The organism is Lysinibacillus sp. RU7, from assembly GCF_057837305.1.
The window spans coordinates 1-49,697 of record NZ_JBYQFK010000031.1 but is presented as its reverse complement, the minus strand read 5'-3'; the positions used below and the strand labels follow the sequence as shown (position 1 = coordinate 49,697).

Here is a 49,697-nt window from a genome sequence, read left to right as displayed (position 1 = left end):
AAACGTTGCCTACTTTTATTTTTTTCCCTCATGGCGTTTCTGAAGTACTTCTAATACCTCATATACATCTACTTTTTGCGTCTGACGGCTGTCGCCTTTCGACGCAGAAAAAAACGTTGCCTACTTTTATTTTTTTCCCTCATGGCGTTTCTGAAGTACTTCTAATACCTCATATACATCTACTTTTTGCTCTTGTAGGAGGACGAGTAGGTGGTAAAGAAGATCGGCTGCTTCCCATTTTACTTCTTCTGTATCACGGTTTTTAGCCCCGATGACAACTTCTGTTGCTTCTTCGCCGACTTTTTTACAAATTTTATCGATCCCTTTTTCGAATAAATATGTAGTGTATGCACCTTCTGGCATATCGATTTCACGTTGTTTAATAACTTCTACAAGTTGTGGTAAAATCGCTACTGAACCTGGACGTTCATTTTCTACAATCGCCTCAGTAAAGCAAGATGTTGTACCATTATGGCATGCTGGACCAGCAGGAAGGACTTCCACTACTAATGCATCTTGATCACAATCTGCTTTAATTGAAACAACATTTTGTGTGTTGCCACTTGTTGCACCTTTATGCCATAGTTCCTGGCGTGAACGAGAGTAAAACCACGTTTCGCCTGTTTCGATTGTTTTTTGTAAAGACTCTTCATTCATATAGGCAACTGTTAGTACTTCTTTTGATTGTGCGTCTTGCACAACCGCTGGGATTAACCCTTGTTCGTCAAATTTAACGTTCATCGTACGTGTACTCCTTTTTCTTTTAAGTAGCTTTTTACTTCTGCTACACTCGTTTCTTTATAATGGAAAATTGATGCCGCAAGTGCTGCGTCTGTATCCACATCTTGCAGTACTTCACGGAAATGTTCTGCATTTCCAGCACCACCACTTGCAATGACTGGCACAGTAACAGCGTCTCGCACTGCTTTTGTTAAGCCTAAATCAAAGCCGGATTTCTCACCATCTTGATTCATGCTCGTGAGTAAAATTTCCCCAGCCCCTAAACGTACCGCTTCTTTCGCCCAGTCTACAGCTTTCCATTCTGTTTTATTACGCCCACCATGTGTGTATACCATCCATGTACCATCTTCTTCAGAGTAACGCGCATCAATTGCACAAACAATACATTGTGCGCCAAAATAGTCAGAACCTTCTTTAATGAGTGCTGGACGCTCTAAAGCAGAAGTATTCACCGATACTTTATCTGCGCCTGCACGTAAAATACGTTTCATATCGTCCAGTGTGCGAATACCGCCACCTACTGTGAATGGAATAGCTAAAGCACTCGCTGTTTGGCGTACGACATCGACCATCGTTTCACGGCCTTCGTGCGAAGCTGAAATATCTAAAAATACGAGCTCATCTGCACCTTGCTCATCATAAAATTTCGCGAGTTCCACTGGGTCACCTGCGTCACGTAGCTCGACGAACTGTACCCCTTTCACAACACGACCTTCTTTTACATCAAGACACGGGATAATTCGTTTCGTTAACATACTGTCGCCTCCACTTCTCGTAACCATTCACGTAGTAAAAACACACCGAACGGACCTGATTTTTCAGGATGGAATTGCATACCTGTGAAATTACCACTTGCAACGATTCCTGGCACTTGTACCCCTTCATAATCCGCTGAAGCGACAAGCTCTTCTTGTGCCATATTTGTAGCATAAAATGAGTGCACAAAATAAACGTGGCGCTCACTCGGCAACGTTTTTCCTGTAAGCCACTCCGGCGTTTGAGCTAACACAAGCTCATTCCACCCCATATGTGGAATACGCGATACATTCGTAAAACGTTTTATACTCCCTTTAAAGATGCCTAGACCTTTTGTTGGGGATACTTCTTCACTTTCCTCAAACATTAACTGCATCCCTAAACAAATTCCTAAAAGTGGTTGCTTTGTTTCTTTAATGAAATGAATTAACCCTGTTTCTTCCAGACGTTTCATCGCATCTGGAAAGGCACCCACACCAGGGAGTACAAGCGCATCTGCTGCACGCAGTGTTTCCATATCACTCGTTACAATGACCTCTGCATTTAAACGTTTTAATGCTTGTTCCACGCTAAATAAATTGCCCATTCCATAATCAATTACACCAATTTTCACGTTACGTTAACAGTCCTTTCGTTGAAGGTACACCTTTCACACGTGGATCAATTTGTACGGCCTCATCTAGTGCACGTGCTAATGCCTTAAAGATAGCTTCAATAATATGATGTGTATTATGACCATAAGGAACGTTAACATGTAGATTAATACGTGCCTCTAGCGCAAACTTCCATAAAAATTCATAGACTAATTCTGTATCAAATGTACCTACTTTAGCATTCAATGTTGGGACGACACGATATTCTAAATGCGGACGATTAGAGCAGTCGACTACGACGTGTGCTAATGCATCATCCATCGGAACGAACATATTTCCGTAACGCTTAATGCCTTTTTTATCGCCTAGTGCCTCTCGGAATACTTGTCCAAGTACGATTCCAATATCTTCTGTTGTATGGTGATCATCAATCCACGTATCACCATTCGCAATAATTTTCCCATCAAATAAACCATGCTTAATAAATAAATCGAGCATATGGTCCATAAAGCCAACGCCTGTCTGAATTTCAGCCTGACCTGAACCATCTAAATTTAGCTCTACCTCGATTTTTGTTTCATTCGTATTACGAGCGATTTTTGCAAAACGTGCTCCCATTTTATTCTTCTCCTTTATCCCAGCCACGCGACTCAACTGCTCGTGCGTGACCTTCTAATCCTTCTAGACGAGCTAGACGGGCAATTTTTGGTGCATTTTGTGCCCATGTTTTTTCACTATAATAAACAACGCTCGTGCGTTTAATAAAATCATCTACATTTAATCCACTTGCAAAACGCGCTGTACTATTTGTCGGTAGGACGTGATTTGTCCCTGCAAAATAGTCGCCCACTGGTTCTGAGCTATAGCGCCCGATAAAAATAGCACCCGCATGTGTAATGCGTTCTGCCACTTCCACCGCCTTATCTGTCACAACTTCTAAGTGCTCTGGTGCTAAAGAATTGACGGCACGAATCGCTTCCTCTAGTGATTCTGCTACATAAATTTGCCCGAATTTTTCAATCGATTGACGAGCAATCGCCTCACGTGGCAGTGTCTTCAGTTGCTTTTCTACTTCCTCGGCTACTGCCTCTGCTAACGCATCACTTGTTGTAATTAATACAGCACACGCTAATGCATCGTGCTCTGCTTGTGATAATAAATCAGCCGCAATTTCATCCGCATAGGCTGTCTCATCTGCTAATACACAAATTTCTGACGGACCTGCAATCATATCAATTGCGACCTCACCAAATACTTCACGTTTGGCTAACGCAACAAAAATATTGCCTGGTCCTGTAATTTTATCGACCGGTGTAATCGTCTCTGTGCCATATGCAAGTGCGGCAATCGCCTGTGCGCCGCCTACTTTATACATTTCTGTTACACCTAAAATATGTGCTGCGACAAGCACTGCAGCCGGTAGCTTGCCGTCACGTCCAGCAGGGGATGTAATGACAATGCGCTTTACGCCCGCTACTTGAGCTGGAATGACATTCATTAACACTGATGATGGATAGGCTGCTGAACCGCCTGGCACATATAACCCTACTGCATCAAGTGGTGTAATCCGCTGACCAAGCCAAGAACCATCCGCTAATGGTAGCTCATAGCCTGTACGTTTTTGGGCGCTATGATAGAGACGAATATTGGCTGCTGCTTCAGCAAGATCTTTGTAAAGTTGTTCATCGAACCCTTTTACTGCTTCTTCGATTTCCTCTGCTGTGACACGTAAGTTTTTCGGTGCAAAGCCATCCCATTTTTCGCTATACATGCGAATCGCCGCATCCCCACGCTCACGCACATCCGCAATGACTTGGCGTACCGTTTTTAGCTGTTCCTCGTTGCCACTTTCAAGCTGACGTTTTAACGAAATATCACTTGTTAACGTTGTAATATTCATACGATCCCCCTACCCCTAATTCACACATTTTTTTAAGCGCGACACGAGGTCTTGAATACGCTCACTTTTCATGCGGTAACTAACCGGATTGGCAATTAAACGAGAGGAGACATCCGTAATGTGCTCATACTCGACTAACCCATTCTCTTTTAATGTACGTCCTGTCGATACGATATCGACAATGCGATCTGCTAAGCCAATCATTGGCGCAAGTTCAATTGAACCATTTAACTCAATAATCTCTACTTGCTCCCCGATCCCTTTATAGTATTTCGTGGCGATATTTGGATACTTTGTTGCAATACGTGGTGCAATTTCATTCATCGTCGTATTCGGTAAACCTGCTGAGGCAATATAGCACTCGCTAATTTTTAAATCTAATAGCTCATGGACTGTACGACGTTGCTCTAACAACACGTCCTTACCCGCGATTCCGATATCTGCTACACCATGCTCTACATAAACAGGTACATCCATTGGTTTTGCTAAAATGAAGCGAATTTTTTCTTCCGGAATTTCAATCATCAACTTCCGTGACATCTCTACTTCCTCTGGTAAATTAAAACCTGCTTCTAATAGCATTTCATATGCTTCTTCAAAAATGCGCCCCTTAGGCATTGCAATTGTTAATTCACTCATACTTGTTCCTCCTGCCCAGAGAAGTACACAACTTCTTGGAACTGCTCTTTAAATGCTTCTACATTTTCTAGACCGACTGTTGATTGCATCGTTACACGGCGATATTGCTCGCGTAATCGTGCTGCTTGAGCTAATGCTTGTTCAAACGCTGAAGGTTCAAATAGCACAAGCGCTGTCACATTTTCAACCTCTTGACGTGGCATTGCTTCTAGTAAACGATCCACACGTAAACCAAAGCCTGTTGCCCCTACAGTCGAACCAAAATGCGCAAGCAGTCCGTCATAGCGACCACCATTTCCTAATGGGAAGCCACTACCAGAAGCAAATACTTCAAACAGCATGCCCGTGTAGTAATTCATATGACTTGATAATGTAAAGTCGTACGCAATATATTGTTCAACGCCAGCTAAAGCGAGCAATTCCCATAACTTTTGCATATATTCTAATGCGTCATTTTTACGCACATATTTTTCAATATCTTCAATAGAAGATAAGCTTAATGCTTCTTCAATAAAAGCGAGTAGTGCATCGGATTTCGTTTTTGGTAAATCAAATGTGAGTACCGCTTCTTCAAAGCCTACATAATTACGTTGTACAAGCAGTTCATTTAATTTCTCCGCTTGCTCGGCGCTTTCTGTATAATCTTTTAAAATACAGCTTAGTACACCCGCATGACCAATCGTAATTTTGAACGATTCAATGCCGTATGCTTTGACTAATTCGATCACTGTCATAATTACTTCTGCATCCGCAAAAACAGAGTTGTCCCCAATTAATTCAATCCCCATTTGCTCGAACTCTGCAGGTCGACCACCTTCTAGTTGCTGTGCACGGAAAACATTTTCGAAATAGGCTAAACGTTGTGGGATTTTTTCTTTTAATAATTTTGATGTTGCTACACGTGCAATCGGTGTGGTCATATCTGGTCGTAACACTAATGTACTGCCTTGGCTATCCACCAATTTAAATAATGTCGCATCATGGATTGCGGACGCCTTACCGACCGTATCGTAATACTCGACAGTTGGCGTTTTAATAAATTCATAGCCACGACTGCGCAGTAATTCGCGTCCTGTCTCACGTACTTGCTCTAATTTTTCATAAATTTGTGGGAATGTATCGCGCATCCCAAGTGGTTTTTCGAACATTTTAATCGATGACATTTTGACACATCCTAAACATTTTACTTTAACGTACTAGAGTGGTAAATTACTAATGTATGAAAGTATTTTACTGCTATCCGAGTATTTAGTCAATAAATTCACAAAAACTTAACTATACCCAATTTTCTGATATATATTTCCCTATTATACACTATTAGAAAGACATCATCTCGACCTATTTTGGTCAAGATGATGTCTTATCTTTATCGATATCCGTGAAACTTATATGTTCCTATTTACTAAAAAAATCAGCTAAATCCAAAATATTGGATTTAGCTGATTCATTCATTCTCCCACTTCGGGTTATCTAATTTTTTTCGTTCTGCCATTTGTTCAGCTGTATAAATAATGCGCATTGGATTTCCCCCTGCCATACAACCTGGTGGCACGTCTCGATGGACAAGAGTAGCAGCCGATACGATAGCCCCGTCCCCAATTTCAACACCTGGCAAAATAGTCGAATTGGCCCCAACCATTACATGATTCCCAATGATTACATCGCCCAGTCGATACTCTTCAATTAAGTATTCATGTGCCAAAATTGTCGTATTAAAACCGATGACCGTATTATCACCAATTGAAATCCGCTCAGGATACATTGTATCCGGCATTACCATCAAGGCAAGCGATGTTTTGTCGCCAATCTTCATCCCTAAAAATGTACGATACAACCAATTTTTCAAACGAAGAAATGGTGTGAATCGTCCAATGGTTATAATGGTAAAACATTTCGCTACTTTCCAAAACGATACAGTGTCATACATATGCCATAATGAGTTTGCCCCTTTAACACGATAACGCTCCGTTCTCCTCATCCGCTATGCTTCCTTTACAATTGAAATTAAATCAGACATATGCTCTAGCATATAATCTGGATTGAACTGTTGTAAAAATGCTCGTCCTTTAAACGCCCAAGACACGCCCGCTGTACATACGCCTGCATTTTTACCGCCTTCAATATCATGGGAGTTGTCTCCAATCATGATGACTTCTTCTTTTGCTAATCCAAGTTTTTCAAGTGCCAGCAAGATTGGTTCAGGATGTGGCTTTACATGGGTCACATCTTCTAAACCTACAACAAACTCGAATAAGTGACTTGCCCCTAAAATATTTAATCCGCGCGCAATGCTATCACGACGCTTTGTCGATACAATGACTAAACGCATACCCATTTCCTTTAACTTCTCTAATGTTTCGACAACCCCGTCATATTCTTTTACAAGATCATCATGATGCATCAAATTCCACTCACGGTACTTTGTAATCATCATTTCCGTTTCCCCTGGTGTAAGTGTATCAAACGTTTCCTTTAAAGACGGACCGATAAACGGTAAACAATCCTCCGCCTTATATTGCCCGGGAAATCTCTCGTTTAACACGTGCAAAAATGTTTCAATGATTAACTCATTTGTATCTAGTAATGTTCCATCAAAATCAAATAGTAATGCCTTTATCATGACTGTAAAACCTCTCTAGCTTCCTTTTGTTCTGCTCGTCGCCATACATAGGCTACCACAATCGTTAAAATAAACGCGGTAACGACACGAATCGCCAATAACGGCAAGACGGGAATGCCGAGTGGTACGAAAATGAGTGTATCTTCCACTACAGCATGACAAGCTACTAAGAAAATAAACGCAAGTGTTGCATCCTTTTTGGATACGCCATCTTCCTCAACAGCTTGAATCATCACCCCTGCCCCGTACGCTAACCCAATTACTAGCCCTGTTACAAGTGTCATGGAAGCATTCGGTTTTACACCGATCACCTTTGTAAATGGTGCTAGTTTAGTTGAAAATTTCGTCATATAACCATAATCACGTAAAAACTGCACGATGATCATTAATGGTAGGACAATGATGATTAACTGAAGAATCCCATAACTGGCCTTTTCCAAGCCAAGTATCAGTATCGCTCCCCAGCCATCTGGATTGGCCGTCATTTCTGGCATCATACCGTATTTAGCAATCTCACTTCCTCCATCCCAAAGTAAATTAATCGTAATGGCGGAGAGGAAGGCAAGCCCAAATCGAACGACGAGTACAACCCACAATTTCACCCCTACACGAAGGGCAACAGCAGTCTCAATAAACATACTATGCGCAAATGATAACATAACAGCTAATGTAAATACTTCTTTTACCGTTAACTCCAGTGATAATATCCCTGCAATACCTGAATATAAATTTAGCGTTGTTCCAAGAACTAACGGAATAGCCGCTTCACCTGGCAAACCTAAAATACTCATGAATGGTGCGATTATATCGACAATCCACGGAAGTACCGGTGTAAATTGCAAAAGCGTTACGATAAACGTAATTGGAAAAATAAATTTACTTAATTTCCATGCTGTTTGTAAACCTGCGAGTATTCCCTTTTTTAACGTCTCTCCCATTTCGCAAGCTCCCTTATTTTTTATCTAAATAACGTACAACCGGCTTCACTTTCATGCGGCGATAAACAATAGCAATAATACCGACGACAATGCCAATAATAGATACAACTTGTGCTGAACGTAGTAAATCGTCAATTAAATACAAACTATCTGTACGTAAACCTTCAATATAGAAACGACCAATTGAATACCAAATTAAATAAAAGAAGAACATTTCCCCTCGTCGCCAATTAAGCTTACGGGCAATTAGTAAAATGATCAGCCCAACCACGTTCCATAGCGACTCATATAAAAATGTTGGATGTACGTATGTACCCTGTTCTTTAATATACATCTGTTCAATAATCCAATTAGGTAACAATAAATTTTCTAAAAAGTCACGTGTTACAGGTCCACCGTAAGCTTCTTGGTTCATAAAGTTACCCCAGCGACCAATAATTTGCCCTACTAAAATACTTGGTGCCGCAATATCAGCGACACGTAAAAAGCTAACACCACGTTTTTTGGTAAAAACATACGCGGTAATAAAAGCACCGATTAATGCGCCGTGAATGGCAATACCACCATTCCATATTTCAATTATTTTCCCCGGATACTGACTATAGTAATCCCATTTCATCGATACATAGTAAATCCGAGCTGATAATATAGCAATCGGTACTGCCCAAATTAACATGTCTCCAATAAAATCTTCATGCAGTCCTAATCGAACAGCCTCACGCTGCGCTAAAAAATACGCCAGTACAATGCCTGTAGCAATTAAAATCCCATACCACCTGACCGGAATTGGACCTAAATGAAAGGCGACTGGATCAATAGCTAATAATGTTACACTCATAACAATCTCCTTTCGGCTTTAAAAATCATCCATTTCATCATTCGATGCAATCATCTCATCTAAACGACGGGAAAATTCTTCTGCTGCATTAACTCCCATCTTTTTCAAGCGATAGTTCATAGCCGCTACTTCAATAATGACTGAGACGTTACGTCCTGGTTGAACAGGCACCGTTAATTTCGTTACATCTGTATCGATAATACGGACTTTCTCCTCGTCTAAGCCGAGACGATCATACGATTTATCAGGATCCCAATTTTCAAGCTCGATAATTAGCGTAATTCGCTTGTAAGGACGCACAGCACTCGCACCGAATAACGTCATAATATCAATAATACCAATACCTCGAATTTCAAGTAAATGCTCAAGCAGCGGAGGTGGACTACCAATCAAGAAATTTTCCGATTCTTGACGGATTTCAACACAGTCATCCGCTACAAGACGATGCCCTTTTTTCACTAATTCTAAAGCTGTTTCACTTTTCCCCACGCCGCTTTTTCCGATTAAAAGTACGCCAATACCATGCACATCAATAAGCACACCATGAATCGCGGTTGTTGGTGCCAGCTTACTTTCTAAAAAATTCGTCAGCCGACTGGAAAAACGCGTTGTCGTCAGTCTTGTTTTGAGAACCGGTACATGATTTTTATCCGATGCATCAATTAACTCCGGTGGTACCTCAAGTTCTCGCGAAATAATAATCGCGGGTGTATTTTGCGAACAAAGGCGCATCATACGATCTTCACGGTCACTAGCTGGCAGCATTTCAAAAAAGGAAAGCTCTGTCTTTCCCAATAATTGTACGCGATTTGCTGGGTAATGGGTAAAGTACCCGGCCATTTCAAGTCCTGGCCTTGAAATATCACTCGTCGTAATATAACGACCAATCCCTTCGCCGCCACTTACTAACTCTAAATCAAATTTCTCCATTACATCTCTCGTTGTTACTTGAATCATCTTAAACTCTCCAATCATACAACTCACATATTATTTTATTTTAACATGCCTATCCCATATTTCTAATATTTCGTATTAGAAATAAACATCTTAACCAAAATCGGTTGAGATAACATCTTGAAAGTAAAAGCTCATAGCTGTTTCTTATGGGCCTAATACTTATCTATCCGCAAAAAAAGCCGACGAATATTCGCCGGCTTGTTTTCACCCTATATTTTCTATTATTTCTTTGCAGCTAACCAAGCAGCTAAAGCTTCTGCTTCTTCACCTTGCACTAAACCGCCAGGCATACCGCCCGCTTGACCATTTAAAATGATATTTAAAATTTCTTCTTCAGATAAGCGAGAACCTACATCATTTAATGCTGGTGTCGTTCCCATACCTTGTAAGTTACCACCGTGACATGTTGCACAGCGTTGTTGTGCCACTTCTGCACTTGCATCTGCTGTCGTTTCTGCTGGTGGAGTTGTTGTACCAGTGTTTGGCTCTTTTTCGTTCGTTTTCTCACCGCCACCACATGCACCAAGCATTAGAGCAGAACCTAGCATGAATGTTGCTAACCATTTCTTTTTCATACGTTATATCCCTCCAAAGTATGATTTTACTAACATGTCCCTAGTATAGCACTTTTATGCACGTTTGAAACCTTCCCCCAGTACCTCATAAGCATCGGAAACGATAACAAACGCTGATGGGTCAATGCTTTTAACAATTTGTTTCAGCTTTGTGAATTCTGTCTGGTATACTACTACCATGAGTACAGGCTTCTCATGTCCTGTATAGCCACCAAATGCGGGAATTTTCGTGACACCTCGATCAATCTCTTGAAAAATTCGGTCTCTTATTTCATCTTGCTTATTTGTAATAATATACACCATTTTTGATTGACTAAAGCCTAATTGAATAATATCAATTGTTTTTGTTGTCACGTATAGCCCAATCAATGCGTATAAACCCTTTTCGATATCAAATACTATGGCTGCACTCGTTGCAATCACTCCATCAATGAGCAACACACTTGTCCCTAATGTCATTCCTGTAAATTTCGTAATAATTTGTGCTAATAAATCTGTCCCACCTGTCGATGCTTTCCCTTTAAATACAAGACCAATGCCAAAACCGACAACAATACCACCGAAAATTGCACCGAGTAGTGGATTATACGTCCAAGCATCCCAACTTTCCGTTAAAATAACGAATAATGGTAGTGCAAGTGTACCAACTAAAGACTTCGCACCGAAGTTTTTCCCTAAAATGAAAACACCCGCAATAAATAAAGGAATATTAAATGCATATTGTACAATCCCTGCATTCCAACCAAATACCCCATGCAAAATAGTACTAATCCCGCTTACGCCACCTGAAGCGATTTGGTTAGGAAATAAAAATGCATTAAAACCGATTGCCACAACAGCCGCTCCTGCAATGACATAAAGGTATTCCATAATTGTATCTTTTACAAAATGATTTTCGTTATTCACACTTTTACCTTCCTTTTTTCATTTCTCCAAACAATTCAGCCATGATTATAGCAAATGTTTCATTAAACCGGAACTTCACTTTAATGAAGTTTCTGACGATTGATAATACCTTCAAAAAGAAAATCCTATAGCAAATTGACTATAGGATCTAACATTAGTAATACTTATATGTTTCTTCTACCCACTCATCCACTTCAAGTTGAATTTGCATAATGGCCTCTTTGGATAACTCTAGTTTTGTGGCCAGTTCTTCTACCTTTTGCCAATCTGCTTTACTTAAAGCAATACTAAACTGCAAGTATGGTGACATTTCCGTTTCGCCTCCACTAATCGTTTCAACAATTTCTTCGGGAAACGGCAACTGCTGTAAAATCATATTCATTGGGCGTCGTAGCAAGGCGTCAATTAATGAAAAGAGCCCAATTAAAAAGTATTCAGAGAAATTTTGCTTATAATTTAATTTCGCTACTTTTTCACAAACCTTTGCACGAAATAACGAGCGACGCATTAATTCATTAAATACATCTGATCTATCTTTATTTCCTACTTCACGCATAGCAAGTAAATAAACCCATTTTCTTAATTCTGATAAGCCAAGCATTAATATCGCTTGTTTAATAGAACGAATTTTCGATTTAGAGCGCTTCATCGATTTATTAATCAATTGCAATAATTTAAACGATACGGAAATATCACGTTCAATATTTTCCGCCAATTCATTAATATTCGGTTCCTCATCACGTAATAACGAAATGATATGAAAATATTGAATTGTATTGTGAGGAATATCCGTTGCTTTAATCACTTGTGGTTGTTCAAAAAAATAGCCTTGAAATAACATATATCCTGAATGCTTCGCTACCTCGAATTGATGGTGCGTTTCTACCTTCTCAGCTAACAGCTTAATATGCGGGCATTTTATTTTCACTTTGTTTTCAATTTTCATCCGCTCAAGTAATGGAGACAATAAGAAATCTACCTTGATATAATCTATATAAGGAAATAATTCGTCATAAATTTTCACGCTTTCATCCAATACAAAATCATCTAACGCTATTTGAAACCCTTTACTCTTTAAATTTTGAATACGTTCAATTAGCTCTGTTGTAATCGGCACATCTTCTAAAATTTCAATTACAACTTTTGTTGGATCTAAATAATCTGTGAGCGGCCCCATCAATAAATTTTCAGTGAAGTTTACAAAACACGGACGCCCTTTAGTCACTTCATCAATCCCTATGTTTACAAAAGAGTTTACGAGCACATCTACTGTCGCTGCATCTGAATTAACCATAGCAAAAGAATTGTTTTCTTTATTGCGGTATAGTAATTCATATGCAACAACTTGTTCATGAAGATTGAATATAGGTTGTCTGCCGATAAAAACTTCCACACAAATTGCCTCGCTTTACAGTTTTATTTCTCGTATTATAACATGTTTTGACTGTCTTAATATGATAATAGAGCATGATTATTTATATATATTTCCATTTATATGACGACAATCTAAAAAGTATAAGAAGAAAGCCCCTCTTATCCCTTAACTTTTATACATATTTTTTAAACCATTCCAACATTTGCGTTAAGCGTTCTACACGTAAATTTGGCAGTCCTGTACGAGATAAATTATGATCGCTCTCTGGGAATCGAACAAATCCAACTTCTTTCCCTAATGTTTTTAACGTAATATACAACTGTTCAGCTTGTTCAATTGGACATCTAAAATCCTGTTCACTGTGTAAAATAAGCAGCGGCGTTTCTATATTTTCTGCATATTTTAAAGGTGAGAACGCCCATAGTTTATCGACTGATTTCATATTAGCAAAGTGCTGCCATTCGCTAAAATAATATCCAATGTCAGAAACACCAAAGAAACTAATCCAGTTTGAGATGGAGCGCTGTGTAACAGCTGCTTTAAAGCGATTTGTCTGCCCAATAATCCAGTTTGTCATAAAGCCACCGTAACTACCACCTGTCACACCTAGACGATTACAATCAATCCAATGATAGTTTGCTAGAGCATAATCAAGACCTACCATAATATCCTCATAATCACCACCACCATAATCGCCACGTACACCATCGACAAACGCCTGACTATAACTATGACTACCACGTGGATTCACATATAATACACCATACCCTTGTGCTGCTAATAACTGCATTTCATGGAAGAACGTATTTGCATACATTGTATGAGGTCCACCATGTACTTCAACAATTAACGGATACTTCTTCCCTTCTTCGTAATTTGTTGGTTGCATGATCCAACCGTGTACATCCCCAATCGATGTTGTGTACACAATCGCTTCAGGTGTTGACAGTGGGACTTCCTTTAAAAATGCATCGTTAAAATTTGTTAATTGGTGGCGTTCACCTGTCGTAATATCAAAGTAGAATAACTCACCTGGGAAGGTTGGGTTTGAAACGGTTAAAAGCGCCCAGTTTCCGCTACGTGCTACATCATAACCGTAAAGATGCTCGCCTTCAGCACTCGCTGGGAAAATACACCCTTCTAAATCGGCATAATACAGACGTACATCCCCCATCGTTGATAATTGGAAATACAACGCATTCGTTTCTGTCCATGTAACAGCTGGTGCATCTACACCTTGCTGCACGTCAGCAACAGCTAAATCGCCAACAGGTGCATCTAACATTTCCGTTATATTTTGTGTGAGCTTTGTTTCTGTATCATATACGTATACTTGCGCATGCGTAGCGTTTTTATAAGAAGCATCACTACCAACGTATGCAATATAGCGATTATCAAATGAAAATGTTGCTCCACTGTAATGACCATCTGCGTCTACTAATATCGCCTCTTCTTTCGTCACTACATCCACAATATAAAGAGGTGTACGGAACTCATAATCTAAATTTTCCGCTCGGTTAACACCTACAATCATTTGTTGTCCATCACGTGAAATACCTACTAAACTATGGTGATAATCCCCAGATGTAAACTGCTCAAGCGATTCATCTGCAAGATGTAATACAGCGATTTGTGTAAATTGATCTTGTGGGCGTAAACCTACACCACCAATACCATCCATCTTATATTTCATACCGTTTACGATATATACTTGTGGCAGTGTATTTTCCTCTTGTTCTAGCTGATCAATTATCGTTTTTCCTTGTTTCACACGACTAGCAAGCCATATTTTTTCACCGCAAGGACTCCATAAAAATGAACTAACCCCGTTCGGTAAATCCGTTAGTTTTTTTGCTTCTCCACCGCGCACTTGTAAAATGTATAATTGATTTTTCTCATCTCGATTCGATAAAAAGGCAAGCTGTTTACCGTCTGGTGACCATTGCGGACTACTGATCCGCTCCTTTCCAAACGTCCATTGCATCACGTCTCCGGATTTGATATGCACATGGAATAAGTGTGAATAATACTTATTATCTTCCTTGTTCATTTGCGTACGAATAAATACTGCTTCTTCATTGGAAGGTGACAATACTGGATTTGTGACCGATTGCAAAGTATATAAATGATCCGTTGTTAACATATTTATTCCTCATTCCACTGATATTTCGATTTCCGTAACAATAGTATATCACTCCTTAGCTCTTTTTCAAAAGACGGTATTGAATAATTTGTTTTCTATATATTGCATAATACACATTAATTGACCTTTTATTGTTAAAGAGAATCTTAACATTGATTTTAGTTACAGCTGATTCGCCTCCGCTCCAATCAACGAGCAAGCGCTTTTTATAAACCATTCCATTAAAAAGTACGCTTCTCATCTACTGATATTGTATTAAACTTTCTTAAAAGTATTTGCGCTAGTCTAAAATTCCACATAGGCTTCCTTAGAATGGCTCATCCATTTAAAATAAAAAAAAGCTATTACTAGTTTTAGTAACAGCGTAAAAATATTAATATTAACTTACAGTCGATATTTCTTTTAATGAGCGACGTAAAATTTTACCTGTTGAGTTTTTCGGTAATTCATCTAAAACTTCAATCACTTTTGGCACTTTATACTTGGCGATATGCTCTGCACAATAGCTTTGGAGTTCCTTTGGCGTCATGGACTTGTCTTTTAGTACAACATAAGCACATACCGCTTCTCCAAAATCTCGATCAGGTAACCCTACTACCGCTGCTTCAATGACATTTGGATGTGCAAATAGCACTTCCTCGACTTCGCGCGGATATACATTGTACCCACCTACGATAATCATATCTTTCTTACGGTCTACAATATAGAAGTAATCTTCCTCATCTTTTTTCGCTAAGTCCCCTGTGTATAACCATCCATCCCGAATCGCTACCGCTGTTTCCTCCGGTTGCTTATAGTAACCTTTCATCACGTTTGGTCCACGTACAATGAGCTCACCTACTTCACCAACGGGTACTTCATTACCTAATGCATCCACCACTTTATTGTCGACATTGACGATTGATTGTCCAATCGATCCTGCTTTCCGCTCACGGTCTAACGGATTGAAGCATGTTACCGGAGATGCTTCCGATAAGCCATATCCTTCTGAAACACGTACGTTAAATTTCTCTTCAAAGTGATGAAGAAGCGATACAGGTAAAGAGGCCCCACCTGATACAGCTAGGCGTAAGTGTTCAAACGCTTTCGGATCCCCTTCCTCAAATTGATACAGGAAGTTATACATCGTAGGCACCCCTGCAAATATAGTCGCTTTATATTTATCTGCCAGTTCAAAAATCTCACCTGGGCTAAAGCGCGGTGCTATAAGAAGTGTCGCACCTTTCATTAAAGGGGCATTCACGACCACTGTTAATGCAAACACATGGAATACCGGTAATGTTGTAATAATACGGTCATCACCTGTCATTTGTAAGTATTCACCTACATCACGTGCATTGGAATACAAATTGCCATGTGTTAACATGGCGCCTTTTGGTTGCCCTGTCGTACCCGATGTATACAAAATAACCGCTGTATCCTCTTGCTCAACTGCAACAGGATCCACTGTAGTCGTTGTATTTGCTAATATATGTGTAAATAATTTTGCCTTTGTTTTCACCTCATCACTAAGCGCCGCAAATTTCTCCCCCACGTCCGGCGTCGTTTCACAAATGATGTAGCCCTGTACTTGTAGGAAGGCTTTTACACCTACCTCTACAAGTGGCAATAGCATGTCAAGTGCAATGACCACCTTTACATCCCCATTTTGAATAATGTACGAAATTTCATCCGCTGTATAAATCGGATTAATCGGAATAGCTGTTGCGCCAATTCGCATTGTTGCATACAACGAGATTAAAAAGTGCGGTGTATTGCCAAGTAACAATCCGACATGATCCCCTTTTTCAAGTCCTAAGTCTTGTAAAGCTTTTGCAAAACGTCCTACTGTCTGTTCAAACTCCCCGTAACTTGTCCCTTGTCCCATAAAATAATACGCTGTCTTTTCTGGTTGTTCGAAAGCCTGTTGTCTTACTTGTTCAACTAAATTCAATACACCCATCCCCCTTGTCGCGTAAATGAACTGAATATTCATTTTATTGCTATTATAAAATAGGTATATTAGTAAAACAATAGGCTATTTGTATTTTATTCCGTTTTTCTGTCAGAAACAAACTCTTTTTTCTGCTTTATTCAATCCCCCTAGCCATTCACATGAGCAATATAGCGCCAACGAATCATATAAAAATAAACAACTTGCACACAAACAAATAGAAAGAACGCGACAATAATTTCTTTTACAATAATGAGGTTAATCACATCTTTCAATACAGATTGAAGTGCGATAAATGCAAATGTACTATGCAGAAGTGCCATACCCCATGGTAAGAAAAACTGCGGTGCTAAATGTCTTGTAATCAGTCTTTTTTGTTCTGCATCTGTTAATCCCATTCTCTTTAAGACTGCAAATTGTTGACGTTCACGTTCGAGATTTGCATACAACTTAAAATAAATAAAACTCCCCGCGGCCATTAAAAACACAATGACCACTAATACACCTGAAACAGTAAATAAAGAATACATCGCTAATATATAAGAATAATTTAAACCTGTATTTTCAAAATAAAATGGCAATGAATAGACAGTATTCCCCACATATTCTTGTGATACTAATTGTTGAATAGATAAGCCAATATCCTTCGCCTCTATCCAGTGAGGAATATCAAATGCATATAAATGATAGCTCGGTACCTCTTCAGGAATAGCTAAAGGTTTGGTTAATAGCTTATAATCCTCATCGCTAATAATAATGGAATTTCGGCTAATAATGGATGTCGGAAAAATGATTTTAGGATATACCCGGTCGATTGTAATCGGCACATTATTTTCTGTCAGCACCGTCTCTACTGTCATCTCTTCCAGCATTTTAATGGACTCATCTGAATACGGTATAAACATCCCTTCCCCTGAATTCAGTCTAACGAGCGGCAGACCGTATGAAAATAACATCCGGTTAATGTCCGTTTCACGGAATACCTCTACCTCATTTGATGTGACAAGCGATGTTTGTTTAATCACTTGAAAGCGTGTCACATGATAGGAAAAGCCTTGCTCCTCTAGCTCATTGATAATACTAGATACATGTTCCTTTTCGTAAGGATTATCGAAATGTCCCTTGTACACAATGCCGAGTGGATTGAGCTTATCATACTGGGCCGTATAAGAAGAAAGCGCAGCAAGCAGTACAACGCATAAAAAGGCTAGCATGGACACCATTGTGACAACAAAAAACATTTTGGCATTTTGACGCATTGTATAGATTTGCTCAGCAACCGATAACATACATGCCTTATGCCAATACATATCTTTTCTCTTTTTCAATAAATCAAAAATAAAAAAAACAGTGTCCGTAAAAAAATAAAATGTTCCAAATGTTACAACAATCGGAATCAATAGCGTAAAGGTAAAGAGTGTCGTTTTCGTCGTAATCACCGCAAACATATAACCAATACCAATTAAAACAAGCCCTAAAATAGCACGTCCCTTTGAATAACGATCCGATACATCTACGGCACGCGCTTTTAATAAATGTGTCAATTTATGTTCAGGTGTGTACATCACACTGCCAATCGAAATAATAATAAAAGCACCCATAAATACAGCAAACGTCAATAAAAACGGACCCCATGATACATATAATGGCAAATCCTCTAAACTTAACATTTCACGGATAATCATAAAAAAGAATTTGGAAAAGGCAAATCCAAACAATATGCCACTAATACTTGAAAGAGCGCCAATTAGCATCGTTTCCAAAAACACAAGCCGCCCCAGTTGCTGCCTCTCCATACCAAGATGAAGTAAAATCGCAAACTCTTTAGAGCGAGCTTGTAAAAAAGCCTTCATCGAATAAAAAATGAAAAACCATGAAAACAACACTAAAATAACTTCTGCAAACACCATTCCAATAATTGATGCTTCTCCTAAAAAGCCATTTTCCATATCCGGATGAAACATCAGCATAGAATATAAAAAGAATACAAATACAGAAAAAAAGCTGGCCATAAAAAAGGCTGCATAATTACGAAAATTTCGAAAGACATTACGGTAAGCGAATTGTTGAAAAGTCACCTACTTGTCCCCCTAACAAACTGAGCACATTTAAAATTCGTTGGAAAAACGTCTGCCTACGCTCATCTTTATAAATTTCATTAAAAAATTCACCATCTTTTATGAACAGCACCCGATCACAATAACTTGCTGCAATCGGATCATGTGTCACCATAATGATGGTCGCTTGTTTTTCTTTATTCATGTCCGAAAGCAACTCTAACACCTCGCGTGCTGCATTCGAATCAAGATTGCCTGTCGGTTCATCTGCTAAAACAAGCGATGGCTCATGGATAAGCGCTCGTGCAATTGCTGTTCGCTGTGCTTGCCCCCCTGAAATTTCATTTGGGCGCTTCGCTAAAATAGCACATAAACCCAGTTTATCGACTAATCCATTTAATCGTTCTTCCATAAAGGCAATGGGCTTTTCATCTAATGTTAATGGCAAAATAATATTTTCCTCCACCGTTAACATGGGCAATAAATTAAAATCCTGAAAAACGAAACCGAGCTCACGTCTCCTAAAATACGCTAACTCGGTACTATTTAAACTTTTGGGGCGCATACCATTAAAAATAATCTCTCCACTCGTCGGTGTATCAATCATTGAAATTAAATTTAAGAGCGTCGTTTTACCACTGCCAGATGGGCCCATCACTGCTACGAACTCACCTTTTTCTACTTCAAAGCTCAACTGGTTTAATGCGCGTGTCGTGACTTTTCCTTCATACACTTTCGTTACTTCATTAATGGTTAAAATGGACATATTCTCTCCTTATTCAACATGTATTGGTATATCAAGTATCCACGGAAGAACTACTTCAAAACTAATTTCTAAAATATCGCCTGACATTTCTTGTGGAATCGCATCATATTCCTGTGTTAACGAAAAACAATGCCCCTCAATGACTAAGTCCCATCCGTCCATTTCCCCCTCTACTAACTCCCCACACAGATGATAACTACCTGTATACATCATCATTGTGCCCTCTTCTACAGGGTAGTAAGATAGTTGGCTTGGCTTCAAAATATCGATTCCTAACCGTTCAAAAAATGCCAGAACTTTCGGGTCCTTAATGCTGCATACTTCCATGTAGTTTAACCACTCTACAACATCATTTTTATAGTTAATTTTCTCATATACTTCTTTTGTTTTTGGAATATCAATTACTAATGTCCACTCTTCTACTTGAATTGGTTCCACATCATCACCCCTAGTGTTGAAAAATAAGTTTAACGGTTGTTCCTCTAGTTACTTCTGATTCAATCAGTAGTTCATGTCCGAGCTTTGTGCAAATTTCTTGTGCAATATATAACCCCATTCCCGTTGACTCGCCTGTTTTACGTCCATTTTCACCTGTAAAAAATGGCTTCGTCACACGTGATAAGTCTGACTTGGGAATACCGATTCCTTCATCCATTACACAAAGCGTTACACGTTCTCCCTGCCTTGTCGCTTCAATACTCATTTTCTTATGCTCTTCAAACGTATATTTAACTGCGTTTGTAATAAATTGAGTTATAACAAACTTAAGCCATTTGGAATCACTCATCACAACGATTTCTTCGTCTATTTTCATTTCTGGAAATACCTTATTTGCAATAAACAAACGTTTATTTTCATTAATTGTAGACGTGACAAGTTGCTTTAAGTTTACTTGTTCTACTTGTAAATCTTCTTGAAAATTTTCAAGTCGTGCATTCATTAATACCATTTCAAGACCACGCTTTAAACGATCTACCTCTTCTTGAACACTTCGTTTATCGAGCGATTCTTCTTGCAGTAGTAATTCTAAAACCGCTACCGGTGTTTTCATTTGATGAATCCACTGATTGGTAAATTTATATTGACGTGTTTGTTTCGTATAGAGCGCTTGTACTTCCTGCTGATACAACTTGTACAACTCATGCATATAGCTTTCTGTTTGGTAGTACTCCAGCGTTTTGGCATTTTTCTGTAAAGCATCATCCATCTGTGTTGGTAAATGAACAATTTTTTTTAAATAACGCCGACGCAACATATAACGAATCGTTAAAAAAGACCCGATTAAAATAACACTCATCACGATGGAATACATCGCTGTTGCGAAGTTTCGAAATCCTTCCAACCAGTACAGCATTAAAGTAAACAGTACGATCAATAGTTGAAAAATAAGGTATGACAGATGTTCCTTCATAAATAGCTTTAATCCTGTCCCCATTACATTTCCTCCGCACTTAAAATAAACCGGTATCCTGCTCCGCGCATCGTTTCAATACTCGATGTAACACCATAATCCGCTAATTTTTTTCGAACACGTGTCATATTTACATTTAATGTATTTTCATCTACAAACACTTGATCATCCCATAAATGCTCAAGCAGCTGATCACGCGACACTACTTTCGGTGCATTGCCCATTAATAAATCCAAAATGGTGCACTCTTTTTTTTGCAGGGGAATAATCGTCTCTTTTACATGCAACTCCATTCTTTCTAAATATAACGTCAGCTGCCCTTGTTTAATCGTACGCTCCTCTTGTTTTGGTGCATATTCTCCATATGTTCGACGTAAATGGCTACGAATTTTTGCCAGTACAATTTCGTAGTTGAACGGCTTCGTAATAAAGTCATCTCCACCATTTTCAAGCGCAAAAATTTGATCCATCTCACCTGACCGTGCAGAAATAAATAAAATCGGACACGTTGTATATTGACGTAACTGACGACACCAGTAATAACCGTCATATGTAGGCAAATTAATGTCGAGTAACACAAGATGCGGATTAAAACGTTTACATTCTTCAATAATCGTTTCAAAATTTTCAACAATGGCTACATCATATTGGTATTTCCGCAGCGTTTCTGCGAGCAATGAAGCAATTTTTATATCATCCTCGACTATATAAATCCGGTGCTTTTCCATCCTATCACCCCTTAGTTCATTAAATTAGTTACTTCCATATACAGTGATTCCCTATTTTTCAACTCATAATAACCTTGCTAATTTACCTTGCGAGCTCCTTTTAAGAGTCTTCACCAAAACATGTACTTGACCGCACATTCCGTTACGGGCGGACGCTTTCCGCGGGCGAGGTCGAGCCTCCTCGTCGCTCATTCTTCGCTCCTGCGGGGTCTCGACTTTCTCGCTTTTCCCGCTGGAGTCGCCGCCCTTCACTCCATGTGCTTTTAGAATCCTACATTTTTTAATTAAGAACCTATTTTGATATTGGGCTCCTTTTCATTTTACAATAAAAAAGAGACGTACTCAAAAACTCTGAAAGTACGTCCTGGACCGTTACAAGTTACATCTTCATTTAGTCGGTGTTTTAACCACTGAATAAAGTTAAAACTTAATAAATTAACTGTAAAAACTCTTCTTTTGTAATGCCACCAAAGTATTTGGGAATATCGATTTCCACTAGCTTTTCAGCAATCGCATTCCGGTCATAACGCGCACCGACTAATAATGCCTCCACTTCCGCTACATCACCAACTCCAAAGAAATCACCAAAGATCGTGACTTCTTCAACGATACCGCGATTTACTTCTAAACGAATATCAATGCTACCAGATGGGAAACGATGTTGCTTTTGAATATTGAAGCGTGGGGATTTGCCGTAATTCCAATCCCATTGTTGATAACGCTCTTTCGATAGCTGATAAATGTTCTCCCAGTCTTGCTCTGTTAAATCGTAGTATTGAATGTTTTCTTCGCCACCAAAAATCGATTTTAATATTTCCATTCGGAATTGTTCTACCGTCATCGGCTCTGTTAAAAACTCCGAAATATTAGCTACACGTGAACGAACGGATTTAATGCCTTTTGATTCGATCTTGTCCTTTTTCACTTTCAAGGCTGATACAACTGCATCTATTTCTGTATCAAACAGTAATGTACCATGTGAAAACATACGGCCTTTTGTAGCGAATTGAGCATTCCCAGATACTTTACGCCCTTCCGCCAAAATATCATTACGACCTGATAACTCTGCATTCACGCCCATCTTCGCTAAAGCATCCACTACAGGTTGCGTGAATTTTTTGTAGTTGTGGAAGCTATTCCCGTCATCTTTTGTTAAGAAGCTAAAGTTTAAGTTGCCTAAGTCATGGTATACAGCACCACCACCAGATAGACGACGTACGACAATTACACCATTCTCTTCTACATAATCTGTATTGATTTCTTCAATCGTATTTTGATTTTTGCCAATAATGATGGATGGCTGATTTATGTAAAACAGTAGGAAATCATCTTTTTCGATATCCATATTTTTTAACACATATTCTTCAATCGCTAAGTTCACTCGTGGATCTGTAATTCCCTTATTATCGATGAAATACATTCACTTCACTCCTTCACAAAATGTACATAATTATTTTACCCTAAAATGCACATTTTGTGTTGACGAAACATAAACTGTTATAGTACAATTTGAAATAACAAGACAGTAATATAACAGTTTGATTAAAGGGGGCTATCCACAATGTTAGAAAACGTAGTTGAGTTTTTCAAAAATTTACCAGATAAAGTATGTGTTCAATGCGGTGACAAAATCGAAGAACAAAGCGAGTGCTACAGCAACAATTGTGAGAAATGCAACACTCTTTAATTCACAACTTATTGCTACTTGACGCTTCATCCTTATGATTTAGTAACACTATATCGCTTACACAATTCAACCTTCGAGTGCGCTCAATGCTCGCGGGTTTTTTCTTTTTCACTAAAAAAAGTGTATTAGTACAGTTCTGTACTAATACACTTTTTTTATCACTTCAACTACTTTGGAATAACAATATCCCATTAATGATTATGTTCTTCCTCAGACTCTTCTCCGTGTTCAGCATGACCCTCTTGCTCGGTAGATTCTCCGTTCTCCATATGTTCCATCGAACTTGAACTGTTATCTTCTAATACTTGACTCATATCTGGATTCCCAACAATCATTTCGTGTTTTGGCATAACATGCATACCACGTGCTGTTGTATGAGCGTACATATAATAGACACCATCATGGTCAAATGTATATTCTGCTACGTACACACCGTCTTTCGTTAATTCGCCTTCAAGCATTGTTCCTTCGTCTTTATGACCTGATTCCCATACTTCAAACTCTACACTGTCGGCATTATCTACTACTTCGCCCCCCTGTGTCACCTTCACTTCAAGAGTTACGGCTTCATTTGGTTGTAATTCCGTCGGTGTTAATACGTCTACAATCACTTCAACTGGCATTTCACCGCTATCTATTGTATCTACTTTTTCTTGCCCACAACCAGCTGCTAATACAGCCGTTGCTGCTAACGTTAAAAATAATTTCTTCATTCCTTATTCCTCCATTAACGGTATTTGGACCGTTACCACCGTTCCTTCTCCAACTTTACTTTCGATGTGTAATGTCCCTTGATGTTGTTTTACAAGTTTATCAACAATGGATAGGCCTAGTCCACTGCCCCCATCCACTCTACTACGTGCTTTATTAACACGGTAAAAACGCTCTGTAATTTTCGGTAAATCCTCTTGCGGTATACCGATCCCTTTATCGATAACCTTCATAACGGCCATCTTTTCATGGGCCCTCGCTTCCACTCGTACTGTCTTCTTTTCATCCGAATAGCGAATAGCATTTTCTAATAAGTTAATTAAAATTTGTTTGAGCTTTTCTTCATCCGCTTCCACAATTAATTCTTCATCTGCTTCTAGCATAATGTCAATTTGCTTTTCTTTCGCCTTTACGTGAATAATTTGAATGGCATCCCGTAATGTTTCAGCCAATACAATTGGATACATTTCAACTGCCTGTTCAGCCTCCACATGAACTAATTGCATCAGTTCATTCGTTAAGCGCTCCATTCGATTCGCTTCTCTCGCAATAAGGCGAATAGCCTCTTCTTTTTGTTCCCCTTCAATAAATCCATTTTGAATCGACTCACTGTACCCTTTTACATAACTAATTGGTGTACGAAGCTCATGTGAAACGGTTGCTAAAAACGTCTTTTTCTCTTCATCTTCCTGTTGGATGGCCTGTGCCATATGGTTAAACGCATTTGATAGCTGACCGATTTCATCTTTGGATGTTACGGAAACCCGCGCTGTATAATCGCCTGTTGACATTTGCTGCACTGCTTGCTGTAATTCATGCAGAGGGCGCATAATATGACGCAGTGCCTTAAAAACAAAATACCCAATGACAATGGCAAATACGACAACACAAGCAATTAAAAAGAGTACTTCCTCTTTGGCTAATTCACTAATTTTCGCTAATGGATAATATAAATATAAAATGCCTTCTAATCGGTTTTCATCTGTAAATGGAAAAATAACGGAAATAATTTGGCGTTCAAATCGTTCTTCATAACCAATTTTTATGATCGCTTGTCCTGCTAGCAGTTGTTGGCGCTCATCTGGCCCGATGAGTGTTTCGTAATCAATATCAAATGGGACACAAGCACTTAGTTCACGTGGATTACGTACAGCAAAAACATTAAAGTTCCCATAGCTATTATGCTCCTCAATTTCAGCAATTAGCTCATCTGTTACTTGGCCACCTTTATATTTGGTCACTAGCCGTTCGCCATATTCAATCATAGAAGCTTCTGTATCTTCTACGTAGAGCTGTTCATATAAAAAATCAGTTAACAAATACATAAACGCAATGGTGATGACTAAAAAAACAACAATTAATACCCATATTTTTCGTGCAAATGTGATCATTTACGTTTTTCAAAGCGATAACCGATACCCCAAACCGTTTGGATATATTCGCTTGCTTCCTTTGATTGTTTGCCCAGTTTTAAACGTAATGTTTTAATATGTGTGTCCACCGTCCGTGTTCCCCCACCGTAATCAATGTCCCAAATTCGTTCGAGCAGTTGTTCTCTTGAATAGACATTATCAGGGTTTTGCATAAACAAATACAATAACTCGTACTCCTTGAGCGTTAAAGGGACATGCACATCATTTACCATAACTTTACGCGATATTTCATCTAACTTAATACAGCCACGTGTTACTATTTTCTGCTCCACCTCATACATTAATCGCCCTGTACGACGAAGAACAGCATGAAGACGGGCTACTAATTCACTTGCTGTAAACGGCTTAATAATGTAGTCATCACCGCCAATTGTTAATCCTTTTACTTTATCTTCATTAGCATCACGTGCCGTTAAAAAAATGATAGGTACATCTGAAGTAAAGCGAATCTTTGTACATACTTGGAAACCATCTTCTTCTGGCATCATCACGTCCAGCAATACAATATCGACTTCTTCTCTTGTTAAAATTTCATAAGCATCTGCCCCATTTGCTGCGGTTAATGTACGGAAATTTGATTTTAATAGCATCACTTCGATTAAATTACGCATATCTAGTTCATCGTCCACAATAAGTACGGTCGTCATGTTGTCCCCTCCCTTACTAGCAATTGAAATGGTCCCTTGTTCGTTTGTACTTTTTTAATAACTTGTTGGTCTTCTAAAAAATAAACGGTTTGATCGTCATAACCTGCTACGACTATAAAATTCATAAAATGTTGCACGGCAAAAGGATTAGCACCCACTTTTTGTTGCCATAAAATTTCACCGTCTATATCGGCCACATATAACATGCTCTCGCCGTGACTAATAACAGCGACTTCATCACCTTTTTTAGCAATTCCAACCGGCATGAGCGGCATACTAATGGGCGTTTGTTTTTCTCCTGTCGTTAAATCATAGACATCTATCGTTTCATTTGGTTTACTGCCTTCACCGTGTCCACCAATCCAAAGCTTGTTTTGTTGTTCGAGAATGGCAATGCCGTGCGAGGATTTAGCAATGTCCCATTCATCTACTACAGTAAACGCTTCAATATCTAGCACGGATAAAACAGTATCTTTATAATTGACTACATATAAATAGCCGTTACTAGCAACCATCGACATCGGATAGTTGTATAATTTTTGTTCATGTAATTTTTTTCCTTGTGAGTCATAACTTATAACCGTATTTGTTTTACTGTTTGTCATAAAAAATTGCTCTGACTGATTGTCGTAATAAGCATTTGTCGTGCCTATTCCACATTCGATTGTCGCTACATGTTTACCTGTTGAAATTTCATACAAATGGGCTTCCGTTAGTTCATGCCCATACATAAGCACTCGGTCATGTTGAATGAGCACGCCTCCGGTATAAGCAGATTCAAATTCCCACGTTGTGATGGCATCCCCTTTTTGATCAAAAAACGTTAATGAGGGTTGTAAAATATTGACCGATGCAACGAAAGGCTGATGCGGGTTAACCGGTGTAAATCGCTGCTCATTACAACCAGTTAACAACAATAGGCACATTAATAAGGCAATCATTGACTTATTCATATTCATTCACTCCCATTCAATCGTACTTTACAAATGTGAAATATCAATGAAGTATGTACGGTAAAATTGTGAACTTCAATAATCTAAACTTTATCCTAGTTAATCGCAATTACACCTCAACGTAATTGTATCCAAAAGATAAAAAAACTGCACAATAGATACGTGTATCTACTGTACAGTTTGTCGTTCAAATAGTGTATTGAGCATTTCTTGTGCGGTTTGTCGACCTTGTTCGATACAATCAGGTACACTAATGCCTTCATAGGAACTCCCAACCAATTTCACCTGTGGAAATTGATTATACAATTCAGCTTTTAATTGCTTTAGACGCTCATCATGCCCCACTGTATATTGAGGCATTGCCTGCTTCCAGCGTGTCACCATTGTAAATAGTGGGTTTCCTTGTAGATCGATTGCTTTCCGTAAATCAGCTAACACAATCCGCTCAATTTCACTATCTGACAACTCGACAATCGTTTCGTCACCGACACGCCCAATATAAACACGCAACAAATCGTAGCCTTCTGGTGCAACATTATCCCACTTTCGGTTACTCCACGTACAAGACGTAATCGCTAAATCACTATTGCGTGATACGAAAAAGTTTAACGCTTTTTTATATTTTTTCAGTTCTTCCTGCTTAAATGCCATCGTCACTGTAGCAATTGTCGCATAATTCATATTCGGTAAATGTTGCATTACATTCTGCTTCTTAAATACTGATTTAGCTACATTAAACGGTGTCGTCATAATGACGGCATCTGCCTGTATCGGCGAAATATTATTGAGCTCAATTTTCAACTGCCCATTTTGAATAGAATCAATTGCCTCTACTTTGACACCTTTTAAAATGGTACTAGTAGGCGCTAGCTTTTCCTCTAACTTTTCGATTAACGTCTCAAGCCCTCGTTCAAATGTGCCATAGTGGTTATATTGCTCCTCAAAATGCTTAATGGCAAAATGATTTACTTTTTGCTTTTTCAATCCAAGCAATAAACTCCGATGTTCTTTCTCTAATTGATAAAATTGCGGGAACATCGATTGAATACTCAAATGATCAATATCACCAGCAAACGTTCCCGCCAATAGCGGCTCTACTAAATTTTCCACAACCTCTTTCCCAAAGCGGCGTCTAAAGAAATGACCAATTGGCTCATCGGTCTCTTGAGAAGGTTTTGGAATAAATAAATCACCTGCTGCACGAATTTTACCACTTACAGAAATTAAACCGGTCGTAATGAGTGAGGAGACGTTTGGCGATCCATCAAACAATAAACTGCTCGGTATCGGGTACAAATCTTTGCCAACAGCGACATATGTTTGCCCGTTCTTATTATGCACAAGCTGATCAGCAATCCCCAGTTCCCGTGCTAGTTGATGAACACTACCTTGCTCATCGATAAATGACTCTGGCCCGCGCTCTACTATGAACCCATCCTTGCGTATCGTTTGAATCTTTCCACCAAGGCGAAGAGAAGATTCGACAATAACGACATCAAGCGGATATTGATTTTCTTTTGCGATTTGTTGTAAATAAAACGCTGCTGTTAATCCTGTTATCCCGCCGCCTATGACGACTATCTTCCTTCTCCTCGTCACCCTCATCATCACTTTCTATCTTATTTGGCTAATTTATCGTGAATTGCATCTACCATAGCATCGATGAATAGTGGGTTCGTATTTGGCATTGTTGGACGGTAATAACTTGCGCCAATTTCATCACATACCACTTTACATTCAATATCATTATCGTACAGTACTTCTAAATGTTCTGTTACGAAACCAACCGGTGTATAGATAAATGCTTTATAACCTTTTTGTTCGAATAGTTCTTTTGTTAAATCTTGTACATCTGGTCCTAACCAAGGCTCTGGTGTTTGACCAGCTGATTGCCAACCTACTTCTACATTTTCAATATCAGACGCTTCTTCAATTAGACGCGCCGTTTCAATTAATTGCTCTTCGTATGGGTCACCAGCTAATTTAATTTTCTCTGGTAATGAGTGGTTCGATACGATTAAGCAACAGTTTGCACGTTCTTCTTCCGACATTTTCGCTAATTCACCGTTCACGGCATTTTTCCAGAACTCAATGAATTTTGGTTGTTTGTACCAAGATTCAACAGACGTTAATGTTAAATCGGCACCTAGTTTTTCGATGTGTGCCTGTGCACGACCGTTATACGATTTAATCGAGAATGTAGAGAAGTGTGGTGCTAAAACAATCGATACTGCCTCTTTAATCCCTTCATTCACCATTGCTTCGATTGCATCTTCTACGAATGGTTCAATATGTTTTAAACCGATAAATACTTTGTACTCTACTTCATCCTGCACTTCATTTAAACGTGCACCAAGTGCTTCTGCTTGCGCAACTGTCATTTTAGCAAGCGGTGAAATCCCACCAATCGCACGGTAACGTTCTGTTAAGTCATCGATATGCTCTTGAGATGGCTTACGACCACGACGAATATGTGTATAATAACGCTCGATATCTTCTTCTTTGTATGGCGTTCCGTATGCCATTACTAATAAACCGCGTACTGGTTTCATGAAAGAATCACCTCTGGAATTTTATAAATGTCTTATGTAATCGCACAGTTACACAAGCCCGCCGCATTCGGAAGACATGGTAGCCTAGGCTTATGTTAATGTCCTGCGAAAACTTAATCACTAGTATTATTACCTAGTATACTTAGATTTACCTTATTTCTTTGCCTTCGCTTCACGACTGTATTCATGAATGAATGTTGTTAAACGTTTCAATACAGCTGGATCCACCTCTGGGAAAACGCCGTGTCCTAAGTTAAAGATGTGACCACCCTCGTGGGCAATACCTTGGTCAATAATATCCTTTGCACGTGCTTCTATTACGTTCCAGTCTGCTAATAATAACGTTGGATCTAAGTTCCCCTGCACTGCCTTCGTTACACCGCGTGCCTCTGCCTCACGGATTGGTAAACGCCAATCAAGACCTACTACATCAATCGGTAGCTCATGCCATTCATTCACTAAATGAGAAGCACCTACACCAAATTGAATTAATGGGACATTTAATTGTCGTAGCTCTCCAAAAATACGTGTCATGACGGGTTTAATAAATACACGGTAATCTTCTACATTCAATGCACCAACCCACGAATCAAAAATCTGAATCGCTTTTGCCCCAGCTGCTACTTGCGCTGTAATATCTGCAATAATCATATCGCCCAGCTTGTCCATTAATGCAAACCAAGCTTGCGGTTGTGAAACCATAAATGATTTTGTTTTTGCATAGTTACGAGAAGGTCCGCCTTCGATCATATACGAAGCTAATGTAAATGGTGCACCACCAAAACCAATTAACGGTACGTTTAACTGCTCTTCCGTTAATATTTTAATCGTCTCTAATACATATGGTGTATGCTCTTTTGCATTGAATTCTCCCAATTTTTCAACATCTGCTGCTGAACGAATTGGGTTAGAAATAACAGGACCTACACCTGCTTTAATCTTCACATCGATCCCCATACCTGGTAACGGCGTCACGATGTCTTTATAAAGAATTGCCGCATCTACATCATATTGCTCAACTGGAAGACGTGTTACATATGCACATAGTTCTGGTTGCATTGTAATTTCTTCTAGTGAATATTTTTCTTTAATTTCACGATATTCGGGTTGTGAACGACCTGCCTGACGCATGTACCATACAGGCGTATAGTCTGTTTTCTCGCCACGTGCTGCACGTAACAATGTATCGTTAATTGTTCTCATGAAACGAATACCTTCCCCTCAAATAGTTATTATTTTTTATCTGTAACACTCTTAATATCCGTTATCAATATAAACTGTTCCTTAGCTATTGTATAGTTTTATGCCCTAAATGTCATAAAATTGTTCTTTAATCGATGCTCGACTTTGACAAATACGTTTCAATCGCTCTTTAATAGAAATAACTATTGATTAAAGGGGGATGAACATGAATTTTTATTTAACATCGGGGACGCCGGAGTTTATGGAACGTTTACTCACAAAATATGCAAAGGAAAAGATGATTTTATTACACGGACAAGGCAACTCTGTCGTCATGCACGAATCCGAAAAAAAGTCCGTTTTCGCAACACCACGCCGTTTTGAAGTAATCGACGGAGCAGGTCACTTTGAGCAACGCGGCTTTGTCGCCATGCAAAATGTACCTGTCATGGAGGAATCGCGCCCACTTTTTGAAGAACGCATTATCAAGGCCATCGCTCACCTAAAGCAAGATACATCGTGCATCGCCTACCGCGTATTACGTCCGATCAAAGCAGAAACATATGTTGTTGTCACACAATGGGCAGGACCTGCGTCATTTGAAGTATGGACAAAATCCAACGCCTTTCATGCGGAACTAGCACAGCTACTCGATTCATCTAGCTCGCCAACCCAAACTTTCTTTACTTCCAAAACTTATACGACAACCTTTACTGCACCGCAATTGGAACAATAAAGGGCTATCCAATTATGGATAGCCCTCCGACTGTTGACAATCACTTTCATCCCCGTAGCAAAGAGCGCGTCTCAAAGAGAATTTTCAGACGTACCCTTCGTTAACCGTAACGTTAATTCACTCACTATAAGAATAATGAGTGGAATAAAAAGGAAGAGTGACTGCGTCATGCCACAAACAGTTACAATAATCGCTTGAATGATCATAAAGAAGCGTAGTAATGTTTCAACCGCATGGCCACGTTGCTTGAACGGTACAGGGTATAACATATCCATTCGAAACTCCCCTGATGATAGCAGGGCATATTTCAATTGAAGTGTTGTGGCAAACGATAAAGCACCTACTACAATCCAAGTCACAACAGGAATATCCACAAATGCCACGATGACTGCTGAAATAACTGTTAAACGTACCCATAAATAAAAATAATCATCCGTTCGAACGAATGTACGGAATACTAAATAGTGTTGTGTCTTTTCCTTCTTAAACGGAATCCATGCGTACACAAAATCAAGCCATGCCCGGCGGCGAATCGAGCCTCGTAAATGTGGTACATCCGTAAAGTAATTGGCAAAACGATAAAAACGCATCATACGATTTTGTTCTAACTTTACAAAGTGTTCATACGGTACAGGTTCATCGGCTACACGTTTTATTAATAATACATGATAGGCAATGACGATGATCAAAAGAATCACACCTAGCACCAATCCACTCGTTAAGATGCTATGAATGATTAAAATTGACATGATCATACGTGCAATGCGGTCAATCCATATCAATTGTCCACGGTTACTATAGCGATAATTAAATTCCATTTGCACATTTAAATATTTCAACAGCATAATGACAAAAAGACCTATCCAAATTTGACTTACTGGTAGCGCTGTCACCGTATTTAATAGCGGAATCGCTACAATATAAGTCGCTATAGAAAGCAACACTTGCGATATAAATGTCCAGTTCAGCGCCTTTTTAAAATAAATTGACATTTTTGTCTCAAGGGGCAATAAATACACTTGATCTGGCTCGCGGATAAGGGTTGTCGGGGCACTAAACGCTAAAATGATTCCAACAAGAACGGCGACAAGCCATTCAGCTGGAAAATCGTTCGGTGCTACTTTTAACCACTCACTATATTGATAACCACCTGCTCCGACGACAAATACAAGGACAATGGCTATATGTCCCGTAAAAACGAAGCGCATATATTTTTGTACTTCACCTATATAATGGAGAAATCGCTTTGACCAAATATTTTGCATACTATTCACCTGCTTGTTCCTTCGTCATCGCAATGTACAAATCATCGAGTGTTGCATGTGGCATCTGAAACGCACGGCGCAGGTCATCCATCGTTCCTTGTGCACGCACACGCCCTTCATGTAGCAAAATAATGCGATCACAATACTTTTCTGCTGTCGATAAAATATGCGTTGACATTAAAATGGAAGCACCTTCTCGTTTTTTCATATCCATTTGATCTAACAATGATTGAATGCCGAGTGGATCGAGGCCAACAAATGGTTCGTCGATAATATACAAACTTGGATTCACTAAAAATGCACTCATAATCATTACCTTTTGACGCATTCCTTTAGAGAAATGTGATGGGAACCAATTCAGGCGTTTTTCCATTCGAAACTCTTTTAATAGTTTGTCTGACCGTTCTGCTAATGTCTTTTCATCAATCCCATAAGCCATTGCGGTTAAAGCTAAATGTTCTTTTAATGTTAACTCTTCATATAAAACAGGCGTCTCTGGAATGTATGAAAAGCTAGAACGGTATGTGTCCATATTTTCCTTTAACGTCACGCCATTTAAACGAATTTCGCCTTCACGCGGTAGCAGCGTGCCGATAATATGCTTAATCGTCGTACTTTTGCCAGCACCGTTTAATCCAATTAGACCAACAAGCTCGCCTTTTTCAATCGTAAATGATAAATCTTTAATCACAGGCTTTCTCGTATAGCCGCCTGACACATTAGATACTTGTAAAATCGTCATAATGTCACTCCTATTCTTGTCCTTAGTTTATCAAAAAGTTGGAAAACATTCAGTGTACATATGTTAAAATAGATGAAAATAGATGGAAAGGATGTTTTGAAATGAGCGATTGCCTATTTTGTAAAATTATCAATGGAGACATTCCAAGTTCGAAAGTATACGAAGACGAGCACGTATACGCATTTATGGACATTATGCCTTTAACGAAGGGCCATACGCTACTTATTCCAAAAACACATTGTCAAGACCTGTTTGAAATGCCACAAGATGTGGCCGCTAACCTTTACAAAGCAGCACCAAAAGTAGCCAATGCCATCAAGAAAGCATTCAATCCAGTTGGACTTAATACAGTCAATAATAACGGTGCCGCAGCTGGTCAAACTGTATTCCACTACCATTTACATTTAATTCCTCGTTACGACGAAACAGATGGATTACACTTACAATGGAATACAAAAAAATTCGAAATGAACGAATTAGCAAGCTTTGCACAAGCTATTCAAGAAAATATTTAAGAGAACACTGCACGTAGATTACAGGAAAAATAAAGTGTATCTACGTGTTTTCACTACAAATTTTACCGAAGCAGTTAAGTTAAGCCTATTATTTTAGCTATTTTCAGAAAAAATAGCTAGAGTCATTGATTTTTCAGCAATTCAGACGTAAAATTCAGTATAAGTTTTCGCTAATGGCAATGAGTGCACATTAGGAGAACAAAAGATTAGAAAGTTTAGAGGAGACGAGAAAAATGAATACGAAGAACTTAGTTTTAATGGCGCTTTTAGTCGGTGTAGGTGCAGCACTTTATGTTATAACACCTGGATTAGTACAAGGGATGAAGCCTGACTTCATGTTAACGATGATGTTTATTGGCATTTTACTATTCCCTTCTGTAAAAGAAACATTCTTATTATCTATAACGACTGGTGTTTTATCAGGATTGTTTACAACATTCCCTGGTGGCTTTATTCCGAACATAGTTGATAAAGCGGTTACTGGCTTTGCATTTTTAATTGTGTTATTAATTATTAAAAAGTTAGCAAGTAATATGGTTGTATCAGCTATTTTAGTTGGACTAGGAACGGTATTATCAGGAGTAGTTTTCTTATCGGTAGCATTATTTGTTATCGGCTCAGATGTAGGTGCTACATTCGCTGTATTATTTGCTGGGGTTGTATTACCTGCTATCGCATTTAACGTAGTAGCTTTCCTGATTATTTATCCTATCGTAACAAATCTAGTAAAGCGCTCACGATTCAAAACTTCAGTATCTCAAGCTTAAACTGAAAAAGGAGCTGCGAATTTCCGTAGCTTCTTTTTATTTTGTTATTTTTCGTTTCATGTTTTAATTAAGAATACGGGTGGGAAATCTACTTGTATGTGTATAAAATGCTCTATCATTATCTATGTTATGTTAAAGGGGTTGGCAAAATGAAGGCAAAAACATTTTTCACGGGAGTAGGCTTCGGACTTGTTACAGGTATGGTAGCAACAATCATAACAGCTCCTCAGGCTGGTAAACAATTACGCTCTACTATTATACGTAATGCTACAACATTCAAAGATCAACTTATTGATGTAAAAAATGAAACAAGTAACGTAAAACAATCTATCATTACTTTTACAGAAGAAACAAAAAATAATATGCCTAAAATAATAAATGAATTAAAAGAGACGATTGTAACATTTAAAAACGAGATCGAACCTGAAACAGAAAAACTAAAACAAGAAATCGAAAATTTACAGAATTCCATTAACGAAATCGAGAAAAATATTCCTCAACCTAGAAAATAAAGAATAATATACACTACGACACTCATATATCAAAAGTCCTACAAAAAGGGATTGTTTTTTGTGTTTTTCACTAGTTTTTATCCAAAAACTTGTAATTTTAAATCACATTTCAATTATTTAATTTTTCCAACTTTAAACTTTTTTCTTTTACTGCTATAATATTTTCAAAACGCTATGAAAGAAGAAGGTGATTGCAGTGTCTGAAGGATTATACACAATGAAAGAGGCTATGTTATATAGTCAACGCATTGCTCAGCTATCTAAAGCTCTTTGGAAAGCTGTCGAAAAAGACTGGCAAACTTGGATTAAACCTTACGACTTAAACATTAATGAACATCATATTTTATGGATTTCATTCCATTTAAAAGGTGCTTCTATTTCTGATGTTGCAAAGTTTGGTGTAATGCATGTATCAACAGCGTTTAACTTCTCTAAAAAATTAGAAGAACGCGGACTATTAAAGTTTTCAAAACGTGATGATGATAAACGAAACACATATGTAGAACTAACAGAAGCAGGTAATTCATTAATCCTTCGAATGTATGAGCATTATCATGATACACAACATGCGATTATCGATGGCTCATTGCCACTAAAAGAATTATACGGACGCTTCCCTGAGTTTTTAGATGTTATGGCGGTCATTCGTAATATTTACGGCGAAGACTTTATTGATATTTTTGAACGTTCATTTGATGACTTTAAAGAAAGTTTAGATCACGCACAGGCGCAAGCTTCCATTACACAATAACCAACGAAAAGGGTGTATAAGCTACGTACACTCTTTTTAATTTTTATTAATGAGGTACATTTATGAACTGTATTAAAACCATTAACATCGAATATGAATATGGAACAACACGGCTTTTTTTATTGACTAGCTTAACGTTTGTCATCGTTTTTTGCCTATCTTATGCGCTAACAAGCTTTCGATATAGTAGTCCCCATTCAGATGCCTATTTCTTGCGTTTTATGTTCGCCTTCATTCTGCTGTATCCAATGCACAAACTTATTCATTATTTTTCGCTGTTTAATTATCGAAAATCGCTGTCATATGGCTTAAAGATTAAATATACATTTATCCCTATTTTGCATATGCGCATAACAGGAACGATCCCAAAAAATCGTTATCTCTTTACATTAGTTACGCCCTTTTTTGTCTTAAATACTTTTTTTGTTTTAGGCGCAATCAAATGGCCTCAGTTTTCACATTATTTTTGCTTATCATTAGCATTTCATTGTAGTATTTGTTTACTTGATTTATTGTTTGTAAAAGATATATGGCGAGCACCTAAAAATGCTATAATCGAGGAAACACCTAAAGGGTATGAAATCTTAATTCCAACATATATGAACGATAGCTCACACTTGTCTCACTAATAGGTCATTTGATATTCTGAAAGAAGTGATAGAGGGGAGGAATAGAATTGCTACTCTTAATCGTAGTGCTATTCTCGGTATTTTATTTATTTCAAATTAATCGCATGACATACGCACTATGTGTACGTCGCGAAATTCCCGAAGAACGACACCCCAAAATTTTCCGCACGATTAATGTGCTCATTACCATTTTATTAGTATCGTTTTATGTGGAAGTGTTATTTTCAGTATAAAAAGCGAAATCCGTTAGACGGATTTCGCTTTTTTATTGATTAATAAAGAAACGCAGCTCCTACAATGATCAATAAGATAAATAGAACTACGATTAAAGCAAATCCTGAGCCATAACCGCCGCCGTTGCCGTAGCCTCCACCGCTCATATCCTGCCACCTCCCTTACTACCCTTTATGCTATGCTCCGATGAACATTACGAATAGGCAATCGACAGGTGGAACCGTTTAGTTTTTTTTTCGTTTATGTTATAGTAACTAATGCATTGTAAAAAATAGTTAGGAGAGTTTCGTTTATGAAAAAGACAGTTTTTGCTTTGACACTAGCAGCCTCTATCGGCTTAGCTGCATGTAGTAATCCTGGTGATGAGGTAGTTGTATCTACAGCATCGGGTGACATTACACAAGATGAATTTTATGCTGAAATCAAAAAATTAGCTGGGGCTCCATTACTTGAACAAGTGGTCGTCAATAAAATTTTAAATGACAAATACAAAGTGACAGATGAAGAGATTCAAGCTGAATATGATGCAATTAAAGAACAGTACGGTGACCAATTCCAAATGGCTTTAGCATCGAGCGGTTTAACAGAAGAAACGTTCAAGCAAAATATCCGTTTCCAATTATTACAAGAAAAAGCGTTAGAGGAAGTAAAGGTAACGGACGAAGACATTCAAGCTTACTATGACCAAGCCAAATACGAATTAAACGCTCGTCATATTTTAGTCGAAACTGAAGAAGAAGCAAAGGCGATTGTCGAAGAATTAAAAAATGGGGCGGACTTCGCTGAAGTGGCAAAAGAAAAATCAAAAGACGGTTCTGCTGCAGAAGGTGGCAATTTAGGTTGGTTTACAGTTGGAAAAATGGTGCCTGAATTTAACGACGCCGCTTATGCACTGGAGTTAAATACCGTATCTGAGCCAGTAAAATCACAGTTCGGTTACCATATTATCGAAGTAACGGACAAGCGTGAAATAGAAGGCTACGGTACGTTAGAAGAGAAAAAAGAAGAAATTACTCCAATTGTAGAAGAGCTGAAAAAGAATTGGGAAACAATTGAAGCTCAGTTAATTGAAGAAGCGAAAATAGAAGTAAAAGATGCTGACTTAAAAGACGCATTCCAATCTCAAAAGTAATAATATAAATCAAAATGGGGTGTCCAGAAAGTAAAAACTTTCTGGACACCCCTTTACTTCTTAATAATTATCCATTAAGAAATATTGCTCCTGTGGTGGTCACATCAAAATGCCACCATCCTCGTCGCAAAAGAGCCGTCTCAAAATGTCTTTTCAGACGGCTCTTTTTTTAGATTTTCTTTACAAACTCAGACTTTAACTTCATCGCACCGAAGCCATCGATTTTGCAGTCAATATTGTGGTCGCCTTCTACTAAACGGATACCTTTTACTTTCGTACCTTGTTTTAGATTCTGCGAGCTACCTTTCACCTTTAAATCTTTGATCACTGTAACGGTGTCGCCATCTTGAAGTAAGTTGCCGTTTGCATCACGTACAACTAAGCCCTCTTCTGTAACTTCTTCTGTTGTCATAGGCCATTCATGAGCACATTCAGGGCATACGTAATTCACGCCATCCTCGTATGTGTATTCAGAATTACATTTTGGACAGTTTGGTAAATTAGCCATACTTTTTGAGTTCCTCCTTGTCGCTTGTCCCCTCTATACTGACATAACTTCAGCATTATCACAAGATAGAAAAAATAGTCCCTCATTTACTATATAAACTCATAACGAGTAAATTTACAAACATATATTACCAATTAAGGAACCGTTGATTTCCGCTCCATTCGGCTCGCTTTCCACGGGCATGGCTTCAGCCTCCTCGTTACTCGTACCTCGGTGCTCCTGTCGCTGCGCTTTCGTCGCAAATAAATTTCCTGCGGGGTCTTCAGGCCAACACGATGTTGGTCACGAAGGCGTTGTCACAGGACGTGACGGTTTTAGCCTTCGTTCCTTTATTGCTATTCCCGTAGGAGTCTCGCCGATTCCGCTTCAATCAACGGGCAAGTCATTTTTGATCACGTTTTGCTAAAAAACATGCTTCTATAAAGGAAATATTTTGTTAATCAATACATTTGGTTGAGTACAATAATCAGTTGTTAAAAATAAAGAAAGATTCTCATCCATTTCGGTAGAGGCTGGGCAATTATACATGCAAACGGAAAGAAAATGATTTCTTTTAAAGAAGAGAAATATTTTTCTAGCACATCGAGAAGTATTCACTTTTGCCGTAGCGCGCCATAGCCACAGGAGCCAAGATTTTCTTTGCGACGAAAGCGTAAGCGTCAGGAGCAGGAACAGGAGATCCAAACAGGCCACGCCTGTTTTAGCTCCTGTGTAGGCTGTGGCAAAGCGCGGAGGCTATGATACATGTCTTTTACTATTCAACTGGTATTTTTAGGATGTACTTTTGCTCATTCAGAGTATAAAACTAATTTCCATTAAGCTCCTCTATAAATACCTGTTTTGACAAGTTTTTTTAATGCCGGTAAAAACACTTCATCCGGGACATTCACATGGTTTGGTAAATCAATACTTTGAAAAATAAACGCAATGATAAGTGCATTCGGGATTGTGTCGTCTACTACGCCTTCTTCTTTTCCTTTATTGACCATCGCTTGCAGTGGTGCATACATATCTTGATGGAGCCTACTTAAATGCTCCATCTTGTCCACGATTTCCTGTTTTCCTTTTGGTTCAATGACATGTGCCATTGAAAAAATATGGTGTAAATCCTTTGAACCCAAAATAATATCGAGTACTTCCTCGAGTTGATGCTCAAAAGCTTGCTCGTTATCGACAGCTGCAAATTGTTGAATCATTTGTTGGATATGCTCCAGCATAAAATCCACGACTAGCTCTTCTTTATTCGTATAATATTTATAAATGGCTGCCCGTGAAACGTTTAACGCTTCTGCCAACAAACTAATATTATACCCTTCATAACCGACCGTTAATAATAGTCGCTCTGTTTCACGGAAGATTTCTGTTGTTGAAAATTTTCTTTCTCTAGCCAAAGCATTCACCTCAATAAGCGTTCTCTAAATGCCTTGATTATAACATTATTCATTACAATTGATACATGACTGTCACTTTCGCACTTGGCTGTACCAAAATGCACAGCCGATGAAAACAGCTCCACCAATAGCATTCCCAATAGATACAGGAATTAAATTATGTATAAGCCCACTAAGTGATACAAGCTCTCCATGCGGAATCATCAACGCAAGAGAAAACAATGTCATATTGGCTACACTGTGCTCAAAACCAGCTGTAATAAACGGATAAATACAACAAAAAATCAACAAAATTTTCGCTGCCTCATTCTTCACTTTATAACAGCTCCAAACTGCCATACAAACAAGGATATTACATAAAATACCTCGAAACAGAAGTTCAGTAAAAGGAATATTCATCTTAATCCCTGCAATTTTTTCGATATAGGCACCTGTTTCACCACTTGCTAAACCTGCCATAAAAAAGAGCCACGCAACAATAAACGAACCAATAAAGTTCCCTATCCAGCTAACCAACCATACTTTCCCTAAATCGCCCCAGGTCGTTTGTTTTTCAAGCGCCCCTATTGTCATGACTAAATTATTACCTGTATACAAATCAGCACCACCAAGCATGACCATGCTGAGTGCTACACCAAATGAAATTCCCTGTATGATTTTCATGCTTGGTTCCCCTACTGGATCGAGCAAGCCCCCAACCGTGACTAACAAAATCATCCCGAAACCAACAAATATCCCACCAAGCATTGTCAAAAATAAATACCCTAGTTTATTATGCCCCCACGTCATCTTTTTCATCTTCGCTGCGGCACTAAGCGCTTCTAATGTTTCTTTCATCTTCTCACTTCCCGCACTATTTTTTATAATGATTGCACTACTTATTCGTCAATTATAACAATTAAGTGAACAATCGCATTTGTTTTTGTAAATAAATCGTAATATTTCACCCTAAAAACGAACATTCATAACTAAGTAAGCGCTATTAGTACGGTTTTTTCTTTATTTTTTGCTTTTCACCCAAAATTATTATCAATTTTGCCATTTATTTTTGAAAACAATATATTATAATGGAGAAATAAACTTTAAGGAGTGTTCCACATGAATACAACGACTAAACGTGCTTACAATTTCAACGCTGGTCCATCTGCTTTACCACTAGAAGTATTGGAAGTTGCTCAAAAAGAATTACTAGATTTCCAAAACACAGGTATGTCATTAATGGAAATGAGTCACCGCAGTGCGACATTCGAAGAAGTACATAACGGTGCAATCGAGCGTCTACGCAAAATTTATAACATTCCAGAAAACTACGAAGTGCTATTCTTACAAGGTGGTGCTAGCCTTCAATTCACAATGATTCCGATGAACTTCTTACAGCAAGATCAAACGGCTAGCTATGTATTAACAGGTTCTTGGTCTGAAAAAGCGCTAAAAGAAGCAAAGCTATTCGGTAACGTAAAAGAAGTAGCTTCAACTAAAGAAAATAAGTATAAAAACATCCCAACGGCTATTAGCGTAGATGACACAGATGCATACTTACACATTACATCAAACAACACAATTTACGGTACACAGTGGAAAGTATTCCCTGAGACTGGCAATGTACCTTTAGTAGCGGACATGTCTTCTGATATCCTTTCTAAACCAGTAGATGTTTCTAAATTCGGTATTATCTATGCCGGTGCTCAGAAAAACTTAGGTCCATCTGGTGTAACAGTTGTGATTATCCGTAAAGACTTATTAGAAAAAGCGAATACGAATATTCCGACAATGTTAAAATATACAACACATGCGGATAACAACTCTTTATACAACACACCACCAACATTCGGTATTTATATGTTAGGTGAAGTATTAAAATGGGTTGAAAATCAAGGCGGCTTAGAAAAAATCGCACAAAACAACGAAGAAAAAGCAGCATTAATTTATGACGTAATCGACAACTCAAACGGCTTCTACTACGGTCATGCAGAAGAAGGCTCTCGTTCACTAATGAACATTACATTCCGCGTAGCTGACGAAGAATTAGAGAAAAAATTCTTAGCTGAAGCAAAAGCGGCTGGCTTTGTTGGCTTAAACGGTCACCGTTCTGTAGGTGGTTGCCGTGCGTCTACTTACAACGCTGTACCACGCGAAGCTTGCCAAGCGCTTGCTGACTTCATGGTAAAATTCCAACAAGACAATCAATAACGTATGTTAAACCTCAAAGGCAATGCCTTTGAGGTTTATTTTTTATGATGCTGCACGCTGTATGTTCTTTTCTTATGCAAAAAAATGACTGAGGGGTCTATCATCCCCCTCAGCCATTTTAAATAGTTGGCTTATAAAATGAGCGGTTATCTAGCGGGAATAGTCGCTCTGTAAATTCGCCCGGCTTCGTCTTTTCAAGTGCTCGTGTTAACATATTCATTTTTGCATCAATATTATCGATATAATGAATGATTTCCGCCTCTTGAATCATTGGCTTTTTCGGACTACCCCATTCTTCTTTTCCATGATGCGATAATACAATATGTTGCAATAGCATGACTTCTTCGCCTTCAATATTTAATTCCTTTGCTGTTTGACCGATTTCATCGACCATGATGGTAATATGCCCAAGCAAATTACCTTCCACTGTATACGCTGTGCCAACAGGTCCTGTTAATTCAATCACCTTACCGATATCATGTAAAATGATGCCCGCATACATTAAATCGCGGTTTAATGTTGGGTATAAATCACAAATCGCTTGACTTAAACGAAGCATCGATACAACATGATCTAATAAACCTGATGCATAATCATGATGGTTTTTCGATGCTGCCGGGAAAATTAATAAACTCTCTTGATGCTTTTTAATAATATGGCGTGTGATACGTGAAATATTTGGGTTTTTAATTTCAAAGAAAAATTGTGTTAAGTCTTCAAACATCTGCTCTTTTGGGATCGCAGCTGTTGGCAATAAATCGCTAATTTGTACCCCTTCATCTGGACGGGCTACACGAATTTGTTTAATACGTAGTTGGTTTTTCCCACGATAATCATGGATTTCTCCACCTACTCGTACAATCGCTTGTGCACAGTACATTTGCTCATGCTCTTCATTTGTATCCCAAAGTTTCGCCTCTATGTCACCACTACGATCTTGTAAAATAAGTGACATAAATGGTTTTCCTACCGTTGTCACACCTTTTTTCGCTTCTTTAATTAATAAATATTGATCTACTTGCTCCCCTACTTGGAGTTTCGTAATTCCTTTCACGAACAATCGCTCCTTTACTAACTGTCCTACCCTATCCCTTTGTATTGTATCACGCTTAGATCAGCATTTTCGATTGAAAAGGGTTATTTGCACAAATTTGAAATTTGCTCTAGCGGGGTACAAGTAAAAAGGATTAAAAATAATAAAGCATATTTGTCATAGACATGTAATATTTTAGAAAATCTTAAAAGCTATGTAATCCGTTTCGTGAATTATCAAACTATTTCATGTATAATAGAGTTATATTTCATAATAAAGGGTGGTTAAAATGGAGAATTATCGCTTCACTGCATTCGAAAAAACTGGGGAAACATTGTTCGATGAAGTATGGAATTTTGATAGTGATGAAACGGCTAAAATCGAAGGACAAAAGAAAATCGAAGAAAAAGGTGTCGCTGAAAAAACACACCGCCTAGTAAACACAACTGGAAAATTAATTTTGTTCCATGTGTAAAGCTATAAATGCGATTACACATAGGTGGACATCCATGAAACTTATACTTTTCTATCTGCCAAAAAAGGGCATCTCCCATACATGAGAGATGCCCTTAGACTGTTGACAAACGCTTTCAAGACAGTATGTCGTTTTTACGTTTCACCTAAAAATAAAGTCGTTAATTCCCTGTAAATTCCGGTGTACGTTTTTCGACAAATGCCTGAATACCTTCAAGATGATCTTTTGTTTGGCGCATCGCTGTTTGCCCCTTTGTTTCTCCTGCTAAAATCGCTTCAAGCTCCGGCAATTTAGCATCATGTAAAATCTTCTTCGTTTCGATCATCGCAGCAATCGGCGAGGCGAGTAGCTTCCCAACAATTTGATCAACCGTCGCTGCTGCCGTTCCTGTTGGCACATTGTAATCAATTAACCCCAGTTCTAATGCTTCTTGACCATTTAACACTTTACCTTCCCAAATCATTTGCTTCGCTTTTGGTGTACCGACGCGCTCTTTCATAAAGAAGTGACCGCCTCCATCTGGTATTAATCCAATACCGATAAAGTTCATTGCTAACTTACTCGATTCCTCAGCAACAACAATATCACTTCCTAAAGCAATGCTAAAGCCAAGCCCCGCTGAAGCACCATGAATTTGTGCAATTGTAATGATTGGCAATGTATAATATGCACGGACTAATCGCGAAACGTCGTCCATAATTCCACCAAAATCTGCGAAATCTGTAGAAGAGACCATCATTTTTACATCGCCACCTGCTGAAAATACTTTCCCTTCGCCTTTAATGACAAGTACTTGTATGCCTTTTTCATTATGTAGCGCTTCAAAGCAATCCGCTAGCTCATGCATCATCTTCGAATCCATTGCATTCATCGCGTTTGGACGATTTAGCGTTAGCACTGCTTTACGCTCTAAAATTTCTAATTTAATTGTTTCATAATCCATCTTTAACACCCCTTTTCAAAAATGAACACTCATTCATTAAGTTCGACATTTGCTCGAAAAACCCTTTATTTACTTAAATATTTTCCAACCTGTAATCCTGTAAACAGACAACCTCCCACAAACGTCCCTTCAAGCGAGCGGTAACCGTGCATACCACCCCCACCAAATCCACATACTTCCCCTACTGCAAATAAGCCTGGCACACAGTCACCAGCATCATTTAAAACAGCACCGTTTAAATTCGTTTGCAACCCACCTAATGTTTTACGGGTCAAAATATTAAGACGAACTGCAATTAATGGACCTGCCTGTGGATCTAAAATTTTGTGCGGTTTTGCAACTCGAATGAACTTATCACCGATATACTTTCTTGCGCCGTGAATCGCTGTTACTTGTGCGTCTTTCGTAAATGTATTGTCAATTTCACGATCCCGCGCCAAAATTTGCTCTTTTATATGCATAAAGTCGAGTAACTCATTACCGACTAACCCATTCATCCCTTCTACTAATTCTTTTAAACTATGAGCAATCACAAAATCTTCGCCGTATTCTTTAAATGCTTGCACTGGTCGAGGCGGCCCAGGAAGCACACGTTTTAATACATCTCGAATGCTTTTCTTTGTAAGGTCCGGATTTTGCTCAGAACCGGATAATGCAAATTCTTTTTCAATCATTTTTTCAGTTAAAATAAACCACGAATAGTCATAGCCTGTTTTTTGAATCGCTTCAAGTGTGCTAAGGGTATCGAAGCCTGGAAAATTAGGTGCAGTAAAGCGATTTCCTTCAGCATCGAACCACATGGAAGAAGGTCCTGGTAAAATGCGAATGCCGTGGTTCTTCCATATCGGGTTCCAATTTTTTAACCCCTCTGTATAATGCCACATACGGTCTCGATTAACGATTCGACCACCGATACCTTCTGCAATTTCTAGCATACTCCCATCAACATACGCAGGAACACCTGACACCATTCGTTCTGGTGGAGTCCCTAGTCTAGCTGGCCAATTTTTTTTAACAAGCTCTAAGTTTGCGCCAATTCCACCACTTGCAATAACAACTGCATCAGCTCGGTATTCAAAATCCCCCACTTCAACGCGAGAGCTTTCCTTGCCACGTTCAATATGGCTAGGCTCTAATACTTTTCCTTGAATGCCTACAACTACGCCATTTTCTGTTATTAACGCTGTTACCTTATGTCGAGGTTTATAATCGATTAAACCGCTTGTTATAGCCTCTAACACCTTATTAGCAAATGGTTCAACAAGTCCTGGTCCGGTTCCCCACGTAATATGAAAACGTGGAACTGAATTTCCATGTCCACCAGCTAAGCTCCCTCCTCGCTCAGCCCAGCCAACAATCGGAAAAAAATGAATTCCTTTTGATTTGAGCCAACTATACTTTTCACCTGCCGCAAAATCAACATAAGCCTTTGCCCACTTATATCCCCACGTATCTTCATCCTCTAAGCGGTCAAATCCTGCTGTCCCTACCCAATCTTGCCACGCTAAATCCTTACTATCTTTAATACCAAGACGCCGCTGTTCCGGTGAATCTACTAAAAACACTCCACCGAATGACCAAAATGCTTGTCCCCCCACCGAGTTCATTGGTTCTTGATCAATAAGTAACACTTTCTTCTTCGCGTCAATTAGCTCACAGGTTGTAGTAAGTCCTGCTAACCCTGCTCCAATCACAATAACGTCATATTTCATACAAACAGCCCCCTTTGTATTTCGTTCATTGTTACATTCGAGTTATATCAATAGTTCCCCTTCTAATCTTGTCAAAACTGTGTCAAAATGAAAATGTTCGTTTTACTATTAAACTACTAACAAACATGCATTTTTAAATTTTCTGCAAATTCAATAGTATCAATGTTTTCATATATCGGTAACGCTTACATGAAACCCCTAAAAACACGAACATTACACAACACCAAACCTAATTTCATTCGTAATTAATTCATATTTAGACAGTACACATTACTTTTTCTTTATTTTTTTTAGAAAAAATATTGACAGAAGTGAACAATCGGGATTATGATGTTTACAAAATTAATCACGCAAAATATTAGGACGGAGACACGCTCATCGTAATTCTTTCTTTAGAGAGCTGATGGTTGGTGCAAATCAGTGTAAGATTCGAATCGAGTTCAACTCCCGAATAGATAGGCGGAAATTGAGTATGCCTATACGTCACATGCACGTTACGCATTTGGTAAAGGTTGTATATAACATTTTTTAATGTTCCTTACAACGAAAAAGGGTGGTACCGCGTAAGCCTGGTCATTAACAGTCTTTCGCCCCTTACATAATGATGTAAGGGACGAAAGGCTTTTTATTTTACATTTTAAGGGAGCGAAACATTCAAATGGCAACAGAAACAATTGAAAAAGCAACAAAAACAATTAACGTATTTATCGCAGATCCACTTAGTGAAGATGGTATCCAACCACTTCGCCAAGAAACAGGTTTAGACTTAAACATCATTATTGATACTGGTTTAGCACCAGAGCAATTAAAAGCTAAAATTGCTGATGTACATGTGTTATTAGTACGTTCTCAAACAACTGTGACACGTGAAATTATCGAAGCTGCTAAAAATTTAAAATTAATCGGACGTGCTGGTGTAGGTGTAGATAACATCGACCTTACTGCTGCAACTGAACACGGTATTATCGTTGTTAACGCGCCAGATGGTAATACAAACTCAGCTGCTGAACATACAATTGCAATGATGACATCTTTAGCACGTCACATTCCACAAGCATTCAACACACTTAAAAACGGAAAATGGGATCGTAAATCTTACGTAGGTGTGGAACTTAAAAACAAAACTTTAGGCGTTGTCGGCTTTGGTCGTATCGGTGTTGAAGTAGCATACCGCGCAAAAGGCTCTCGTATGAACGTAATGGCTTATGACCCATTCTTATCTGAAGAGCGCGCACAAGAGCTAGGTGTAACAAAAGCAACTGTTGAAGAAATTTGCCAAGCTGCTGACTTCATTACAGTACACACACCATTATTACCAGAAACACGTAACTTAATTAACAAAGAAAAATTCGCGATGATGAAAGACGGCGTACGCATTATCAACTGTGCACGTGGTGGTATCATTAACGAGGACGATTTATACGATGCAATCGTAGAAGGTAAAGTAGCAGGTGCTGCACTTGACGTATTCGTGGAAGAGCCAGCAACTGATCACAAATTACTTACTTTACCACAAGTAATCGCAACACCTCACTTAGGTGCATCTACTATCGAAGCACAAGAGTCTGTAGCGGTTGACGTATCTAACGACATTATCAAGTTCTTTAAAACAGGTACAGTTACAAACCCAGTAAACATGCCTTCTATTCCAAAAGAAAAGCTTGCTGAAGTTGAACCATTCTTCGCATTAGCTGAAAAACTTGGTAAATTCTTAATCCAAGTATCTGAAGGTACTGTAAAAGAATTAAACATCTCTTATGCTGGCGAAGTAGCAAACTACGATGTTCGCCCATTAACAGCAAACGCTATTAAAGGATTATTATCAACAAACCATGGTACACATGTAAACGATGTAAACGCTCGTTACCTTGCTGAACGCGTTGGCATCAAAATTAACGAACATAAAACAACAACTGCTAAAGGCTTCACAAACTTAGTAACAGTTGAAGTCAAAACAGAAAAAGAAACACACTCTGTAGCAGGTACTTTACTAAACGGCTTAGGTGCTCGTATTGTAAAAGTAGAAGGCTTCGTAGTAGACGTAGTACCAACTGGTAACTTCTTATACATCAAAAACACTGACAAACCAGGTGCAATTGGCCGCGTAGCTACGAAATTAGCTGAGAGCCAAGTGAACATCGCAACGATGCAAGTAGGTCGTGACGAGGTTGGCGGTTCTGCAGTTATGATGCTTGGTATTGACAACGCTGTAACACCACAAGATTTAGCAGCAGTTGCTACACTTGAAAACATCGACGAAGTAAAAGCAATCACTCTTTAATAGATTAAAGTAAACTGAGGCTGTCTAAGTCATTTTCTATGACTTAGACAGCCTCCTTCTATTACTGAATATTTGCTAATGTTACCTTCTGCTTAGGCGTAAATTCCACACGATATCGCCCTTCATAATAAATTGGTGCATAGCCCTCTTTACTGCCATCACGATTATCCATTTCCTCCGTCACATAAACATAGGCCTCTTCATAATTTAAATCACTATCATTTAATACCTTTTGCAATTGCTGCACTTGCTTTAAAAGCTGTTCTGGCGTTTGTTCAGAGTACGTTACATCGAATGAAACCGTTGCGTTGAATAGCAGATTGATGCTTGGCGTCCATTCAGGATATAGCTCTTTATAGCCTTTGGGCAATTCAATATCATATGCATGCGTTTCAACCCATCCCAAATCCTTTGTTACATCCTGCAAATAACGTGCACCTTCCATGCACCATTGCTCCGAAGCTTCAAAATCGAGCTGTTCCCAATGTAGCTGTGTATACGTTATTTCCTTTGGCCAAATGCCGTAGCCCACATTAATAAAGTATTTCCATACTCGCTCGTCTGTTTGGTAGTCAAACTCAAAGCTATATGAGCCATCTTTAAAATTGAATGTGCCCTCCCCTATGCTATAATTTCCTTCTCGAAAACGCTCTTCTACGTATTGCTTCACCGTTGATTCCGCTACTTTTTTGGATACGACGTTTCCGTTAAAGCTCGTATAAATAAATAGTACGACTACTAAAATAATAAATGTACCTGTAAAATGGCTCTTCACCAAAACATGTGCTTGACTAAGAGCCCTACTGAATCCATTCGGCATTGCATTCTAGTAAAATCGTC

At 38.7% G+C, this 49,697-nt stretch carries 52 protein-coding genes and 1 other annotated feature; of the genes, 12 read left to right on the top strand and 40 right to left on the bottom strand.

Features of this window, described 5'->3' with window-relative positions; all coding sequences use genetic code 11:
* Positions 1–126: 126 nt before the first annotated feature.
* The 23 genes from hisIE to lplA form a co-directional block, all read right to left on the bottom strand.
* The gene (hisIE, locus tag AC3II9_RS18515) at positions 127–741 is read right to left on the bottom strand and encodes a bifunctional phosphoribosyl-AMP cyclohydrolase/phosphoribosyl-ATP diphosphatase HisIE (protein ID WP_489157814.1); all 615 of its coding nucleotides are present in this window, start codon (positions 739–741) and stop codon (positions 127–129) included.
* Positions 738–1,496 carry an imidazole glycerol phosphate synthase subunit HisF gene (gene hisF, locus AC3II9_RS18510; protein WP_391371408.1) on the bottom strand — a complete coding sequence of 253 codons (759 nt, stop codon included), beginning with the start codon at positions 1,494–1,496 and terminating at the stop codon, positions 738–740. The genes hisIE and hisF overlap by 4 nt, the downstream gene beginning before the upstream one ends.
* Positions 1,490–2,110, bottom strand: a complete 621-nt coding sequence (gene hisH, locus AC3II9_RS18505) for an imidazole glycerol phosphate synthase subunit HisH (RefSeq protein WP_489157813.1) — start codon at positions 2,108–2,110, stop codon at positions 1,490–1,492. Before hisH ends, hisF begins: the two co-directional genes overlap by 7 nt.
* 1 nt (position 2,111) lies before the next feature.
* Positions 2,112–2,708, bottom strand: a complete 597-nt coding sequence (gene hisB / locus AC3II9_RS18500; protein ID WP_489157811.1) for an imidazoleglycerol-phosphate dehydratase HisB — start codon at positions 2,706–2,708, stop codon at positions 2,112–2,114.
* A 1-nt stretch (position 2,709) separates the two neighbouring features.
* Positions 2,710–3,990, bottom strand: coding sequence for a histidinol dehydrogenase (hisD, locus tag AC3II9_RS18495; RefSeq protein ID WP_489157809.1), 1,281 nt, complete (start codon positions 3,988–3,990; stop codon positions 2,710–2,712).
* 15 nt (positions 3,991–4,005) lie between these two features.
* Positions 4,006–4,629 (bottom strand): ATP phosphoribosyltransferase, encoded by a 624-nt coding sequence (gene hisG, locus AC3II9_RS18490; RefSeq protein ID WP_391371419.1) that lies wholly within the window; start codon positions 4,627–4,629, stop codon positions 4,006–4,008.
* A complete protein-coding gene (locus tag AC3II9_RS18485; protein WP_489157807.1) occupies positions 4,626–5,792 on the bottom strand; it encodes an ATP phosphoribosyltransferase regulatory subunit in 1,167 nt (388 codons plus the stop codon). Before AC3II9_RS18485 ends, hisG begins: the two co-directional genes overlap by 4 nt.
* Before the next feature lie 281 nt (positions 5,793–6,073).
* Positions 6,074–6,607: an acyltransferase gene (locus AC3II9_RS18480; protein ID WP_489157805.1), complete on the bottom strand. Its 534-nt coding sequence runs from the start codon at positions 6,605–6,607 to the stop codon at positions 6,074–6,076.
* A 3-nt stretch (positions 6,608–6,610) separates the two neighbouring features.
* A complete protein-coding gene (gene ppaX / locus AC3II9_RS18475) occupies positions 6,611–7,249 on the bottom strand; it encodes a pyrophosphatase PpaX (protein ID WP_489157803.1) in 639 nt (212 codons plus the stop codon).
* The gene (locus AC3II9_RS18470) at positions 7,246–8,187 is read right to left on the bottom strand and encodes a nucleoside recognition domain-containing protein (protein ID WP_489157801.1); all 942 of its coding nucleotides are present in this window, start codon (positions 8,185–8,187) and stop codon (positions 7,246–7,248) included. Before AC3II9_RS18470 ends, ppaX begins: the two co-directional genes overlap by 4 nt.
* Before the next feature lie 13 nt (positions 8,188–8,200).
* Positions 8,201–9,025 (bottom strand): prolipoprotein diacylglyceryl transferase, encoded by an 825-nt coding sequence (gene lgt / locus AC3II9_RS18465; protein ID WP_489157799.1) that lies wholly within the window; start codon positions 9,023–9,025, stop codon positions 8,201–8,203.
* 18 nt (positions 9,026–9,043) lie between these two features.
* Positions 9,044–9,982, bottom strand: a complete 939-nt coding sequence (gene hprK, locus AC3II9_RS18460; protein ID WP_489157797.1) for an HPr(Ser) kinase/phosphatase — start codon at positions 9,980–9,982, stop codon at positions 9,044–9,046.
* Between the two features lie 221 nt (positions 9,983–10,203).
* Positions 10,204–10,557, bottom strand: coding sequence for a cytochrome c551 (cccB, locus tag AC3II9_RS18455; protein WP_489157795.1), 354 nt, complete (start codon positions 10,555–10,557; stop codon positions 10,204–10,206).
* Positions 10,558–10,611: 54 nt separating this feature from the next.
* Positions 10,612–11,427, bottom strand: coding sequence for a YitT family protein (locus AC3II9_RS18450; RefSeq protein ID WP_489157834.1), 816 nt, complete (start codon positions 11,425–11,427; stop codon positions 10,612–10,614).
* A 190-nt stretch (positions 11,428–11,617) separates the two neighbouring features.
* Positions 11,618–12,856: an EAL and HDOD domain-containing protein gene (locus tag AC3II9_RS18445; protein ID WP_489157793.1), complete on the bottom strand. Its 1,239-nt coding sequence runs from the start codon at positions 12,854–12,856 to the stop codon at positions 11,618–11,620.
* Between the two features lie 154 nt (positions 12,857–13,010).
* Positions 13,011–14,981: a prolyl oligopeptidase family serine peptidase gene (locus tag AC3II9_RS18440; protein ID WP_489157791.1), complete on the bottom strand. Its 1,971-nt coding sequence runs from the start codon at positions 14,979–14,981 to the stop codon at positions 13,011–13,013.
* 379 nt (positions 14,982–15,360) lie between these two features.
* Positions 15,361–16,914, bottom strand: coding sequence for a fatty acid--CoA ligase family protein (locus AC3II9_RS18435; RefSeq protein WP_489157789.1), 1,554 nt, complete (start codon positions 16,912–16,914; stop codon positions 15,361–15,363).
* Positions 16,915–17,063: 149 nt separating this feature from the next.
* Positions 17,064–18,992 (bottom strand): FtsX-like permease family protein, encoded by a 1,929-nt coding sequence (locus AC3II9_RS18430; RefSeq protein ID WP_489157787.1) that lies wholly within the window; start codon positions 18,990–18,992, stop codon positions 17,064–17,066.
* Positions 18,964–19,737 (bottom strand): ABC transporter ATP-binding protein, encoded by a 774-nt coding sequence (locus tag AC3II9_RS18425; RefSeq protein WP_489157785.1) that lies wholly within the window; start codon positions 19,735–19,737, stop codon positions 18,964–18,966. Before AC3II9_RS18425 ends, AC3II9_RS18430 begins: the two co-directional genes overlap by 29 nt.
* A 9-nt stretch (positions 19,738–19,746) precedes the next feature.
* A complete protein-coding gene (locus AC3II9_RS18420; RefSeq protein WP_489157783.1) occupies positions 19,747–20,175 on the bottom strand; it encodes a hypothetical protein in 429 nt (142 codons plus the stop codon).
* A 10-nt stretch (positions 20,176–20,185) separates the two neighbouring features.
* Positions 20,186–21,172: a sensor histidine kinase gene (locus AC3II9_RS18415; RefSeq protein ID WP_489157782.1), complete on the bottom strand. Its 987-nt coding sequence runs from the start codon at positions 21,170–21,172 to the stop codon at positions 20,186–20,188.
* A complete protein-coding gene (locus AC3II9_RS18410) occupies positions 21,172–21,876 on the bottom strand; it encodes a response regulator transcription factor (RefSeq protein WP_391371462.1) in 705 nt (234 codons plus the stop codon). Before AC3II9_RS18410 ends, AC3II9_RS18415 begins: the two co-directional genes overlap by 1 nt.
* Positions 21,877–22,303: 427 nt before the next feature.
* The gene (gene lplA, locus AC3II9_RS18405) at positions 22,304–23,296 is read right to left on the bottom strand and encodes a lipoate--protein ligase (protein WP_489157780.1); all 993 of its coding nucleotides are present in this window, start codon (positions 23,294–23,296) and stop codon (positions 22,304–22,306) included.
* Positions 23,297–23,437: 141 nt separating this feature from the next.
* Here lplA and yhfH point away from each other — a divergent pair, with 141 nt between their 5' ends.
* A complete protein-coding gene (gene yhfH, locus AC3II9_RS18400; RefSeq protein ID WP_081978034.1) occupies positions 23,438–23,563 on the top strand; it encodes a protein YhfH in 126 nt (41 codons plus the stop codon).
* A 191-nt stretch (positions 23,564–23,754) separates the two neighbouring features.
* Here the strand turns inward: yhfH and AC3II9_RS18395 are convergent, their stop codons facing one another.
* The 7 genes from AC3II9_RS18395 to hemE all read right to left on the bottom strand — a co-directional run bounded on the left by AC3II9_RS18395 (position 23,755) and on the right by hemE (position 31,062).
* The gene (locus AC3II9_RS18395) at positions 23,755–24,276 is read right to left on the bottom strand and encodes a FixH family protein (RefSeq protein ID WP_489157779.1); all 522 of its coding nucleotides are present in this window, start codon (positions 24,274–24,276) and stop codon (positions 23,755–23,757) included.
* 3 nt (positions 24,277–24,279) lie between these two features.
* Complete coding sequence (locus AC3II9_RS18390; RefSeq protein ID WP_489157777.1) at positions 24,280–25,665, bottom strand: sensor histidine kinase; 1,386 nt, start codon at positions 25,663–25,665, stop codon at positions 24,280–24,282.
* Positions 25,662–26,354, bottom strand: coding sequence for a response regulator transcription factor (locus tag AC3II9_RS18385; protein ID WP_489157776.1), 693 nt, complete (start codon positions 26,352–26,354; stop codon positions 25,662–25,664). Before AC3II9_RS18385 ends, AC3II9_RS18390 begins: the two co-directional genes overlap by 4 nt.
* Positions 26,351–27,307 (bottom strand): YncE family protein, encoded by a 957-nt coding sequence (locus AC3II9_RS18380; protein WP_489157774.1) that lies wholly within the window; start codon positions 27,305–27,307, stop codon positions 26,351–26,353. Before AC3II9_RS18380 ends, AC3II9_RS18385 begins: the two co-directional genes overlap by 4 nt.
* Before the next feature lie 168 nt (positions 27,308–27,475).
* Positions 27,476–28,912, bottom strand: coding sequence for a protoporphyrinogen oxidase (hemY, locus tag AC3II9_RS18375; RefSeq protein ID WP_489157832.1), 1,437 nt, complete (start codon positions 28,910–28,912; stop codon positions 27,476–27,478).
* A gap of 14 nt (positions 28,913–28,926) precedes the next feature.
* Positions 28,927–29,859 carry a ferrochelatase gene (gene hemH / locus AC3II9_RS18370; protein WP_489157772.1) on the bottom strand — a complete coding sequence of 311 codons (933 nt, stop codon included), beginning with the start codon at positions 29,857–29,859 and terminating at the stop codon, positions 28,927–28,929.
* A 153-nt stretch (positions 29,860–30,012) separates the two neighbouring features.
* Complete coding sequence (gene hemE / locus AC3II9_RS18365) at positions 30,013–31,062, bottom strand: uroporphyrinogen decarboxylase (RefSeq protein ID WP_391371484.1); 1,050 nt, start codon at positions 31,060–31,062, stop codon at positions 30,013–30,015.
* 205 nt (positions 31,063–31,267) lie between these two features.
* Between hemE and AC3II9_RS18360 the strand changes: the two genes are divergently transcribed.
* Complete coding sequence (locus tag AC3II9_RS18360; protein ID WP_489157770.1) at positions 31,268–31,777, top strand: antibiotic biosynthesis monooxygenase family protein; 510 nt, start codon at positions 31,268–31,270, stop codon at positions 31,775–31,777.
* A gap of 71 nt (positions 31,778–31,848) precedes the next feature.
* Here AC3II9_RS18360 and AC3II9_RS18355 read toward each other — a convergent pair whose 3' ends face one another.
* On the bottom strand, positions 31,849–33,051 hold the full coding sequence (locus AC3II9_RS18355) for an ABC transporter permease (protein ID WP_489157768.1): 1,203 nt from the start codon (positions 33,049–33,051) through the stop codon (positions 31,849–31,851).
* The gene (locus AC3II9_RS18350; RefSeq protein ID WP_489157766.1) at positions 33,044–33,784 is read right to left on the bottom strand and encodes an ABC transporter ATP-binding protein; all 741 of its coding nucleotides are present in this window, start codon (positions 33,782–33,784) and stop codon (positions 33,044–33,046) included. Before AC3II9_RS18350 ends, AC3II9_RS18355 begins: the two co-directional genes overlap by 8 nt.
* Before the next feature lie 101 nt (positions 33,785–33,885).
* On the opposite strand from AC3II9_RS18350, the gene AC3II9_RS18345 reads away from it, so the two are divergent.
* The 6 genes from AC3II9_RS18345 (at position 33,886) to AC3II9_RS18320 (ending at position 37,191) form a co-directional block, all read left to right on the top strand.
* Positions 33,886–34,299: an HIT family protein gene (locus tag AC3II9_RS18345; protein WP_489157764.1), complete on the top strand. Its 414-nt coding sequence runs from the start codon at positions 33,886–33,888 to the stop codon at positions 34,297–34,299.
* A 233-nt stretch (positions 34,300–34,532) separates the two neighbouring features.
* Entirely contained in the window at positions 34,533–35,066 is a 534-nt protein-coding gene (locus AC3II9_RS18340) for a tryptophan transporter (protein ID WP_489157762.1), read from the top strand.
* Positions 35,067–35,215: 149 nt separating this feature from the next.
* On the top strand, positions 35,216–35,578 hold the full coding sequence (locus tag AC3II9_RS18335) for a YtxH domain-containing protein (RefSeq protein WP_489157760.1): 363 nt from the start codon (positions 35,216–35,218) through the stop codon (positions 35,576–35,578).
* A gap of 190 nt (positions 35,579–35,768) precedes the next feature.
* A complete protein-coding gene (locus AC3II9_RS18330; protein ID WP_489157831.1) occupies positions 35,769–36,329 on the top strand; it encodes an HTH-type transcriptional regulator Hpr in 561 nt (186 codons plus the stop codon).
* A 62-nt stretch (positions 36,330–36,391) separates the two neighbouring features.
* A complete protein-coding gene (locus AC3II9_RS18325) occupies positions 36,392–36,958 on the top strand; it encodes a DUF3267 domain-containing protein (protein WP_489157759.1) in 567 nt (188 codons plus the stop codon).
* Between the two features lie 47 nt (positions 36,959–37,005).
* The gene (locus tag AC3II9_RS18320) at positions 37,006–37,191 is read left to right on the top strand and encodes a hypothetical protein (RefSeq protein ID WP_391371501.1); all 186 of its coding nucleotides are present in this window, start codon (positions 37,006–37,008) and stop codon (positions 37,189–37,191) included.
* Positions 37,192–37,230: 39 nt separating this feature from the next.
* Here AC3II9_RS18320 and AC3II9_RS18315 read toward each other — a convergent pair whose 3' ends face one another.
* Complete coding sequence (locus tag AC3II9_RS18315) at positions 37,231–37,338, bottom strand: YjcZ family sporulation protein (protein WP_391371504.1); 108 nt, start codon at positions 37,336–37,338, stop codon at positions 37,231–37,233.
* 146 nt (positions 37,339–37,484) lie between these two features.
* Here AC3II9_RS18315 and AC3II9_RS18310 point away from each other — a divergent pair, with 146 nt between their 5' ends.
* Positions 37,485–38,324 carry a peptidylprolyl isomerase gene (locus AC3II9_RS18310; RefSeq protein WP_489157757.1) on the top strand — a complete coding sequence of 280 codons (840 nt, stop codon included), beginning with the start codon at positions 37,485–37,487 and terminating at the stop codon, positions 38,322–38,324.
* A gap of 169 nt (positions 38,325–38,493) precedes the next feature.
* On the opposite strand, the gene AC3II9_RS18305 is transcribed toward AC3II9_RS18310, so the two are convergent.
* The 3 genes from AC3II9_RS18305 to AC3II9_RS18295 all read right to left on the bottom strand — a co-directional run bounded on the left by AC3II9_RS18305 (position 38,494) and on the right by AC3II9_RS18295 (position 41,060).
* Complete coding sequence (locus tag AC3II9_RS18305) at positions 38,494–38,832, bottom strand: zinc ribbon domain-containing protein YjdM (RefSeq protein ID WP_489157755.1); 339 nt, start codon at positions 38,830–38,832, stop codon at positions 38,494–38,496.
* A gap of 815 nt (positions 38,833–39,647) precedes the next feature.
* Positions 39,648–40,223, bottom strand: coding sequence for a TetR/AcrR family transcriptional regulator (locus AC3II9_RS18300; protein ID WP_489157753.1), 576 nt, complete (start codon positions 40,221–40,223; stop codon positions 39,648–39,650).
* A gap of 72 nt (positions 40,224–40,295) precedes the next feature.
* Positions 40,296–41,060, bottom strand: coding sequence for a formate/nitrite transporter family protein (locus AC3II9_RS18295; RefSeq protein ID WP_489157751.1), 765 nt, complete (start codon positions 41,058–41,060; stop codon positions 40,296–40,298).
* Between the two features lie 261 nt (positions 41,061–41,321).
* Here AC3II9_RS18295 and serC point away from each other — a divergent pair, with 261 nt between their 5' ends.
* Entirely contained in the window at positions 41,322–42,413 is a 1,092-nt protein-coding gene (gene serC / locus AC3II9_RS18290; protein WP_489157749.1) for a 3-phosphoserine/phosphohydroxythreonine transaminase, read from the top strand.
* A gap of 118 nt (positions 42,414–42,531) precedes the next feature.
* Here serC and yhaM read toward each other — a convergent pair whose 3' ends face one another.
* Positions 42,532–43,467, bottom strand: a complete 936-nt coding sequence (gene yhaM, locus AC3II9_RS18285) for a 3'-5' exoribonuclease YhaM (protein ID WP_489157747.1) — start codon at positions 43,465–43,467, stop codon at positions 42,532–42,534.
* Between the two features lie 268 nt (positions 43,468–43,735).
* On the opposite strand from yhaM, the gene AC3II9_RS18280 reads away from it, so the two are divergent.
* Complete coding sequence (locus tag AC3II9_RS18280) at positions 43,736–43,921, top strand: YhzD family protein (protein ID WP_391371523.1); 186 nt, start codon at positions 43,736–43,738, stop codon at positions 43,919–43,921.
* Positions 43,922–44,081: 160 nt separating this feature from the next.
* Here AC3II9_RS18280 and AC3II9_RS18275 read toward each other — a convergent pair whose 3' ends face one another.
* Together AC3II9_RS18275 and AC3II9_RS18270 are read right to left on the bottom strand one after the other, a co-directional pair.
* Positions 44,082–44,864, bottom strand: coding sequence for an enoyl-CoA hydratase (locus AC3II9_RS18275; RefSeq protein ID WP_489157745.1), 783 nt, complete (start codon positions 44,862–44,864; stop codon positions 44,082–44,084).
* Between the two features lie 65 nt (positions 44,865–44,929).
* Positions 44,930–46,576, bottom strand: coding sequence for an FAD-binding dehydrogenase (locus AC3II9_RS18270; RefSeq protein WP_489157743.1), 1,647 nt, complete (start codon positions 46,574–46,576; stop codon positions 44,930–44,932).
* Between the two features lie 351 nt (positions 46,577–46,927).
* Positions 46,928–47,174, top strand: a binding site (T-box leader).
* A 60-nt stretch (positions 47,175–47,234) separates the two neighbouring features.
* Between AC3II9_RS18270 and serA the strand changes: the two genes are divergently transcribed.
* Positions 47,235–48,857 carry a phosphoglycerate dehydrogenase gene (serA, locus tag AC3II9_RS18265; protein ID WP_391371528.1) on the top strand — a complete coding sequence of 541 codons (1,623 nt, stop codon included), beginning with the start codon at positions 47,235–47,237 and terminating at the stop codon, positions 48,855–48,857.
* Positions 48,858–48,918: 61 nt separating this feature from the next.
* Here serA and AC3II9_RS18260 read toward each other — a convergent pair whose 3' ends face one another.
* Positions 48,919–49,632, bottom strand: coding sequence for a YfjL-like protein (locus AC3II9_RS18260; RefSeq protein WP_489157741.1), 714 nt, complete (start codon positions 49,630–49,632; stop codon positions 48,919–48,921).
* Positions 49,633–49,697: the final 65 nt, after the last annotated feature.

What these genes read in the sequence shown, in the direction of transcription:
- AC3II9_RS18310 (WP_489157757.1), top strand. Translation starts at nt 37,485, where the DNA reads ATGAAAAAGACAGTTTTTGCTTTGACACTAGCAGCCTCTATCGGCTTA.
- AC3II9_RS18315 (WP_391371504.1), bottom strand. Translation starts at nt 37,338, where the DNA reads ATGAGCGGTGGAGGCTACGGCAACGGCGGCGGTTATGGCTCAGGATTT.
- AC3II9_RS18270 (WP_489157743.1), bottom strand. Translation starts at nt 46,576, where the DNA reads ATGAAATATGACGTTATTGTGATTGGAGCAGGGTTAGCAGGACTTACT.
- AC3II9_RS18350 (WP_489157766.1), bottom strand. Translation starts at nt 33,784, where the DNA reads ATGACGATTTTACAAGTATCTAATGTGTCAGGCGGCTATACGAGAAAG.
- yhfH (WP_081978034.1), top strand. Translation starts at nt 23,438, where the DNA reads ATGTTAGAAAACGTAGTTGAGTTTTTCAAAAATTTACCAGATAAAGTA.
- AC3II9_RS18480 (WP_489157805.1), bottom strand. Translation starts at nt 6,607, where the DNA reads ATGAGGAGAACGGAGCGTTATCGTGTTAAAGGGGCAAACTCATTATGG.
- AC3II9_RS18305 (WP_489157755.1), bottom strand. Translation starts at nt 38,832, where the DNA reads ATGGCTAATTTACCAAACTGTCCAAAATGTAATTCTGAATACACATAC.
- hisD (WP_489157809.1), bottom strand. Translation starts at nt 3,990, where the DNA reads ATGAATATTACAACGTTAACAAGTGATATTTCGTTAAAACGTCAGCTT.
- AC3II9_RS18340 (WP_489157762.1), top strand. Translation starts at nt 34,533, where the DNA reads ATGAATACGAAGAACTTAGTTTTAATGGCGCTTTTAGTCGGTGTAGGT.
- hprK (WP_489157797.1), bottom strand. Translation starts at nt 9,982, where the DNA reads ATGATTCAAGTAACAACGAGAGATGTAATGGAGAAATTTGATTTAGAG.
- AC3II9_RS18380 (WP_489157774.1), bottom strand. Translation starts at nt 27,307, where the DNA reads ATGAATAAGTCAATGATTGCCTTATTAATGTGCCTATTGTTGTTAACT.
- hemH (WP_489157772.1), bottom strand. Translation starts at nt 29,859, where the DNA reads ATGAAACCAGTACGCGGTTTATTAGTAATGGCATACGGAACGCCATAC.
- hisIE (WP_489157814.1), bottom strand. Translation starts at nt 741, where the DNA reads ATGAACGTTAAATTTGACGAACAAGGGTTAATCCCAGCGGTTGTGCAA.
- AC3II9_RS18415 (WP_489157782.1), bottom strand. Translation starts at nt 21,172, where the DNA reads ATGGGGACAGGATTAAAGCTATTTATGAAGGAACATCTGTCATACCTT.
- AC3II9_RS18395 (WP_489157779.1), bottom strand. Translation starts at nt 24,276, where the DNA reads ATGAAGAAATTATTTTTAACGTTAGCAGCAACGGCTGTATTAGCAGCT.
- AC3II9_RS18295 (WP_489157751.1), bottom strand. Translation starts at nt 41,060, where the DNA reads ATGAAAGAAACATTAGAAGCGCTTAGTGCCGCAGCGAAGATGAAAAAG.
- lplA (WP_489157780.1), bottom strand. Translation starts at nt 23,296, where the DNA reads ATGTATTTCATCGATAATAAGGGAATTACAGATCCACGAGTGAACTTA.
- serA (WP_391371528.1), top strand. Translation starts at nt 47,235, where the DNA reads ATGGCAACAGAAACAATTGAAAAAGCAACAAAAACAATTAACGTATTT.
- cccB (WP_489157795.1), bottom strand. Translation starts at nt 10,557, where the DNA reads ATGAAAAAGAAATGGTTAGCAACATTCATGCTAGGTTCTGCTCTAATG.
- AC3II9_RS18470 (WP_489157801.1), bottom strand. Translation starts at nt 8,187, where the DNA reads ATGGGAGAGACGTTAAAAAAGGGAATACTCGCAGGTTTACAAACAGCA.
- lgt (WP_489157799.1), bottom strand. Translation starts at nt 9,025, where the DNA reads ATGAGTGTAACATTATTAGCTATTGATCCAGTCGCCTTTCATTTAGGT.
- AC3II9_RS18360 (WP_489157770.1), top strand. Translation starts at nt 31,268, where the DNA reads ATGAATTTTTATTTAACATCGGGGACGCCGGAGTTTATGGAACGTTTA.
- AC3II9_RS18410 (WP_391371462.1), bottom strand. Translation starts at nt 21,876, where the DNA reads ATGGAAAAGCACCGGATTTATATAGTCGAGGATGATATAAAAATTGCT.
- hisF (WP_391371408.1), bottom strand. Translation starts at nt 1,496, where the DNA reads ATGTTAACGAAACGAATTATCCCGTGTCTTGATGTAAAAGAAGGTCGT.
- AC3II9_RS18390 (WP_489157777.1), bottom strand. Translation starts at nt 25,665, where the DNA reads ATGATCACATTTGCACGAAAAATATGGGTATTAATTGTTGTTTTTTTA.
- AC3II9_RS18385 (WP_489157776.1), bottom strand. Translation starts at nt 26,354, where the DNA reads ATGACGACCGTACTTATTGTGGACGATGAACTAGATATGCGTAATTTA.
- AC3II9_RS18335 (WP_489157760.1), top strand. Translation starts at nt 35,216, where the DNA reads ATGAAGGCAAAAACATTTTTCACGGGAGTAGGCTTCGGACTTGTTACA.
- AC3II9_RS18345 (WP_489157764.1), top strand. Translation starts at nt 33,886, where the DNA reads ATGAGCGATTGCCTATTTTGTAAAATTATCAATGGAGACATTCCAAGT.
- AC3II9_RS18325 (WP_489157759.1), top strand. Translation starts at nt 36,392, where the DNA reads ATGAACTGTATTAAAACCATTAACATCGAATATGAATATGGAACAACA.
- AC3II9_RS18425 (WP_489157785.1), bottom strand. Translation starts at nt 19,737, where the DNA reads ATGTCCATTTTAACCATTAATGAAGTAACGAAAGTGTATGAAGGAAAA.
- ppaX (WP_489157803.1), bottom strand. Translation starts at nt 7,249, where the DNA reads ATGATAAAGGCATTACTATTTGATTTTGATGGAACATTACTAGATACA.
- hisG (WP_391371419.1), bottom strand. Translation starts at nt 4,629, where the DNA reads ATGAGTGAATTAACAATTGCAATGCCTAAGGGGCGCATTTTTGAAGAA.
- hisB (WP_489157811.1), bottom strand. Translation starts at nt 2,708, where the DNA reads ATGGGAGCACGTTTTGCAAAAATCGCTCGTAATACGAATGAAACAAAA.
- serC (WP_489157749.1), top strand. Translation starts at nt 41,322, where the DNA reads ATGAATACAACGACTAAACGTGCTTACAATTTCAACGCTGGTCCATCT.
- hemY (WP_489157832.1), bottom strand. Translation starts at nt 28,912, where the DNA reads ATGAGGGTGACGAGGAGAAGGAAGATAGTCGTCATAGGCGGCGGGATA.
- AC3II9_RS18275 (WP_489157745.1), bottom strand. Translation starts at nt 44,864, where the DNA reads ATGGATTATGAAACAATTAAATTAGAAATTTTAGAGCGTAAAGCAGTG.
- AC3II9_RS18485 (WP_489157807.1), bottom strand. Translation starts at nt 5,792, where the DNA reads ATGTCATCGATTAAAATGTTCGAAAAACCACTTGGGATGCGCGATACA.
- AC3II9_RS18280 (WP_391371523.1), top strand. Translation starts at nt 43,736, where the DNA reads ATGGAGAATTATCGCTTCACTGCATTCGAAAAAACTGGGGAAACATTG.
- AC3II9_RS18440 (WP_489157791.1), bottom strand. Translation starts at nt 14,981, where the DNA reads ATGTTAACAACGGATCATTTATATACTTTGCAATCGGTCACAAATCCA.
- AC3II9_RS18450 (WP_489157834.1), bottom strand. Translation starts at nt 11,427, where the DNA reads ATGGAATACCTTTATGTCATTGCAGGAGCGGCTGTTGTGGCAATCGGT.
- hemE (WP_391371484.1), bottom strand. Translation starts at nt 31,062, where the DNA reads ATGAGAACAATTAACGATACATTGTTACGTGCAGCACGTGGCGAGAAA.